General features: G+C 39.0%; 59 protein-coding genes, 1 pseudogene and 1 riboswitch (1 of these 61 running past the window's edge). Of the genes and pseudogenes, 20 read left to right on the top strand and 40 right to left on the bottom strand.

The annotated features are described in order from the left end of the window. The 4 genes from V7077_RS11485 to V7077_RS11470 all read right to left on the bottom strand — a co-directional run. Nucleotides 1–453: the 5' portion of a response regulator transcription factor gene (locus V7077_RS11485; protein ID WP_335501522.1), read on the bottom strand. It extends 1,140 nt beyond the left edge of the window; the window shows 453 of its 1,593 coding nt (coding positions 1–453); it begins with the start codon at nt 451–453; its stop codon lies beyond the left edge, outside the window. Next, nucleotides 428–2,224 carry a sensor histidine kinase gene (locus V7077_RS11480; RefSeq protein ID WP_335501520.1) on the bottom strand — a complete coding sequence of 599 codons (1,797 nt, stop codon included), beginning with the start codon at nt 2,222–2,224 and terminating at the stop codon, nt 428–430. Before V7077_RS11480 ends, V7077_RS11485 begins: the two co-directional genes overlap by 26 nt. Nucleotides 2,225–2,452: 228 nt before the next feature. Beyond that, nucleotides 2,453–4,042, bottom strand: coding sequence for a response regulator (locus tag V7077_RS11475; protein WP_335501518.1), 1,590 nt, complete (start codon nt 4,040–4,042; stop codon nt 2,453–2,455). Next, nucleotides 4,039–5,859, bottom strand: coding sequence for a sensor histidine kinase (locus V7077_RS11470; protein ID WP_335501516.1), 1,821 nt, complete (start codon nt 5,857–5,859; stop codon nt 4,039–4,041). Before V7077_RS11470 ends, V7077_RS11475 begins: the two co-directional genes overlap by 4 nt. A 217-nt stretch (nt 5,860–6,076) precedes the next feature. Between V7077_RS11470 and V7077_RS11465 the strand changes: the two genes are divergently transcribed. The 3 genes from V7077_RS11465 to V7077_RS11455 all read left to right on the top strand — a co-directional run bounded on the left by V7077_RS11465 (nt 6,077) and on the right by V7077_RS11455 (nt 9,287). After that, nucleotides 6,077–7,036, top strand: coding sequence for a carbohydrate ABC transporter permease (locus V7077_RS11465; protein ID WP_335501514.1), 960 nt, complete (start codon nt 6,077–6,079; stop codon nt 7,034–7,036). After that, a complete protein-coding gene (locus tag V7077_RS11460) occupies nt 7,036–7,863 on the top strand; it encodes a carbohydrate ABC transporter permease (RefSeq protein ID WP_335501513.1) in 828 nt (275 codons plus the stop codon). Before V7077_RS11465 ends, V7077_RS11460 begins: the two co-directional genes overlap by 1 nt. Nucleotides 7,864–7,988: 125 nt before the next feature. Continuing rightward, nucleotides 7,989–9,287 carry an ABC transporter substrate-binding protein gene (locus V7077_RS11455; protein ID WP_335501512.1) on the top strand — a complete coding sequence of 433 codons (1,299 nt, stop codon included), beginning with the start codon at nt 7,989–7,991 and terminating at the stop codon, nt 9,285–9,287. A gap of 48 nt (nt 9,288–9,335) precedes the next feature. Here the strand turns inward: V7077_RS11455 and V7077_RS11450 are convergent, their stop codons facing one another. Continuing rightward, nucleotides 9,336–9,728 carry a globin gene (locus tag V7077_RS11450; protein WP_335501509.1) on the bottom strand — a complete coding sequence of 131 codons (393 nt, stop codon included), beginning with the start codon at nt 9,726–9,728 and terminating at the stop codon, nt 9,336–9,338. Nucleotides 9,729–9,893: 165 nt separating this feature from the next. Between V7077_RS11450 and V7077_RS11445 the strand changes: the two genes are divergently transcribed. Together V7077_RS11445 and V7077_RS11440 are read left to right on the top strand one after the other, a co-directional pair. Continuing rightward, on the top strand, nt 9,894–10,244 hold the full coding sequence (locus V7077_RS11445; RefSeq protein WP_335501507.1) for a DMT family transporter: 351 nt from the start codon (nt 9,894–9,896) through the stop codon (nt 10,242–10,244). A gap of 2 nt (nt 10,245–10,246) precedes the next feature. Further along, nucleotides 10,247–10,561, top strand: a complete 315-nt coding sequence (locus V7077_RS11440; protein ID WP_335501505.1) for a DMT family transporter — start codon at nt 10,247–10,249, stop codon at nt 10,559–10,561. A gap of 33 nt (nt 10,562–10,594) precedes the next feature. Here the strand turns inward: V7077_RS11440 and mgrA are convergent, their stop codons facing one another. The 6 genes from mgrA to V7077_RS11410 form a co-directional block, all read right to left on the bottom strand. After that, nucleotides 10,595–11,587 (bottom strand): L-glyceraldehyde 3-phosphate reductase, encoded by a 993-nt coding sequence (mgrA, locus tag V7077_RS11435; RefSeq protein WP_335501503.1) that lies wholly within the window; start codon nt 11,585–11,587, stop codon nt 10,595–10,597. A gap of 103 nt (nt 11,588–11,690) precedes the next feature. Next, nucleotides 11,691–12,284, bottom strand: a complete 594-nt coding sequence (locus tag V7077_RS11430; RefSeq protein WP_335501501.1) for a hypothetical protein — start codon at nt 12,282–12,284, stop codon at nt 11,691–11,693. A gap of 484 nt (nt 12,285–12,768) precedes the next feature. After that, nucleotides 12,769–14,199 (bottom strand): glycoside hydrolase family 1 protein, encoded by a 1,431-nt coding sequence (locus V7077_RS11425; protein WP_335501499.1) that lies wholly within the window; start codon nt 14,197–14,199, stop codon nt 12,769–12,771. 73 nt (nt 14,200–14,272) lie between these two features. Continuing rightward, nucleotides 14,273–16,138 carry a beta-glucoside-specific PTS transporter subunit IIABC gene (locus V7077_RS11420; RefSeq protein ID WP_335501497.1) on the bottom strand — a complete coding sequence of 622 codons (1,866 nt, stop codon included), beginning with the start codon at nt 16,136–16,138 and terminating at the stop codon, nt 14,273–14,275. Between the two features lie 362 nt (nt 16,139–16,500). Beyond that, a complete protein-coding gene (gene licT, locus V7077_RS11415) occupies nt 16,501–17,334 on the bottom strand; it encodes a BglG family transcription antiterminator LicT (RefSeq protein ID WP_335501495.1) in 834 nt (277 codons plus the stop codon). A gap of 177 nt (nt 17,335–17,511) precedes the next feature. Next, the gene (locus tag V7077_RS11410; RefSeq protein ID WP_335501493.1) at nt 17,512–18,006 is read right to left on the bottom strand and encodes a hypothetical protein; all 495 of its coding nucleotides are present in this window, start codon (nt 18,004–18,006) and stop codon (nt 17,512–17,514) included. A 150-nt stretch (nt 18,007–18,156) separates the two neighbouring features. Continuing rightward, nucleotides 18,157–18,201: riboswitch (PreQ1 riboswitch) on the top strand. 6 nt (nt 18,202–18,207) lie between these two features. On the opposite strand from V7077_RS11410, the gene V7077_RS11405 reads away from it, so the two are divergent. The 3 genes from V7077_RS11405 to V7077_RS11395 all read left to right on the top strand — a co-directional run bounded on the left by V7077_RS11405 (nt 18,208) and on the right by V7077_RS11395 (nt 20,068). Then, a complete protein-coding gene (locus V7077_RS11405; RefSeq protein ID WP_335501491.1) occupies nt 18,208–18,747 on the top strand; it encodes a QueT transporter family protein in 540 nt (179 codons plus the stop codon). A gap of 211 nt (nt 18,748–18,958) precedes the next feature. Further along, nucleotides 18,959–19,471, top strand: a complete 513-nt coding sequence (locus tag V7077_RS11400; protein ID WP_335501489.1) for a DinB family protein — start codon at nt 18,959–18,961, stop codon at nt 19,469–19,471. A gap of 174 nt (nt 19,472–19,645) precedes the next feature. Beyond that, nucleotides 19,646–20,068 carry a VOC family protein gene (locus V7077_RS11395; protein WP_335501700.1) on the top strand — a complete coding sequence of 141 codons (423 nt, stop codon included), beginning with the start codon at nt 19,646–19,648 and terminating at the stop codon, nt 20,066–20,068. A gap of 155 nt (nt 20,069–20,223) precedes the next feature. On the opposite strand, the gene V7077_RS11390 is transcribed toward V7077_RS11395, so the two are convergent. The 6 genes from V7077_RS11390 to V7077_RS11365 form a co-directional block, all read right to left on the bottom strand. Further along, nucleotides 20,224–21,021, bottom strand: coding sequence for an endonuclease/exonuclease/phosphatase family protein (locus tag V7077_RS11390; protein ID WP_335501487.1), 798 nt, complete (start codon nt 21,019–21,021; stop codon nt 20,224–20,226). A gap of 125 nt (nt 21,022–21,146) precedes the next feature. After that, nucleotides 21,147–21,755, bottom strand: coding sequence for an exonuclease domain-containing protein (locus tag V7077_RS11385; RefSeq protein WP_335501484.1), 609 nt, complete (start codon nt 21,753–21,755; stop codon nt 21,147–21,149). A gap of 89 nt (nt 21,756–21,844) precedes the next feature. Beyond that, nucleotides 21,845–22,417 carry a TetR/AcrR family transcriptional regulator gene (locus V7077_RS11380; protein ID WP_335501483.1) on the bottom strand — a complete coding sequence of 191 codons (573 nt, stop codon included), beginning with the start codon at nt 22,415–22,417 and terminating at the stop codon, nt 21,845–21,847. A gap of 15 nt (nt 22,418–22,432) precedes the next feature. Next, complete coding sequence (locus tag V7077_RS11375) at nt 22,433–23,140, bottom strand: MBL fold metallo-hydrolase (protein ID WP_335501480.1); 708 nt, start codon at nt 23,138–23,140, stop codon at nt 22,433–22,435. Between the two features lie 158 nt (nt 23,141–23,298). Next, on the bottom strand, nt 23,299–23,520 hold the full coding sequence (locus V7077_RS11370) for a hypothetical protein (protein WP_335501478.1): 222 nt from the start codon (nt 23,518–23,520) through the stop codon (nt 23,299–23,301). A gap of 212 nt (nt 23,521–23,732) precedes the next feature. Next, the gene (locus V7077_RS11365; protein WP_335501476.1) at nt 23,733–24,023 is read right to left on the bottom strand and encodes a hypothetical protein; all 291 of its coding nucleotides are present in this window, start codon (nt 24,021–24,023) and stop codon (nt 23,733–23,735) included. 131 nt (nt 24,024–24,154) lie between these two features. On the opposite strand from V7077_RS11365, the gene V7077_RS11360 reads away from it, so the two are divergent. Beyond that, entirely contained in the window at nt 24,155–24,643 is a 489-nt protein-coding gene (locus V7077_RS11360) for a nucleoside deaminase (RefSeq protein ID WP_335501473.1), read from the top strand. Between the two features lie 425 nt (nt 24,644–25,068). On the opposite strand, the gene V7077_RS11355 is transcribed toward V7077_RS11360, so the two are convergent. Next, complete coding sequence (locus V7077_RS11355) at nt 25,069–26,712, bottom strand: M4 family metallopeptidase (RefSeq protein ID WP_335501470.1); 1,644 nt, start codon at nt 26,710–26,712, stop codon at nt 25,069–25,071. A gap of 735 nt (nt 26,713–27,447) precedes the next feature. Here V7077_RS11355 and V7077_RS11350 point away from each other — a divergent pair. Together V7077_RS11350 and V7077_RS11345 are read left to right on the top strand one after the other, a co-directional pair. After that, complete coding sequence (locus tag V7077_RS11350) at nt 27,448–28,410, top strand: cache domain-containing protein (RefSeq protein ID WP_335501467.1); 963 nt, start codon at nt 27,448–27,450, stop codon at nt 28,408–28,410. Nucleotides 28,411–28,557: 147 nt separating this feature from the next. Continuing rightward, nucleotides 28,558–28,959, top strand: coding sequence for a sensor histidine kinase (locus V7077_RS11345; RefSeq protein ID WP_335501464.1), 402 nt, complete (start codon nt 28,558–28,560; stop codon nt 28,957–28,959). Between the two features lie 79 nt (nt 28,960–29,038). Here the strand turns inward: V7077_RS11345 and V7077_RS11340 are convergent, their stop codons facing one another. Next, nucleotides 29,039–29,647 (bottom strand): flavin reductase family protein, encoded by a 609-nt coding sequence (locus tag V7077_RS11340; RefSeq protein ID WP_335501698.1) that lies wholly within the window; start codon nt 29,645–29,647, stop codon nt 29,039–29,041. Between the two features lie 138 nt (nt 29,648–29,785). After that, nucleotides 29,786–30,823, bottom strand: coding sequence for a GGDEF domain-containing protein (locus V7077_RS11335; protein WP_335501462.1), 1,038 nt, complete (start codon nt 30,821–30,823; stop codon nt 29,786–29,788). A 324-nt stretch (nt 30,824–31,147) separates the two neighbouring features. Here V7077_RS11335 and V7077_RS11330 point away from each other — a divergent pair, with 324 nt between their 5' ends. Continuing rightward, entirely contained in the window at nt 31,148–32,128 is a 981-nt protein-coding gene (locus V7077_RS11330) for a DUF3231 family protein (protein ID WP_335501459.1), read from the top strand. Nucleotides 32,129–32,251: 123 nt separating this feature from the next. On the opposite strand, the gene V7077_RS11325 is transcribed toward V7077_RS11330, so the two are convergent. The 14 genes from V7077_RS11325 to V7077_RS11260 all read right to left on the bottom strand — a co-directional run bounded on the left by V7077_RS11325 (nt 32,252) and on the right by V7077_RS11260 (nt 44,683). Next, nucleotides 32,252–33,628, bottom strand: coding sequence for a tetratricopeptide repeat protein (locus V7077_RS11325; protein ID WP_335501456.1), 1,377 nt, complete (start codon nt 33,626–33,628; stop codon nt 32,252–32,254). A gap of 146 nt (nt 33,629–33,774) precedes the next feature. Then, on the bottom strand, nt 33,775–34,749 hold the full coding sequence (locus V7077_RS11320; RefSeq protein WP_335501454.1) for an alpha/beta fold hydrolase: 975 nt from the start codon (nt 34,747–34,749) through the stop codon (nt 33,775–33,777). Nucleotides 34,750–34,868: 119 nt separating this feature from the next. Beyond that, entirely contained in the window at nt 34,869–35,939 is a 1,071-nt protein-coding gene (locus V7077_RS11315) for a sulfate/molybdate ABC transporter ATP-binding protein (protein WP_335501452.1), read from the bottom strand. Nucleotide 35,940: 1 nt separating this feature from the next. Next, nucleotides 35,941–36,828: a sulfate ABC transporter permease subunit CysW gene (cysW, locus tag V7077_RS11310; RefSeq protein WP_335501448.1), complete on the bottom strand. Its 888-nt coding sequence runs from the start codon at nt 36,826–36,828 to the stop codon at nt 35,941–35,943. Between the two features lie 15 nt (nt 36,829–36,843). Then, nucleotides 36,844–37,665 (bottom strand): sulfate ABC transporter permease subunit CysT, encoded by an 822-nt coding sequence (gene cysT, locus V7077_RS11305; RefSeq protein ID WP_335501445.1) that lies wholly within the window; start codon nt 37,663–37,665, stop codon nt 36,844–36,846. Between the two features lie 58 nt (nt 37,666–37,723). After that, nucleotides 37,724–38,803: a sulfate ABC transporter substrate-binding protein gene (locus V7077_RS11300; protein WP_335501443.1), complete on the bottom strand. Its 1,080-nt coding sequence runs from the start codon at nt 38,801–38,803 to the stop codon at nt 37,724–37,726. Between the two features lie 131 nt (nt 38,804–38,934). Continuing rightward, complete coding sequence (locus V7077_RS11295; protein ID WP_335501440.1) at nt 38,935–39,105, bottom strand: YezD family protein; 171 nt, start codon at nt 39,103–39,105, stop codon at nt 38,935–38,937. A gap of 317 nt (nt 39,106–39,422) precedes the next feature. Next, nucleotides 39,423–39,947 (bottom strand): GNAT family N-acetyltransferase, encoded by a 525-nt coding sequence (locus V7077_RS11290; protein WP_335501437.1) that lies wholly within the window; start codon nt 39,945–39,947, stop codon nt 39,423–39,425. A gap of 26 nt (nt 39,948–39,973) precedes the next feature. After that, nucleotides 39,974–40,972, bottom strand: a complete 999-nt coding sequence (locus V7077_RS11285; protein ID WP_335501435.1) for a glutathione S-transferase family protein — start codon at nt 40,970–40,972, stop codon at nt 39,974–39,976. Between the two features lie 210 nt (nt 40,973–41,182). Then, a complete protein-coding gene (locus tag V7077_RS11280; RefSeq protein WP_335501432.1) occupies nt 41,183–41,638 on the bottom strand; it encodes a DUF2269 family protein in 456 nt (151 codons plus the stop codon). A gap of 79 nt (nt 41,639–41,717) precedes the next feature. After that, the gene (locus V7077_RS11275) at nt 41,718–42,257 is read right to left on the bottom strand and encodes an HD domain-containing protein (RefSeq protein WP_335501430.1); all 540 of its coding nucleotides are present in this window, start codon (nt 42,255–42,257) and stop codon (nt 41,718–41,720) included. Nucleotides 42,258–42,343: 86 nt separating this feature from the next. Next, on the bottom strand, nt 42,344–43,591 hold the full coding sequence (locus V7077_RS11270) for an MFS transporter (RefSeq protein WP_335501428.1): 1,248 nt from the start codon (nt 43,589–43,591) through the stop codon (nt 42,344–42,346). A gap of 260 nt (nt 43,592–43,851) precedes the next feature. After that, nucleotides 43,852–44,034, bottom strand: a complete 183-nt coding sequence (locus V7077_RS11265; protein WP_335501426.1) for a hypothetical protein — start codon at nt 44,032–44,034, stop codon at nt 43,852–43,854. A 139-nt stretch (nt 44,035–44,173) separates the two neighbouring features. Next, nucleotides 44,174–44,683, bottom strand: coding sequence for a GNAT family N-acetyltransferase (locus V7077_RS11260; protein ID WP_335501424.1), 510 nt, complete (start codon nt 44,681–44,683; stop codon nt 44,174–44,176). Between the two features lie 127 nt (nt 44,684–44,810). On the opposite strand from V7077_RS11260, the gene V7077_RS11255 reads away from it, so the two are divergent. Further along, nucleotides 44,811–45,146, top strand: coding sequence for a DUF3889 domain-containing protein (locus V7077_RS11255; RefSeq protein WP_335501422.1), 336 nt, complete (start codon nt 44,811–44,813; stop codon nt 45,144–45,146). Nucleotides 45,147–45,205: 59 nt separating this feature from the next. On the opposite strand, the gene V7077_RS11250 is transcribed toward V7077_RS11255, so the two are convergent. The 3 genes from V7077_RS11250 to V7077_RS11240 form a co-directional block, all read right to left on the bottom strand. Next, nucleotides 45,206–45,697, bottom strand: a complete 492-nt coding sequence (locus V7077_RS11250; RefSeq protein ID WP_335501420.1) for an HIT family protein — start codon at nt 45,695–45,697, stop codon at nt 45,206–45,208. Nucleotides 45,698–45,753: 56 nt separating this feature from the next. Further along, a complete protein-coding gene (locus tag V7077_RS11245) occupies nt 45,754–46,599 on the bottom strand; it encodes a pentapeptide repeat-containing protein (protein ID WP_335501417.1) in 846 nt (281 codons plus the stop codon). A gap of 616 nt (nt 46,600–47,215) precedes the next feature. Beyond that, the gene (locus tag V7077_RS11240; protein WP_335501415.1) at nt 47,216–47,905 is read right to left on the bottom strand and encodes a hypothetical protein; all 690 of its coding nucleotides are present in this window, start codon (nt 47,903–47,905) and stop codon (nt 47,216–47,218) included. A 308-nt stretch (nt 47,906–48,213) separates the two neighbouring features. On the opposite strand from V7077_RS11240, the gene V7077_RS11235 reads away from it, so the two are divergent. The 7 genes and pseudogenes from V7077_RS11235 to V7077_RS11205 all read left to right on the top strand — a co-directional run bounded on the left by V7077_RS11235 (nt 48,214) and on the right by V7077_RS11205 (nt 54,947). Beyond that, on the top strand, nt 48,214–48,963 hold the full coding sequence (locus V7077_RS11235) for a DeoR/GlpR family DNA-binding transcription regulator (RefSeq protein WP_335501413.1): 750 nt from the start codon (nt 48,214–48,216) through the stop codon (nt 48,961–48,963). Next, nucleotides 48,960–49,877, top strand: a complete 918-nt coding sequence (gene pfkB, locus V7077_RS11230; protein WP_335501411.1) for a 1-phosphofructokinase — start codon at nt 48,960–48,962, stop codon at nt 49,875–49,877. The genes V7077_RS11235 and pfkB overlap by 4 nt, the downstream gene beginning before the upstream one ends. Before the next feature lie 12 nt (nt 49,878–49,889). Then, nucleotides 49,890–51,764 carry a PTS fructose transporter subunit IIABC gene (locus V7077_RS11225; protein ID WP_335501409.1) on the top strand — a complete coding sequence of 625 codons (1,875 nt, stop codon included), beginning with the start codon at nt 49,890–49,892 and terminating at the stop codon, nt 51,762–51,764. 157 nt (nt 51,765–51,921) lie between these two features. Further along, on the top strand, nt 51,922–52,644 hold the full coding sequence (locus V7077_RS11220; RefSeq protein ID WP_335501406.1) for an ABC transporter ATP-binding protein: 723 nt from the start codon (nt 51,922–51,924) through the stop codon (nt 52,642–52,644). Beyond that, on the top strand, nt 52,641–53,747 hold the full coding sequence (locus V7077_RS11215) for an ABC transporter permease (protein ID WP_335501404.1): 1,107 nt from the start codon (nt 52,641–52,643) through the stop codon (nt 53,745–53,747). Before V7077_RS11220 ends, V7077_RS11215 begins: the two co-directional genes overlap by 4 nt. An 11-nt stretch (nt 53,748–53,758) precedes the next feature. After that, complete coding sequence (locus V7077_RS11210) at nt 53,759–54,409, top strand: TetR/AcrR family transcriptional regulator (protein ID WP_335501401.1); 651 nt, start codon at nt 53,759–53,761, stop codon at nt 54,407–54,409. Between the two features lie 45 nt (nt 54,410–54,454). Beyond that, nucleotides 54,455–54,947: pseudogene (locus tag V7077_RS11205) on the top strand (GyrI-like domain-containing protein). 197 nt (nt 54,948–55,144) lie between these two features. Here the strand turns inward: V7077_RS11205 and V7077_RS11200 are convergent. From V7077_RS11200 to V7077_RS11190, 3 genes are all read right to left on the bottom strand, one after another. Beyond that, complete coding sequence (locus V7077_RS11200) at nt 55,145–55,738, bottom strand: VanZ family protein (protein WP_335501398.1); 594 nt, start codon at nt 55,736–55,738, stop codon at nt 55,145–55,147. Nucleotides 55,739–55,928: 190 nt separating this feature from the next. Beyond that, nucleotides 55,929–56,768 carry an aldo/keto reductase gene (locus tag V7077_RS11195; protein WP_335501695.1) on the bottom strand — a complete coding sequence of 280 codons (840 nt, stop codon included), beginning with the start codon at nt 56,766–56,768 and terminating at the stop codon, nt 55,929–55,931. 22 nt (nt 56,769–56,790) lie between these two features. Continuing rightward, nucleotides 56,791–57,435, bottom strand: coding sequence for a bifunctional 4-hydroxy-2-oxoglutarate aldolase/2-dehydro-3-deoxy-phosphogluconate aldolase (locus V7077_RS11190; RefSeq protein WP_335501693.1), 645 nt, complete (start codon nt 57,433–57,435; stop codon nt 56,791–56,793). Nucleotides 57,436–57,671: the final 236 nt, after the last annotated feature.

The raw sequence follows: 57,671 nt of genomic DNA, 5'->3' as shown, positions 1-57,671 counted from the left end.
ATATTGCTCCTGAACTTCTTGAAGCTGAGAATGAACAAGCCTGCGCAATCGAGCCGATTCTGCTTGAATCCGCTTCTCTTCTTCCACTTCCTTACGAATCTTACTCAATACCTCTATTAATTCATCAGGGGCAACGGGTTTCAACAAGTAGTCTTTGACCCCTTCTTTCAATGAACCTCTTACATATTCAAAATCAGAATAACCCGATAAAACAACTACCCTTACGTTCGGAAATTCTTGCTGACAACGTTTCGCTAATTCAATTCCATCCATAATCGGCATCCTCATATCCGTAATAACCAAATCGATATTCAAATCCCGAAGCAATTCAAGCGCTTCTGCTCCATTGGACGCCTCTCCTGCTATTTGGAATCCTTCTTCTTCCCAGTTCACTTTCATTCGTAAGCCTTTACGAATCTGAATCTCGTCATCTGTGATGATCACCTTCAACATGTCTATCACCCCGATCTGTATTGATACAAAACGTAATCCGTGTGCCAGCATTCCTTTCAGTTTCAATCGTATATGAGAAATTTGGACCATAGTAAAGTTTCAAACGACTTAGTACATTTCTAAGTCCAATACTGCTTCCTTTACTCATAAGGACACTATTTATATTATTCTTCGTTTCGACACTCATTAGATCGGAGATCACTTCTTCAGACATTCCGATCCCCTTATCTTCAATAACAATAAATACTAAATGGTTACTTTGCTTGGTTTTAATGAAAATTTCTGCGGACGTCTTTTCAATAAAACTATATTTCACAGCATTCTCGACGAGCGGCTGCAAAATAAATTTAATAATAGGAAGACCTCTTGTCTCTAAATCTTCTTCAATCTCAATTAATATAGCATCTTCATATCTTAGCTTTAATATTTCAGTGTAACTGTGGATATACTTTAACTCTTCTCCCAAATTTACTATATCACTATGCGTGTTCAAGGAATATCTCATCATTCGGCCTAAGTGAACACTTACATCCATAACCTGTTTATTTTTTCCTTGCATAGCTAATCCACCAATAATTTCAAGCGTATTATTTAAAAAGTGTGGATTGATTTGTAATAATAAGGCTTTATATTCCGCATCTTTTTGGCGTAAATTAGCCTCATATTCGGTTTCAATTAAATTCTTCAAACGATCAATCGTCTGATTAGAGACTGTTATTAGGTAACCCACCTCGTTATTAGCTGATTTTATAATTGGCATAAAGCGTTTGGCACCGGAAAAATCACCGTTTTCAATACACCTCATTGCTTTTGCCAATTTACCTAAAGGGCTAACAATATTCGAAGAAATCATATAAGAAGCTACAATTGTTATTAAAAACACGATTGCACTAGTTAACAGCAGGTTCCGTTGTAAACGCGTGACCTTAGCGAATAATTCAGACTTGGTAACTTCACTAATTAAAATCCAATCTCCTACCCCTAACTTTTGATAAAAAACTAAATATTTTTCTCCATGATCATCCGTTTGGATTAATCCCTTTTGATTTTTAGCATCGCTTAATTTAATTAAGGTTTGTTTCAAAACCATTTTAGGAGTTCGGATCTTTCCAGGCAGGATATTTTCGCCATTATGATTGATCAAATAAGCATGTCCGTTTGTTCCAATCTTGGTTTTATTCAACGATGTTTCAAGCAATTCTGAAGGAAAATTCACCTTAATCATTCCATATGTATCAAATGTATTCATATCGAAGAGGGGTAAAATATAGCTATTAATGTTACCTTGAGTTGGCTGAAATAAATCAATATGCGACTTAGTATATCGCTGTTTATTTTGAGAATAGTCTTTATACCAAGCTGCTTGATTTAAGTTTGAGATATTTCCCCAAATCCCTGTCCCATCATTCAAAACAACTGAAATCGACATGCCATTTGAATTGTTTACCATCATCGACGATAGCAGCATTTTGAGTTGATTCTTCTGTAGCAGCCTCTGTCCCTCGGATATATTGGCATTCTTGCTTTCTAGTTTGATCCATTTTTGTGTCGTTTGGTTCACGAGTACCTGATTTCCTAAATCTTTCGCTTGCGTTGTGATGGAATCAATAAAAAGCGAATATTGGTCCATAGCCTCCACTGTCAGTTCCTGAGTCTGTTCTTCAATGATGGATGTAAACCAACTTGGTATAATAAAGGACAATATAATTAACGGGATTGTTAATAAACAAGTAAATACGATAAATAAACGATTACGTAAGGAAAAAAACATATCAGTCCCCCTGAAGGCTTAAGTAAACCCTTACAGTATTATGCATTTTTTCTAATCAAGTTGTATTATTTATTCAATCTAACATAACCTTTCTCATCCTACCATTAGATTTTTATTGGTCAATCTAAGTCTTAAATAAAAAAAGTGACCCAAAATAGAGATACCCCCCTTTGGGTCACTGCTTATTGAACATATAAAAAAATAAGCAGAATACGAATTCGACTCTGCTTATTTCTGAATAATATGTAATTCCCGATACTCATTGGGCGTTATACCTTCGACCTTCTTAAATACCTTTCGAAAATACTTGTCGTCCTGATAACCGATCATACTGGCAATTTCATAGATTTTCAGTTCACTATTTCTTAATAATGATTTTGCCCGCTCCATGCGGATCTTGATCACATAATCGGAAATATTAACATTAAACTCTTGCTTGAATTTTCTCGAAATATATTCTCTGCTAATATAAAAATGGTCTGATATCTCTTGCAGCTTTACATCCCGATCAAAGTTTGCCTGTAAATATTTCTCTATCTCATAGATGACATTATTGCCTTTCTGGACTGTCTTTCGCTTTACTCTCTTTAAAAAGATGGAAACTTCCCGTAAAGTTCGGTTAATATAAGCTTCCAGCTCGAATGTACCATCCTCGTTAAAAAATGGATCCACCCGATATTCAATATGATTCGACACTTTTACGGCTATATCAAATTGTTTAAACCAGCGATTACTAATATTGAGATACTCATTCTCAAGAAGAAGCAACTGGCTCCAGGCTAGATAATGGCCTTCCGTATAATCTTTAGAAATTCTCTTAATCAAATCTTCAAAAGCCCTGATCTCACTTGCTTGCACAGCTAATTCAATTTCCGATGAATAGGCATAAAGATTTTTTAATTCCGGAGGATGAAGAACATCTTGCCGGTAAACCTTGGTCTCCATACTATCTAATACATTCCTGTTTAATAGCACCTGCTTTGCATGTTGATAAGAATTCATTAATTTGTTCCTTTTATTTACCTCTATTCCAACGGCAATATGACAAGAAACATTTATGACATTCAGAATTGCTTTATAGATGCGTCCCAGCAATTCTTCAATCTGGGTAAACCGATTCCAAAACACAATGACAATTTCACCTTTATTTGCCAGGTAGCGAAAGGCTATGCCGCACTCTTTTTCCTGTAGAATCTCATTCATGACGTTCAAGAGAGTAAAATAGGTTAAATCCCGATCTCCTTGAAAAGCCTCGATTGCCTTCCGATTGATCCGAACTAAAGCGACAAGGTATTTTTGTGCTTTAGTAAAACCAAATTCTTCATACCATTCTTCTTTAAGGTTATCACTATTCAATAATTGAGTGAGTTTCCGGTCCCGGTAAACTGGCTTCATTTCATTTATTAATTGATAGCTGGTTGTTTTACTATTCCGTTCCTCTTCTTCTTGTCTCCACTCCTTTACCACTTTTTCCAACGTTTGGTTTAATATTTCCGGATCAACCGGCTTTAATAAATAGTCTGAACTGCCAAAATGAATGGCTTTACGCATATAGTGGTAATCATCGTAACCAGTGACAACAATCGTTTTGCTAGTTGGCTGATGTTCTTTAATCCACTCTAATAACTGTGTACCATCCATCTTAGGCATTTTCATATCAGAAAAAATGATTTCCGGACGAAGAGTTTGAATAAGCCGGATCGCCTCTTCACCGTTACTGGCCTCATAAATCTCCGTAATGCCATTCTTTTCCCATTCTCCGAGAAGATTAATTCCCTCACGAACGTGTTTTTCATCATCGACGATTAAAACTTTCATGGATGTACCACCTCATTTTGAATATCTTTGGGAATGATTATCGTAACCGTAAATCCGCCTTCTTCGCTGCTGTCCACTTCCATTTCTACCTGACTGCTATAATAAATCTTTAACCGGTCATAAATATTCTTCAAACCAATACCAGCGCTTTTTGACTTTTCGTCACTCTCGTTGCCGGCCAATTCCCGGCGAAGCTGTTCAAGTGCATCCTCCTTAACACCAATCCCGTTATCTTGGACAGAAATGCATAAATAATCGGCATGCTCACCTCTTGCTGTTATGACAATAGTTGCTTTTTCTAGCTTTTGATCAAAACCGTGCTTAAAACAATTTTCAACAATCGGCTGTAAGATCATTTTCGGTACTAGAACCTCTTCTATACTTTTTTCAATATCTAATTCAAACTCAAACTGTTCGTCAAATCGTTGCTTTTGTAAATTAAGATAGGATTTAACATGGTTTACCTCTGCTAAGAATGGGACAATATCATCCTTCATATTCATGCTGTAACGCATGATGTTCGATAATGAGTTTAATAATGAATACACCTGAACCGCCTTTAATTTTAAGGCAAGCGTTCCAATCGACTGAAAAGCATTATAGAGAAAATGCGGATTTATTTGGGACTGGAGAACCCTTAACTGGGAAGATTTATTTTCAATCTCTAGTTTATATTCGCGTTCAATTAATTCATTTATTTTCGAAATCATTAATTTAAAATGCCTTCCCAGCATCCCAATTTCATCATTCCCTAATGACTCAAAATCTGCTTCAAACACACCTTTTTCTACTTTTTTCATATTAGCGATTAATACTTTGATTGGAGCAGTGAGTCTCAAAGAGATGAACATAGTAGCAAATAAAACGATAATAAGTGTAATAATGACAATGATTATATTGGTAAATACAGTCTGCCTCGCTCCTTGATAAAGTACATTATAAGGAATTCTCTTAACAATGTACCAGTTTTTAAACGAATCAGAGAACTTTTGGTAGACAATAACGCCTGAAAATTTTTCGTCTTTCCATTCAAGACTTTTATTACCCTCCGGTTCCTTTTTTAGTTGTTTAAACCAGGCATCCTTATTGGTCTTTCCAATTACGTTGTTTTTTGAAGAATACACGACAACCCCATCTTCATTCATTATGTATAAGTCTTCAATCCCATCCGTATATAACCTTCCCGAAATATCTCTTATCTTGGAGAGATTAATATCAATAGATACAAAGCCTAAAATAGTATCTAGTGGTACATCTCTAATAATCGTATGGAAACTTAAAACCTGATTTTTCTCGGAATTAGGAATCACCGACAAGTTATTGTAACTATAAATCTCATGAGGGGGTTCAATAACGGAAAAGTCATGAGACCGGCTTAAGCGGGAATAGAAGGGATTGGACAAGATACTCTCGTATTTCCCCCTGCCGCTAATCCTGGAGTGATAGTTAGTAAAGGAATCTTTCCCCTTATCTATATAAAGGTGCATTTGTTCGACTTCTGGCCGGGAATTAAAGGTATAGGCAAGCATTCTCCGTACTTCTTCTTGATTACTGCTTAGGTTGTCAGAAATACCAACCCTCATTACCGACATAAATGGTGTATATCGATATAAAACAGTCGACATTTGTGCGACATCTTCTAAATAAGTGCTTAGCTCTGCTTCCCCTTTAACAATTAAATCATGATTCGTAGAGACAAAGCGGTCATTTATTGACTTTGTGGTTTGATAATACGTGATCGTAATGGCAATTCCAAAAGGGAGTATAATGACAGCCATCAGAGTGATAATTAATTTAGTTCGGATTCCCCATTGCATTAGCTCTTGGGCTAGTCCCTAAACTTGAACTAGCCTCCCCCCTTTTCTAAGTGATACTAAATTCCCCACCATTTTAGCACAAGAAAACAACGTAATAAAATGTGTCTATTTTAATATGTAAAAATCGACAGTTCAATATTTTCCACCCTATTGGTCAATGTAAGCCGTTTCATAATTTTTCAAAACCCCTAAAATGAAGGTATAGGAGGTGCAGTCAGTGAATAATCACAGTGAGTTAGAAAGTTCAGCATTACCTGGCAAAGCTAGTATAAAAATTTCAGAGTCATCTTCTTTAAATAAAAAGAAGAAGCTAAAAGACGCAGGGTTGTTTGCCCTATTTGTCGGACCAGTATTTTTAGCGTTTACCATTATTGTCTTAATTCCCTTCTTTACGGGTATCTATTACGCATTCACCGATTGGAACGGAATAACAGGAGATATCAAATGGGTTGGTCTCGACAACTTTAAATACCTATTTACACAGGACAAGCAATTTCAAGATTCCTTTATTCTTACAACCAAATATACCGTTGTAGCCATTGTTTTAACAAATATGATTGGTTTTGGTTTAGCCATCCTAGTTACACAGATGTTGAAAACAAGAAATATATTGCGAACCGTTTTCTTCATGCCAAACATGGTTGGAGGTTTGTTATTAGGCTTTATCTGGCAATTCATTTTTGTTAAAGGCTTTGCTTCACTTGGACAGTTAACGCATATTCCATTTTTCGAATTACCTTGGTTAGGGGATGCTAATACCGCGTTCTGGGGAATTGTCATTGTAAGTGTATGGCAAGGAGCAGGCTACATTATGATTATCTATATTGCAGCCTTGCAAAATGTTCCGCAAGAATTAATTGAAGCAGCTAAAATCGATGGGGCAAACAGATGGCAGATTCTTCGCCATATTACAATGCCACTAGTAGCTCCGGCCGTTACCGTCTGTTTATTTTTAACAACTGCATCATCATTTAAAATTTTTGACGCAAACCTGTCACTAACTGGCGGCGGACCGTTTAAATCGACAGAAATGTTAGCACTTAACATTTATAAGGAAGCATTTGTTAACAACCGATATGGTATCGGTGAAGCAAAGGCATTAATTTTCTTCATTGTGGTTGCTGCAATTACCATCCTTCAAGTAACAATTTCTAAGAAGAGGGAGGTTGAATCATAATGGGAAACAGATATACAGGAAAAACATTTATTGGTGAAATCTTTGCCATCCTACTTGGACTTGTCTTTTTAGTCCCATTTTATTATCTGATATCAAACTCTTTAAAACCTTTTGCAGAGATTCTAACGAACACATCTGCTTTACCAAAAACACTTATGTTCGACAACTATGTGAATGCCTTTGAAAAATTGAATTATCTAAAGGTATTTACAAATTCCGTCATTATTACAGTTATAAGTAACGTTGTTCTGGTTGTTTTTTGTTCGATGGCAGCGTATATGCTGGTTAGAACGAAAAAGAAAATTAGTAATGTAATTTTCATGACTTTCGTTGCAGCGATGATTATTCCGTTTCAATCCATAATGATCCCGCTCATTAGAACAGCTGGTAATTTTGGTTTACTAAACAGTATCTGGGGTCTTGTTATTATGTACCTAGGTTTTGGATCTGGGATGACGATTTTCTTATATCACGGGTTCATCAAAGGAATCCCGGTAGAACTTGAAGAAGCAGCCATTATCGATGGATGTACAAGGTTTGGTGTGTTTTGGAGAATTGTTTTTCCATTATTAAAGCCGATCACCGTAACCATTGTTATCCTAAACAGCTTGTGGATCTGGAATGACTACTTATTGCCATCACTGGTCCTTCAGGATCCGGAATTAAAAACCATTCCATTAGCGACCTTCTCCTTCTTTGGTCAGTACACCAAGCAATGGGATTTAGCTTTGGCAGGACTTGTTCTTGGTATCATACCTTTGTTAATATTCTTCTTTTCAATGCAGAAACACATTATCAAAGGGATTACGAGCGGTTCTATCAAGTAATCGAAAAGCGGAGGCCTTGACTAGGGCTGAAGCTGGACAACTTTCACTAGGGTCAACCTCTGCTGCCGGCTTGTTCTGACAGCAGGGATTTATAAATTAGATATATAATTCAGGAGGGAAAACAAATGGCATTTAAAAAATATTCAATCGCAGCGGGAATTTTATCAGCTTCACTTCTTCTAGGAGCTTGCGGCAACAGTGACAGCGCATCTGGAACGAAAAAAGACAGCGGCAGCAAAGATGGTAAAGTCGTAGTTGATATCTTTAACGGTAAGGTTGAAATCGCAGATCAGTTGAAAGCGTTAACAGATAAATATACAAAAGAACATCCAAACGTAACTTTTAATATTGAATCAGTCGGAGGCGGCGCTGATGGTGCGGCAGCCCTTAAAGCAAAATTCGCTTCAAATAAAGCACCTGACATCTTTGGAAACGGCGGATACCAAGAAGCTATTACTTGGAAGGATAAGTTAGAAGATCTATCAGACCAGCCTTGGGTAAAGGATGCATATGAGGATGCATTAAAACCAATGACAATGGATGGAAAACTCTATGGCCAGCCAGTAAACATGGAAGGTTACGGTTTTGCTTACAATAAGAAGTTATTTGAAAAAGCAGGTATTACCGAACTTCCTAAAACCTACTCAGAATTAGAAGCAGCTGCGAAGAAGCTTAAAGCTGCAGGAATCACTCCTTTCTCCGTTGGCTACGCGGAATGGTGGGTATTAGCAAACCATGGTCTTAACGTACCATTTGCTTACCAACAAGCAGATGACGAAAACTTTATCCCTGGTTTAAATGAAGGTAAATCTAAGATTGCAGGAAACAAATACTTTGAAGACTACTTTAAACTTGTTGATTTAACAGTTAAGTATGGAAACAAAAATCCATTAACGACTGACTATAATACAGAAGTTACTCAATTTGCTAATGGCGAAACGGCCATGATTCAACAAGGTAACTGGATTCAGCCAATGCTTGATAAGTTAAGTCCAAATATGGAGGTCGGCTTTATTCCTCTAGCACTTACAGATGATGCGGCACAAGCTGATAAATTAATGGTTGACGTACCAACTAACTGGGTTGTTTATAACAAAGCACCTAATGCAGACAAAAAGGCTGCAAAAGATTTCTTAAATTGGATGGTAACTTCTGAAGAGGGTAAGACAGCTTTAGTTAAAGATTTCAAATATGTTCCTGCCTTTAAAACAATTGAAGCTAAAGCAGAAGATATTGGACCTCTAGGCGCTGACCTTCAAAAGTACTCTAAAGAAGGAAAAACGTATTCTTGGCAGTTTATGAAATATCCTGATGGTGCCGGACAAGAATTTGGTGCAACACTACAAGCATATGTGGGCGGTCAAAAAACAAAAGAAGAAGCTATGAAAGCTCTTGACGAAACATGGGCTAAGTTAAAAAAATAAGATTATAAATCTTTAAAGGCTCCTCTCGCTGTGAGAAGAGCCTTTATTTTATTCACTGTCAGATGTGTTTACCATGATGCCGGCTACTTGCGTTAATCGCTCATAAAAGGCTATTCCTGCAGGGTTCTGATCAAGACCAATTTCCTGGAAGGCCTCCTTCATACATTGCAGCCAATGCTCAGCTCTTGTTGGCGTCACTTCGAATGGAAGATGTCTCGCTCTCATCGCCGGCGGACCAAATTCTTGACTATAAAGTGCTGGACCTCCTAAAAATTGCGGTAAGAACATACGCTGTTTTCGTTTGATTTCTTCCATATCTCCTTGAAAAAGTGGGGCTAGGACTGGATCAGCATAAACACGTGGATAAAATGCATTGACTAGCTTATCAATCGTTTCCTGTCCGCCAATTTCACTATATAATGACTTAAAATTATAATCCATGTTTCTCACCATCCACTATTAATTTTCCCCTATTTACATAATAATAAAGGCAAACTAAATAGAGTATAGTGATGTAAATCACTGCTATAGAAAGTAGTTATGAGGCCCACCCTAATTTTAATATGGTATTCTAAAATAAACTGGTTATTCTCCTAAGAGGTGCAAATGATGAATAAAGCATGGTTCTATGTTGGTTTAACTTGTGTGTTTGAATGGATCTGGGTTTACGGGTTTAACACAGCACATACATGGTGGCAGTGGGCATTGGTTATAGCTGTCATTTTGTGGGATTATCATATCCTCCCGAAAGCTTGTGAAACCCTCCCAACAGGCACGGTATATGCTATTTTTGCTGGGGTTGGTACGATTGGTACAGTATTAATGGATGTATTCCTTTTTGGCGGCAACATCAGCCTGGGGGAAACCTTTTTTATCTCCGTCATTATTATTGGTGTAATTGGGTTAAATCTTTCCGATAATAAGGAAGATAAAGCAGCCATGAAAGGGGCTGCATAACGATGGGCTGGTTATTAGTTCTGTTAGCTGCTGCCAGTGAGGTTATTGGTGCTGTTGGGTTAAAATTGTATAGTCAGCAAAAGAATGTTCGGAATGGAATTGTTTATATTGGCGGATTCGGGACCTCGCTTGCTTTTTTATATGGATCGTTTCAGTTTCTTCAACTGAGTATCGCCTATGCCGTTTGGATTGGAATTGGAACTGCTGGGGCTGTTTTCATTAATATGTTTCTTTTGGGTGAATCTAAAAGCGCTGGACGTATTTTTAGTGTTGTATTAATTATTATCGGGGTCATAGGGTTAAATGCCCTATCTTAAAAAATCTGTCAGCAGGCCGCTGACAGATTTTTTTTAGCTATTTAAGATATCTTCAATTCTTGCTAATTCTTCGTCAGTAAAGTCAAGGTTGTTCAAAGCCGCAACATTTTCTTCAATTTGGCTGACACGGCTCGCACCAATTAAAACAGTTGTCACTTTTCCGCCGCGTAATACCCATGAAAGAGCCATCTGCGATAAGCTTTGACCACGTTCAACAGCCATTTCGTTTAATTTCCGGACTTGTTCTAGTACTTCCGGTGTAACATGTTCTTTTTGTAAGAATCCTGTTGGACTCGCTGCACGGGAGTCTGCTGGAATTCCTGTTAAGTATTTGTTCGTTAACAAGCCTTGTGCTAATGGACTAAAGGCAATCGAGCCAACTCCATTTTCTTGTAACACATCCTGCAATCCATCTTCAATCCATCTGTTAAACATCGAATATTTAGGCTGATGGATTAGCAGCGGTGTACCTAACTGATTCAAGATTTTAATGGCTTCAGTGGTCTGCTCGGCACCGTAATTAGAAATACCAACATAGAGCGCTTTGCCTTGACGGACAATCGAGTCTAAAGCAGTCATGGTCTCTTCAATTGGTGTATTCGGATCCAGACGATGGGAGTAAAAAATATCTACATAATCAAGGCCCATTCGTTTGAGACTTTGATCTAAGCTAGAGATTAGATATTTCCTGGAACCCCAATCTCCATATGGACCAGGCCACATATAATAGCCTGCTTTTGTTGAAATGACCATTTCATCACGATAAGGAGCGAAATCTGTCTTTAACATACGGCCAAACATTTCTTCCGCAGAACCTGCTGGCGGGCCGTAATTATTGGCTAAATCGAAGTGGGTAATTCCTAAATCAAAGGCTCTTCTCAGCATGTCCCTGCCATTTTCGTATGTATCGACGCCGCCAAAATTATGCCAGAGTCCCAAAGATATAGCCGGAAGCAATAACCCGGAGCGGCCAGTTCGATTGTATTTCATGGTTTCGTAACGATTTTCTGCTGCTTGGTAAACCAAAGTAATCCCCTCACTTTTCTTATGTAAACCCTTCCACTATTATAATCGACTTGGGTTTATTTCTAAAGGATTGTTGCTTGGCAACTAAAGTCTATTTTCACCCCTACCTTATCCTCGCTAATTCCTCTAAGAACGCTGGTCTTCTTTTATGTTTTTCCCTTAACTCCGTAATTAGATGGTGGGAAGCCATTGGCCCGCAAGCTTTTTTATACGATTTAATCATGGCACAGACTTTCCGGTATTTTTTTCGATCAGTCGCTTCATCTGCTGATTGATTAATATATTGAGAAAACACATCGTTAACTTCATTAGGATAATCCTTAATTATATATGGATAATATTCCGTAATTACCAAGTGATTTTGCTGACAATAGCGCAAAAGCTCTGCTTTCAAATTCTCCTGTATTAAAATTGATACATACGTAGAAGGCTGGTATTTCTGCCGGCCAAATTCATCAACAATTCCTTGTAAAATGGATTCCCATTCACTTGTGGGATATAACTCTTTTAACTTTTGATAGTATTTAAATTCATTTTTAAATAAAAGCTCCCTTGCTAACTCCCTTTGCTTCTCCATTTCCCCAAGCATTTCGTATGCTTGAAAGCGATATTCCTTCCATTCTTTTACAAGACCAGGATATGCCTGATCTTCTGCCTCTCCGTCTAAACAAAGCTGGGGAGATTGTGAACCCCTCATATCTGTCGAAATCCATTCGCGCCCTGTCCTTCGGGAGTTATGAACCCTTCTTATCTGTCGAAAACCATTCGTACTCTGGCCTTCAGGGGTTATGAAGCCCTCTTATCTGTCGAAAACCATTCGTACTCTGGCCTTCAGGGGTTATGAACTCCTCTTATCTGTCGAAATCCATTCGTGCCCTGTCCTTCGGGGGTTATGAAGCCCTCTTATCTGTCGAAATCCACTCGTACTCTGGCCTTAAGGGGTTATGAACTCTTATTATCTGTCGAAATCCATTCGTACTCTGGCCCTCAGGGGTTATGGACCTTTCTTATCTGCCGAATTCCAATCGTGCCCTGTCCTTCGGGGGTTATGAACCCTTCTTATCTGTCGAATTCCAATCGTGCCCTGTCCTTCAGGGGTTATGGCCCCCCCGATACACTTGATTTTTCAATTTAAAATATAAAAAGCCGGAAGCAACTAATGCTTTCCGGCATACTTTGGATTAAAGTTGTTCGCCATTAGTGGCAATCACATCTTTATACCAGAAGAAGGATTTTTTCTTGCTGCGTTCTAATGATCCGCTGCCGTCATCGTGTCGATCAACATAAATGAATCCGTAACGCTTGGACATTTCTCCAGTAGATGCACTCACTAGGTCGATACAGCCCCAAGGAGTATATCCCATTAGGTTAACACCATCTTTGATTGCTTCACCCATCGCTTTAATATGGTCTCTTAAATAATCAATCCGATAATCATCGTTGATGGAACCATCTGCTTCTACTGTATCTTTTGCCCCAAGACCATTTTCTACAATGAATAAAGGTACTTGATAACGGTCATAAAGTTTGTTTAATGAGATGCGAAGACCCTCTGGATCAATCTCCCAGCCCCAATCACTTGCTTTAAGGAAAGGATTTTTCACACCGCCGATGATGTTACCAGATGCACCTTCTTCGTTCTCTTTTTGTTTCTTTTCAGTACGGGACATGTAATAACTAAATCCGATGTAATCAACCGTACCTTCTTTAATAATCTCCAAATCGCCTTCTTGAATATCTAATTTAATAGCATTCTCCTCAAAATAACGTTTGGCAAATGCAGGATATTCACCACGAACTTGGACATCCCCACAATAATAGTTAAAAATTTGTTCTTCTCTTAAAGCATACATAACATTATCAGGATTGCTATCGAAAGCATAAACTGGAGCATATACAAGCATACAGCCAATTTGTGAACCAGGAATGATTTCGTGTCCAATTTTCACAGCTAAGGCACTAGCTACAAATTGATGATGTAATCCTTGGAAACTTTCTTGTAAACGCGCTTCTTCACTTGAGGCAGAGAAACCTAAGCCGAAAAGCGGGAAATGTGTTGCTCCATTAATCTCGTTAAAAGTCATCCAATACTTTACTTTATTTTTATAACGATCAAAAATCGTTCTTACATAACGCTCAAAGAAACCTATTAGTTTACGATTTTTCCAAGCACCATATTCTTTGATGAGGTGTAATGGTGTTTCATAGTGTGAAATAGTTACTACTGGTTCAATACCATGTTTGTGTAACTCATCAAAAACGCGGTCGTAAAAAGCTAAACCTTCTTCATTTGGAGTTTCTTCGTCTCCTCTTGGGAAAATTCGTGACCAAGCAATTGACATACGGAATACTTTAAAACCCATCTCCGCAAAAAGTGCAATATCTTCTTTATAGCGGTGGTAAAAATCGATTCCTTCGTGATTTGGATAGTGATACTTATCTTGCTCTATTTCATAATTAAAACCAGGCTTCATAAGAAGTTCTAAGCGGACTTTTCCTCCAGGAAGGACATCAGCAAGATTTAAGCCTTTCCCACCTTCTTGATATGCTCCTTCTAATTGGTTGGCTGCGGTTGCCCCGCCCCATAAAAAGCCTTCTGGAAATTTACTCATTATAGTCACCTCATATAAGAATTATTGTATTTATGTTGGAGACAGGGGAATTAAGATTCCCCCGATCTATACTTTACTGTAATGCCAGGAATGCTTCACGAGCATTAATTTTTCCTTGTTTAACTGGTTCAATAGCTTGATAACGGTCAGGATTTGTTATAATGACTGGTGTAATTAAGTCATATCCTTCTGCCTTAATGGCACCCATATCGAAGGTTACAAGTGTTTGGCCCACTTCAACAAAGTCGCCATCTTTCACATATGCTGTGAAATGTTTTCCTTCTAGTCTTACTGTTTCCAAACCAACATGGATTAGTATTTCTGCTCCATTATCACTTGTAATACCGATGGCATGCTTTGTTTTAAAAATAGTTGTTACTCTTCCAGTGACAGGAGAAACTACTTTTCCTTCCTGCGGTTGGATGGCTAACCCTTTACCCATAATTCCAGTAGAGAACGTTGGGTCATTTACTTCACTTAATGCTTTTACTTCTCCCTTTAAAGGGCTGAATACTTTTTCTGCTGCTACTACTAATTCAGGCTTAGTGTCTACTGTGTTAGTTTCTGACGCTGTTGTTGTATCTTGCTCTTCTTCACTTTCTACATCCTCAAATCCCATAAAGAATGCTGCAACTGCACCAGCCGCGAAAGCAATTGGGAATCCTAAAGCTGCCCAGACAAATGTGTCACCTACAAAAGAAGCTAATCCTGGTAACCCTGCATTACCGCCAAGGATAAAGTATTTTACACCAAGAGCGCTGTAATAAGCTCCACCAACGGCTCCACCGATAAGTCCACCAATAAATGGCTTCTTAAAGCGCATATTTACACCGTACATAGCCGGCTCGGTAACACCCATAACAGCAGTTAAGCTAGTAGTCATTGCTAATGATTTAAACGATTTGTTTTTAGAACGTAATGATACAGCAAATGTTGCTCCAGCTTGTCCCATGTTTGCCATAAACATCGAAGGCATAATAACATCGTACCCTTTAGTTGCAATATTGTTCATTGCAATTGGTAAAAACGCATAGTGCATACCTGTCATAATGATTAATGACCAAGTTCCACCTAATAAAGCTCCTGCAAATAAACCTGCGTGATCAAATAGTGCTCCTACACCTGCAGAAAGCCAGTTTCCGATAATTGAACCTAATGGGCCAACCGCAATTAAAGTAACTGGAACAACAATTAGTAATGTTAATGTTGGAACGAAGATCAGTTTAAACATGCTAGGGATAATACGGTCAACCCATTTTTCTACATATGCTGCAATCCAGATGGCAAGCAGGATTGGAATAACAGTCGAAGAATAGGTGACCGCCGTTACAGGAAGACCAAGGAAGTGAACCGGCTTACCTGCACTTAATAATGCTGTTATTGTTGGATGTAACAGTGCTGCTCCTATTGCTGCTGCAACGTAAATGTTGCTGCCAAATTTTCTAGCTGCACTTACTGCCAGCAGGATAGGTAAGAAATAAAACGCTCCATCACCAATTGCATTTAAAATAGTGTAAATTTGACTCGTAGCTGTAAGCCAGTGAAACGTTAGGGCAATAGCAAGTATTCCTTTAATCATACCGGCACCAGCAATCGCTGGTAAGATCGGTGTGAATACACCAGAGATAACATCAAAAATTGCATTTAATGGGTTTTTATTTTTTTGAGACTTCTTACTAGTGCTGTCTGCCTTAATCGAGCTATTTTCTAAAATAGCGTTATATACCTTTGGAACATCGTTTCCGATAATAATTTGAAACTGATCGCCGCTTATATTAGTACCCATAATTCCAGGAACCTTTTCTAAATTTTTACGGTCGACCTTACTATTATCTTGTAAATTGAAACGTAATCTCGTCATACAGTGAATAACATTCTGAACATTTCCTTCACCGCCGACAAGTTCTACAATACTTATAGCTGTTTTTTTGTAGTCCATGGTGTGACCTCCTGATTTTCTGTAAAAAAATAACCTAAGTAACAAGAGATGGAATCGATCAAATGGTCCCCACCCGTGCTCCTTAGGTTTTGCCTGCAATACCAGTAACAATCCTATTTTAACTATATTAAATTAGGTAATACTTGCCGAAGCGACTGTAAAGTTCTGGCCAGTTCTCGCAACAGTACTCGACTTAGGGAATAAAAAAAACCTAAATTGTACACCACACCCCTAAGAGTTTATGGCACTACAATTTAGGTTTTGCCTGCTGATCAGTAACAATCCTAATAAATTAATATTAATTTGTAAACACATAGTAGCACACGCTTTCATTTCCTGTCAACGCTTTCTCCTGAATTTTTTTAAGATCTATTTACCACACGTTCAATATGAATGGTTAGATAGGCCATTTCCTCTTTTGTCAGTTGATGGTTATGTGTTTTTTTTATAAAATCGCGGATTTTCTGTACGCAGGCAAAGGCTTCTTTTTGCTTCTCTTTGACCATCTCATAGAGAAAATCATCTTCGTTGTTGTAAGGAGAATCAGTATATAATCGCTGTGCAAAAAATTTGAGATGGGTAAGAAATCGGAAATAGTTTAATGATTCCTCATCAAGCTCTATTTTGAAATGGTATTTAACGATATTTAAGATATCCTGAATTAATTTTGTCATATTCACGACATTCGGCATCTCTTCGTTTAACTCTGCATTGACAATATGCATGGCAATAAAGCCGGCTTCATCCTGGGGAAGAGTAATCCCAAGCATCTCTTCTATCTTTGTGATGGCCTTTAAACCAACCGCATACTCGTCAGCATATATTCGTTTGATTTCCCAAAGTAATGGATTTGAAATAATTAAACCTTTTTGACTTCTTTCAATCGCAAAGGTGATATGATCCGTTAACGAAACATAGATACTGTCATTTAATTTTTTCCCCAGTCTCTCTTTCGCATAGGAAATAATACGGTCAGAAACATCCATATACTCCATCGGAACATCATACAATAGTGTTTTAAACTTTTCCGAGACATCCTTATTATCTAATTTAAACGTTTTCTCGATCTTTGTTTCGTCCACAAGGTCACCTGGTCTTTTTTGAAACGCAATGCCTCTGCCCATAACAACAAGTTCTTTATTATGGGCATCGATGACACTGATGACATTGTTATTAATTACTTTTGCGATTTTCATGTCAATCACCTCTAAAAAAATAAAAACCCAAAACTAACGATAATGGCATTAGTCTTAGGTTTTGCCTGATTTAACAGTTACAATCCTATAATATTAAAATTAAATTAATAAAATCTTAACATCAATTTAGAAGACAAGCAATAATAAAAGGATGCCAAATAGGAAAATCAGCACTTGTCACTTTTTAGGGAGGAGTTGTTGGATTAATGATTTGGGCTTCCTGCGTATTTTTTCAACCATATATTGAAATCCGTACATAAGGACGGATTTGGCCATAAACAAGATTCCCATTTGATAATGTTTCATTCGAACGAGAGAGATAATACCCATTCTCTTTAATACATACATGCCGGGATAGACAAATAAAAAGTCCGTGACCAAGTTCACAATTAGATAGCGAAAAAAGTTTCCAAATGTAAATTTTAAAATCCAAATCGAACCAATCATAAACGGTCCTAAAAGGAACGGCAATTCCCCCATTGTATTGGGAATTAGTTTTTCATAAAATTTCCACCAGACTCTTTTTTTAGCCATTATGCTTTCTACAGCTATCCAGACCATCATAAAAAAGGCTGCTGGTAAAAAGCGTTTAAAGTTTCTTTTTCCGAGCATTGGTACCGACAGCCATGGTACTAGCATTAACACGAGTAAAAACATTTTATTATATTTCATTTATAGCCATTCCTTTTTTATTTTTAATATGCACAGTACTCAGTGGTATTATTTACTATTTTGGAAAATAATACTACATTGTTATCTCAAAATAATGTCATTGACTCATGTTTATTTTTATAATAATATATTAGTTTGCAAGTATTCTAATTTAACGTGGTTCGAGAACCTCCCACGTAAAAAAACTAAGGAGAAATGAATATGGAAAAATCTGCGCAGTCGGCCAATACAAATGCCACAACAGGCAGAGGGCACAGCAATGTGCAAGGAATCGTCGTAAATGGCATTGTTGCAGCGCTGTATATTGCAGTTTCAGCGTTGATTCAACCGTTTGGGTTTACTCAGGTACAGTTTCGTGTATCGGAAATGTTTAATCACTTAGTTGTTTTTAACAGAAAGTATATTTATGGGATTGTTTTAGGGGTATTTTTGACGAATTTATTTTTCTCGCCAATGAAGGCTTATGATTTAATTTTTGGAGTAGGACAATCGGTGATTGCTTTAGTGATTACGATTTTGTGTTCTCGGTTTATTAACAGAATTTGGGCTAGAATGATCGTCAACACCCTTGTTTTCACGGTCACGATGTTCTTCATAGCGCTTGAACTGCATTTAGCATTTGACTTGCCCTTCCTATTCACATGGCTGACAACCGCTGTTGGTGAATTTGTTGTAATGGCTGTTGGAATGCCAGTCATGTATGTACTCAATAAACGGATCCATTTTGAAAAAATGGTATAACGGTAAACGGAGTGTTGCTGCTTTTTGCGGCAGCTCTTTTTTTTTGATTAGAGATTATTTTATGGTGAAGTAATAAACCATTTTCTAAAATAGGCAGATAGATGGCAAATTAATTTTTGAAAAATTATAATAATGGTGCAAGTCGGTAAATACAATTAGGTGGATAAAGCCTTAAAAATTAATTCTTAAGACTAGAGGGGGAAAATTTGCGATGATTCAACGTCCAAGTGTAAGTGAATTTCCGGAGTATTACCTGCCCTATGTAAATTTGGTTCCAGATGGGGACTTATTGGTAACATTGAAAGAGAATTTGGAGAAATTGGTTTCCTTGGCTGAAGATTTATCCGAGGAAGCTGGACAATCTCGTTATGCTCCAGGGAAGTGGAGCCTCAAAGAAGTTCTTGGTCATATAACTGACACGGAACGGATCATGAGCTATCGTCTGCTGAGAGTGGGCCGCGGCGATCAAACACCACTTGCTGGTTTCAACGAGAATGATTACATAGCTGCATCTAACTTTAATATATTGTCTGTTAAACAAATCATTGAAGACTTCACAGCTGTACGTAAAGCTACCATTACACTCGTCAACAATATGCCAGAAGAAGCTTGGGAGAGAATTGGCGTTGCCAACAATTCCGATATTACAACACGTGCCCTCGCCTACATCATCGCAGGCCACGCACTCCACCACCTCAATATAATAAATGAACGGTACTTATAGTAATATTGGTGTCAGGCACCATTATTACTATTGCGAACATCTGTTCCTTGTTTTATAATTAAAATATTGGTAAGAATAGGAATTGTGTTGTTTCACTTATCTTTGTTCATGCCAATGTTGTTTCCTGTTAGATGGAAAGTGAAGTCCACTAATTAATCAAGGAGCTGATTTATGATGTCATTACGTTTGATTCCCTATTTAGTAATGAATGGTAATGCAAAAGAAGCAATTGAATTTTACCAAAATGCCTTAGATGCTCAGGTTCTATTCAGCCAATCATTCGGTGAAATGCCAGAGAACCCTGAATTTCCATTGCCAGCTGAGGCAAAGGATCGTGTTAGTCATGCAACCATTAAAATTGGTGAAACAGACCTTATGCTGTCTGATACCTTCCCTGGCCAACCACATCAGAGCGGAAATCAGGTTACCATCTGTATATCCACAAATGATGCTGATCAGGCGCATAGGTTCTTTGATGCATTAAAGGAAGGCGGACAAGTGGGTATGCCGCTGCAAGAAACCTTCTTTAGCCCAGCATACGGCAGTGTTACGGATAAGTTCGGTGTTTCTTTTCAAGTTTTCACTGAAGGCAGATAACCTTTTGATACTTCCCTATACGGATATCCAGCATAAGGTTACTATACATAGAAGGAGAGCAACAAAAATCGGCTTCGCATGCAACCTTATGCAGCGAAGCCGTTTTTTTGTTTTTATCCCTTGGTCATTCAAAAATCAGTAAATTACTAATAGGTTTATAAGTTAACCTTTGCCTCCACACCATAATGGTCAGATACCACCATTTTATTGTAATTGTTAAAGATTACTTTTGAAAAATCTACTTGTACTGGTTGATTCGTTAAGATTAAATCAATACGAAGGTCTTGCTTATTATTGCTCCAGCCGGCGATTTTTCCTTTAACGGTAATTCCTTCATCCTTTTTCTTTGCTTGAGTGTATGTATCATAAAGACCATGACTTAACAAATACTCGTACCCTTCTTCCTTAAGAGAAACATCATTGTTGAAATCCCCCATTAGGAAGAAATGTTCATCCCAATTCATTTTCTTGAACATCTTGTCAGCCTGTGCCTTAAAAGGTTCCACTTCATCATGCCACCAGCCCATATGACAAGAATAAAAGGTATAAGGTATGTCCTTGTACTTAATCGTTGCTCCGATAATTCTTCTTGTTTTCCAGTTTACTGCATAATCCTCACTTTGAGATACAAAAAAAGAGTGGTGCCGAATGATTGGATGTTTGGTTAAGATAGCTACCCCTTCTTCGTAGGTACCATTTTTGATATAGTGCGTCAAATCCCATACCATCGAGTATTCGTCATTGCCACGCTTTTTAAGTTCTAGTAACAAAATGTAGACGTAATTATTCTTCTTTACTTTCCCATCCACATTCTCTTCACTTCTTGACTGGCTTACCTCCTGCAAGGCAATAACATCATAAGAATTTTCAATAATGGTATCTGCTAAATGTGCGATCTTGTCAAGCTGATGTTCCTCATGCCAAGAATGGCAGTTTAACGTTAAGAGTTTCATAATCACCATACCCCGATGTATTTTAACATAGTGAATATTTTAGCATACAAATTTCATGTTATAAATTAATGAGCCTTCAACATTGGTATAGTGATAATACCATTAATGGTGTCAGGCACCAATTTTTAGCCTAGTTTGGTACGGGCAGCGGCTGGCTGGTATTTTCTCATAGGCCCTTTTTCGAGGACTTCTTGGAGATAGAGGTTGCCTTTCGGGCTTGTTTTCTTAAGCAGATCCAGTAGATATGTAATATCATCGAGCGCTCTATGTGTTTGATAATCTGTGATATCATGTGCCTGTAATAAAGTCAGGAGTTTTCCATTTGGAAATCCATAGTTTTTCCAAGGAATATTTCTCATCGTGCAATACCACTTTAGTTCATTGACTTCAGGATACATATGGTACAAAAAGCTGCGGTCAAAAGATGCATTATGAGCAAACACCGTATCGGCACGATGGAAATAAGTTTTAATTTTCACATCATAGAAGCTTTTCCCTTTTACTAATTCATAAGGAATTCCATGGACACGAAAGGCAGTATCATAATTGTTCCGGGCAGTCCTTGAAAGGGGCTCACGTAAAAAAGAATCTTCCTCGATTATTTCGATGATTTCTCCCGTTTCCCTCCGGTAAGTGAATAACTTAAGAGCAAGTTCAATTACTTCGTCTTTTGTCGGTCCCAAGCCGGTTGTTTCAACATCCAATATTAACCCATATTGTTCCGATCTTTGCATACTGATCATTCCTTAAAGTAAAGTTATCCCCATTATATCAAAGCTCTAACAATTAAAACATTACCATTGTTTGGCATGTAATTATGATACTAATTGCTGCTCTCCATTCCCTTAAGAAATGCTTGAATAATGATGTTCAGACTATCATCCAAATCCAACTTCATTTTAAAACCACCCTTTTGCTCTAAAGCAGCGAAACCATGTAAAATACTGCGTAATCCTCTAACAGTGTGTAAAGCCTGCTCTCCCTGCAAATGATAGCTTTGCAGGACACGGACCGAAAGGTCAACAATTTTCCCTCCGGCCTCTTGTACCTCCTCGTCTTCCGGGTTTGGAGCAAGTAAGGTGGCATCATAAATCCCGGGATGTTTTCGGGCAAAATTAACATAAGCCTTACTCATAGCAAGAACCGCTTCCGTTCCCGCAGCCCCATTAGCGGCAGCTGCCAATTCCTCATATAATTGGTCGATACCATGAATAGCAAGTTTTTTTCGTAATCCAGGAAGTCCATCAAAATGGTTATACAATGAAGGGGGGCGAATTCCTAATTTCTTCGCAAGGTTTGCGAGAGTAACCTCAGACATTCCTTGGTGATCGGCAATTTCCCCCGCTGTATCTAGAATGGCAGACAATTCAAGTCCGACTTTCGGTCTTGGTGACATGATGTTTCTTCTCCTTTATCCGATTTTCCGTTGAAATTCTTCCACTGCTTTTTCCATCACCGCACTAGGATTCTCTACCATTTCCCCGTGGCCAACCGCCAGCAGCTTTGGTTGATAGCTAAGCAATTTCTTGGCACTCGCTAAAGCCGTTTTCTTACTCCAAGTACCGAAAGCAGGGAATGGAAACCAGGGCTTTATATCCCCAGCAACCGCGATACCGCCTCTTGTTTGAAAGGCATCGCCGGCAATTAAGGCTTGAGTCCGCAAATCGAAGAATGACATCGATCCAGGTGTATGACCCGGTGTCTCAATAGCTGTTAATGAGCCAACTAAATCCCCTTCCTTAAGTAAAATATTAGCCCGAGTTTTTAAGCCTTTCGGAACTCCCCCTTTTATCGGCGTTTGATCTTCATGGTGATCAAGTGAACGATCATTATTCATTAGTCTGTAGTCACGGGATGAGATATAAACAGGTACTTCTGGGTTTGCCAATTTAATTGCATCAAGTGCACCCACATGGTCTTCGTGAGCGTGTGTTAGTACAATCTTAGTAATGGGTTTTCCGATTCGCTCAGCAGCCTGTAATATTCCCTTTGCACAAAATCCTAGGGCCGCATCGATTAACGTTAACCCATCCTCTTCCTCCACCAAATAGCAATTAACCGGAAAAAAACGTGCCATAAATGTGACTTGATAAACATATCCTTTTTTTAATAGTCTCATTTAACTCATCCCCCTAAAACTAATATCATTAGTTTTATTTTAACTAATACCATTAATTTTATCAAGTGCTAATTCCAGTTTTTTGAAATAAAAAAAAGCAGCCCTTCTCAAATTGAGATGAGCTGCTTATCTTATTTCTCCAGACATGGTGTAGACTTCTAAAAGCTATTATCCTCATTAAGTTCTTGATGGTTTACATACCAATTTGTAAGCTGTGTAAGAATAGCATAAACAAAAAAGAAATTCATTGCCCAGACATTAATAAAAGGAGCAATGCCTCCGTATTCAATCGTTTCATAGCCTTTTAATTTCATTACGATCATTGATTCGATAAAAATAAGTACAAAACCAATGACACCTGCAACTGCTGCTTTTACCATTGAGCAATCCCTCCATTTTTCTGTCCGCTATGCTTATTTCTATTTATACACTACTAATATTGAATTTTCGACAATTTTGTGAACACTGATAATTCTATTATATGGCATTTTTTAATAAACACAACTACCCAAAGGTAAAAAAGGTGCCTGACACCCAAAGGGTGTCAGGCACTTTTTTTACCTTGTTAACCGTGTTTGTTTTTAAGGCTTTTTTATCTTTGGCCTGGTTGATAAGTGCCATGGCCATGGTGATATCCCTGGCCTGGATAATAGGTTCCATGACCATGGTGGTAGCCGTAGCCTGGATAATAGCCTCCATGGCCATGATGATAACCATGTCCCGGATAATAACCGCCATGACCATGATGATATCCATGACCTGGATACCCTACTGGCGTAGGATAATAACCACCATGACCGTGATGATAACCCTGACCTGGATAATAGCCTCCATGGCCATGATGATATGTTTGACCAGGAACCCCAAATTGTCTTTCCTCCATTCAATTCCCTCCTTTAATCTTGCTGTAAACAGTGTATGTCTATACTTTGAAATCGGAATAGATAAATGCCCATAACTGAGCTAGAGATGTTAAAGTTAAGCTAATGAAAACTTGGTAAGGAGGGAAAATGATTGATAGCCAATTTCCATGATTTTGACCATTCTTTTTTTATGCGGGAGGCTTTAAAGGAAGCGGAGGAAGCTGGGAAAAGAGGTGACCGTCCAATTGGGTCCGTGATTGTCCACAATGGCCTAATTATTGCTAGAGGTTCCAATAGAATTAACACAATGGATAGTGAGCTGGCACATGCTGAAATAAACGCAATGAATCAATGCGCTGCCTTTTTACGGAAACATGCCGGTGAATGTATTCTCTATACGACGGTCGAACCCTGCATGATGTGTTTATCCACAATTGTAATGGCAAATATCCGACAAGTTGTTTTTTCAATTAATGATAAGTATATGGAGATGGATCAATTTATTGAGAATGTCCCCTATATCAAGAAACGATTGCACCAATATGTTGGCGGTACTTTAGCGGAAGAATCTAAACTATTATTAAAGAGCTATTCTCCGTTTATGGCCGAGGTCGTTTTAAATGGTCAAAAACCATCCTAGACAGTAAAAATCTTCACAACTTCCACATAAGTTCTGCATAACTTCTTCATATGTTTTTCTTATGATTAAGGTAACTTATTTAGGAAATAGTTCGATGAACTCATTTCTTAAAACTTCCCATAATTTGATTGGTGAACCCACCAGTCTATTTTTTTGTCTTCAGAACCTAATCTTCACAACTTCCACATAACTTCCCCGTATTTTCTACACAAGTTTTCACTATTATAAGAGTAACTTAATTAGGAAATAAGTTCGAAGGAGCTCATTTCTTAAAACTTCCCATTTTGGATTGGTGCCGGCACCAATCTATTTTTTTTGTCCTAACATAAAAATAGCAGCTGGTGCCTGTCACCATTTCTACTATCCTCACATACAAAAAGCCAGCCACCACAATATGTGATGCCTGGCCCTTTGTTTCTATTATTTTAGTAAACTCCTACTTGGTTCCAAGCAGAGGCAACCGCGTTGTATTGGGTGCTGCCTGTGCCGTATAGGTCTGCAGCGGCGGCAAGCAGTGAGGCCCGTGCATCGCTGAAGTTACTTTGCGGATTTAGATATACGGTAAGCGCACGATAGTAAATTTTTTCCGCAACAGATGTTCCCAAGCTGGAAATCGTTAAATAAGCAGCTTTATTAGGGATCCCACTATTCGTATGCACTCCGCCATTATCAGAAGTAGTGTTGACAAAGTTGCTCATATTGTCAGGCTGTCCATAAAGAGTTGGATTGGATAAACTGCGGAGCGCATCGCCTGATTTACTTGGTGTGTAAACATCTTCACCGATTAAATAATCTCCCTTGTCTAGGAATACCCCAAACGTATCGGAGATCGACTCATTCAAGGCCCCCGATTGATTCAAATAATCCAACCCTGCCGTTCTTTCCGTAACAGCATGTGTTAATTCATGGGCAACAACATCCAGAGCACCAGACAAAGCTCTAAAGGTTACACCGTCACCATCGCCATATACCATTTGTGAACCATTCCAGAAGGCATTATTGTAATTGCGGCTGTAGTGTACCGAAGAACGAATCGTTGCGCCATTGTTATCAAAACTATTACGATTAAACGTATTTTTGTAATAATCGTAGACTTTACCGGCATAGTAGTTAGCATCGACATCAGCGCCTTGGGAAACTGCATTGAATTGATTATCGGCATCCACTGAGTAATTTCCCGGTAATACGGTTCGGCTTTGTGCAGTTCTTGTTTCAATTACTCCTGACATCGGCTTTGTTACATCATATAAATAATAAGTGCTGTTTGAATAATAGGTATTCAGCGTTTTATAGTCCCCTAATACGCCATATCCCGATCCTGTTGTAGCACCATCCGCAACAGCATTATATGAATCTAGCACATTCCCATTTACAGCATCAACATATACTACCCAGTTAGCCCCATATGGCTGGATGAATTGCAGGTTAGTTTTATAGGCCAGATAGAAGTCATTTTCTTTTTTATAAACGACCAATTCCGCCTTTTCCACGGTATCTTCAAATTTCGTACCGGTTGGTCCTGCCTCGGCATTGGTTAATGTTTCCTCTTTTGTTAAATGAATAGATTTCCAAGCTTTGTCGAGTGCAGCGTCCTTAGTCAGCTGAGCTTTCAGGTTCCCCTTGAAATAGTTGGATGCGGCTGGAAATACATCTCCATTAATCGCTGTAATAATACCATTTTTATCGGTGTGCACTTTGAATTTGGCCCCATCCACCGGAATACCTTGCACAGATTGAACAAAATTATAATGCTTGCTGCCGAGCTCGTCGGTCTGAACATCCAGCAATGTTAAATCTTTATCGGCATCCAATTGATATAGCGACTTATTATCTTTTAAAAATTGCTTTACGGATGCTTGATCTTTATAGACCTTAGTAGATAATTTACCATGGACGAAGGAGGGAACGGTTTGCCCTTTTTTCCACGTTACCTTTGCATCCTTGCCAAACTGACTCGCATCCTTAGAAGCAGTAACATTATACGGAGTAGTGTTGGCCGCAGCTGTTATCGGCAATACTGACCCAACCGTTAAACCTAATGCTAGCATGATAGATGTTCTCTTCTTCATCGTTTCCCAGCCTCCTAATTATATATGTTTTTTGGGGTGCAAAAACATCATATCACGGTAATATCGACCGCATAATTGGGAAAAAAGTGATCAGAAACAAGCTAATCAACTGTCATTTCTTGAAATTCTATTAAAAATCCTTGAACTGATATTTGCTAACGTTGGGAAAATTAATATAATTCATAGATTCCATTAATGAATCCTTCAAATTTTCTTCGATTCTCTTTCTTTTTTAAAAAAAAGCCTCCACTTTTACTAATGAGTTAGAATAGGTATACTCTAAAAAAACACACTTAACCTCTATTTCCTCCTCGATAAAATGAACCTTTCCATGCTTTTATTAATCAAAAGATTCCCAGCCAAAAAGACAGCGATGCAAATAATGATAGACCAAAAGCCCAAACGGCTTAAATAAATATTTCCAATAAAAATAATGAACAGCAGCCATCCACATTTAAGAAACCAATAGAGGAAGTACATGAATTACACCCTTTCGTTGATCATCTATCTATATATACTCTAGAAATGCTTAAAATTTCAATTAACTTCCCCTATTGATATTTTCATTTCTATTTTCATATAATAATGTATCTGATATATCTAACATAGCAACCAAGCTATAAATAAAACGCGTAAGTATCATTTTAATTACATTTTTCCAATTAACCCTCCGATTCTGTATTAAAATAACAATTAACTGAAAAAATAGCATTATAAATAGAGGGGTAGATTTGTTTGGTACTTATTCGCCTGTTTAAGGCTCTTATACATAAAAAATCATTTATCTACCTACTGATTGCGCTGATTCCATCAGTGGCAGTGAGTATGGCCCTAGCCCAGCACCATGTGAGAGTGGTGAACAGTGAATATAAACTTAGGGCACAAGCATATGCCAACTTTCATGCCTTGAATATGGAGAAGTTTGTCGGGGAGACAGTCGGGCGTTTAGAAATGCTCTCCACATCCATTAATGTTCAGCAGAACAATTTAAAGAACATGGATAGAATACTCCGTGAAACCAAAGAAAAAGATCCGCGTTTTTCTGGTTTCTATTGGGCTAATACAAGTGGTGACATTATTTTAAGTACTAATAAAATCACAACCCGGGTCAATGTTATGGACCAGACCTACTTCCAGCATGCCATTCATTCTGAGCAAACCAGTATATCGGACCCCCATTTTGGAAGGGAAACAGGCAGATATATTATATCTATTGCAACTCCAATTGTAGAAAATCGCACGGTAAAGGGTGTATTCGTTGCTAGTTTGCGAATGGATGAAATAAAAAAAGAAATAACTAGGTTAGTAAATGGCGAAAAAATTATCATTAAAAATGGAACCGGCAAAGCCATCATACAATCTGGTCCCGTTACAAACCAATTTACTGTGAAATCCGTTGTTAAGGTTTCAAGGGTACCATGGACCATAACGGCTTTTGTGAATCCTCATAAAAAGAAAGTATTTTGGGATAGTTTTTTAGATAATTTCATTATTTCGTTATTTATAATGAGTATATTATTTTTATTGGCCAACTATCTCCTTTTAAAAAGGAAGATTCAAAAAGAACAGGAACAAGCAGAGCTCCATAAACTCGAGCTAATTGGAAAACTGGCAGCCAGTACAGCCCATGAAATAAGAAATCCACTCACTGGGATAAAGGGCTTGGTAAAACTTTTAAGTGAAGAAAACCAGGACTGAAAGGCACAAACTTATTTTAAGGTCATCCAATCAGAGATCGACCGAATTAATTCGATTGTTAGCGAACTTCTAATCCTCGGCAAACCAACTGCTTACACCCTTAAAATCTGTAACGCAAATGAAATTGTTTCTGAAATAGCACCGATTATGACCTCAGAGGCAAATTATGCAAACGTGGAATTAACCTTCCATTACCATCCGGAAGAACTGCCAGTATCTTGTGTGAAAGACCAATTAAAGCAAGTCATCCTTAACCTAATGAAAAATGCCTTACAGGCCATGCCATTTGGCGGCAATTTATCCATTTATTTAGATAAACAATCTGATAGGTGCCGGATTACGGTAACCGATAATGGTATTGGTATGGAGGAGGAACAAATCTCACAAGCATTTAATCCATTCTACACTTTAAAAAAAGACGGTTCAGGTCTTGGATTAACGGTCTGTAAGCGGATCATTGATTCCTACGGCGGCGAAATTAAAATAAAAAGTAACCTAGACCAAGGGACACAAGTTGAAATATTGCTGCCTTTAGTTGCACAATCCTAGTTTCTTTTAACACAAACGTTTGCTTTTACCCATGTAAAACAACGCTCATCCCAGAAGATGAGCGTTGTTATGATTAAAACTACTGTGGTCTTTCGATTTCAAAAATCTCACCGATTTTCGCATAATTGTTACCCGCTAACCGGCTTACCGCAGCTAAGCCTTCAGGATTGATTCTTCCATTTTGGTAAAGGTTGCTTTCTATATGAAATTGAACAATTCTACCGATGATAAGGTCACATCCCGGGGAATCTGCCCCGCCTAATTCTAAGGATTGCTCTAATGTGCACTCCATTCGGACTTTAGCTTCGTTAACCCCCGGCGTGGAAATCTTTTCGCTTTTTACAGGAGTTAATTGTGCTAATTCAATTTCACTTTGATTGGGAGGGAGGCTGGCGGCTGTTTTATTGATTGGTTCCACATTTTGTTCATCTACAATATGCACAACAAATTCTTTAGAGCCGATAATATTTCTCGCTGTATCCTTTTGCATCCCGCCTGAGCGTTGAATCGCTAAAGATATCATTGGAGGGTTGGCTGAAACAATATTAAAATAACTAAACGGTGCACCGTTCAAAACACCCTCGTTTGACATGGATGTCACGAAAGCAATCGGTCTTGGTATAATACTGCCGATTAGAAATTTATAATTTTCTCTTTCGGTATTTTGCGATGGGTCTATAGAGATCAGCATGAAGTCCTCTCCTTGCTAAATGGTCTAGTGTAAATTTAATATAACCTATTAAAACAGTATTCCCCAATTTTTTGCCGTTTGAAATTATTAATTAAAACAAAAAAGCCACCTAATGGCAGCTAGGTACTCATATTCTTAACTGACACTACTTACTTTATTTCGGCCGCGATGCTTTGACTGGTATAGCCCCTCATCAACACGGCTTAATAACGAATCAATCGTGTCATCCGGCAAGGACTCTGTAACGCCAAAGCTTGCTGTTAATTTTCCTACTATGTGGAAATCATGCTGGGCAACCGTCTCTCGTAATACTTCTGCAAGGTTAATAGCCCCTTTCCCTGTAACAGTAGGAATGATAATAAACTCCTCGCCGCCCCATCGTCCAAACAATTCTCTAACAACAAGATTCTTTTGAATTAAATCAGCTAACTCAATTAAAATAGCATCTCCAACTTTATGGCCAAACTGATCATTAATTATTTTAAAATGATCAATATCGAAAAAAATTACAGAAAAACTAATATTCATCTCTTTAGAATCTTTTAGTTTTTGTTCAAACCATCCGTCAATTCGATGACGGTTAGCAACCCCTGTTAAAGAATCTAAATAGGCATGCTTTTTAATCAGTTGTGCTTCCGCATATACTTTAAAAATATGCTGAGCATAATAAAGAACAACAACATACACAAAATTAGCAAAATAATACTGACATAACGAATCCAGTGAGTCAGTTGAAAGTCTGTCAAAATAAATAAGACCATCCACTAGTGTAAGAAGAAAGATCAGTATGGAAAAGGGAAGCCCTTTCTTAACTCCTAAAGTTAAGAAAATAAACGCAAGATAAATAGGCATCCATACTATAAAATCTCCTAAGGATCCTCCACTTGTAAGCAAATAATGCGAGACTGTATCAAAAAAAGTAGCGATATGGTAAATCGTAATTAAAGCTAAACAAGAATACTCAGCAAACTTAATCCAGCGCCTAATGATTAATAAAATCCAGCAAAAAAACAGCCAAATCGTCAGGGCGTTATTAATGATAAAACTCATTTTATTTTCAATAGGACTATTTTGCATAACAGTATTTAGTATTAGAGCGGTTACAATTAACGGCACAATCCAAAGATAGATCCCTCTTTTTAGATCGGCCAGTGAGTCATACTGTTTTTTCATCAAATAATCATCTCCCTAACTAATCAATAATGATTAGTCCAGCCAAGAGTTCTTATAAACGGATATCTGCTTGTCCTTATTCCTTATATTTACAGTCTGTACATCCTTATTTTATATGAATTACAACAGTTTTGATATAGCATTTATCTCATTTATACTGGAGTATTTTGTCTAATTCATGAGAATTTAATGTCCATTAATTTCTTCTGTCTCCGTTAACAAAATTTTTGCTTTTAAAAATTTACCCTTTATCAGATTTATGCATAACAGCTGAATGTATAGCAGAATCTATATTATATTTGATTGGAATTTTTAGGAGGTACTATGGAACTCAAACCAACAGCGGGAGAGATTTCGAATTTATGGCAGTTTATTATCGCCAATCAAGCCCACCTTTGTTTATTAACCTATTGGGATTTTCACGCGGAAGACGAAGATTTAAAAAAAATTTTAGATCAATCTAAAAAAACAGCCACGAAAATTGTGGAGGATGGTCTTGCTTTATATACAAAGGCCGGGTTTACTCCGCCGATTGGGTTTAATCTAAATAGTGACGTGAGTCCAGAGGTCCCTCGGCTAATGTCTGATAAACTAATCCTTTTTATTCTCCATGTACTTTCCGAATATGGCATATATGGTTACGGGTTAACCTTGGGAAAAACAGATCATCCGGAGGTTTTGCCTTTTTTTGAAACATGTCTCAAAAATTCAACGGAGCTTTATCGGATGATTACGGAAACAGTTCATAAAAAAGGATATGGACATCAGCCTGTTTATATACCCGAACTAAAACAACCAGAAATGATTGAACATCATTCTTTCGTTTCAGGTTGGTGGGGTGACCAACGGCAGCTTACAGGGATAGAAATTGATAATCTTATTTTCAGCCTGCGCGGTGTAGTCCTCGCCAAAACAATGTTTATGATATTTTCACAAATTGCTAAAGATCCAAAAGTTCAAAAATATTGCCGGAGAGGCAAAAATATAGCTGGAAAAAGGGTAGAAAGATTTCAGTCCTTTAATACAGCGGAAAACCTTCCGTTTCTAGCTACGTTTGAATCTGAGATAACAGGATCGACGATTTCTCCTTTTTCCGACCGTCTGATTATGTTTGAAGCGCTATCGCTCGCTCAAATTGCCATCGCTCGCTATGGAAATGCATTAAGTTTTGTCGTCAGACGAGATTTAAGCAGTTTATTTGGATTCCTAATTGTTGAAACCGGCACCTTTCTAGATGATGGATTGAACCTAATGATTGAATATAAATGGCTGGAACAACCGCCAATGGCTGCAAGTAAAAATTAAGTAAGGTAGAAGCTGCATGCTTACCTGTCTCTTTGAGCAAGCGTCCCTACTATGTTGTACTACTTGTACTCCAACCTATCAAAAAAAGCGTCGAACACCAAAACTGGTGTTCGACGCCTTTTCTTATCCTATATGTTTATTCGAAGATAAATGATTCAAAATTTGCTGATAGGCTGACGCTTCCTTTACTAATCCTTTAGCTTGATACATTTTACTTATTTTCCGGATGGGCACAGGGTTCTGTGGCTGCATCTCCATCTCCCAAGCGAAACAGTCAATCGCTTTGTCATATTGTTTAAATTCAGCATAAAAGTCACCCAATTCCATCATTCGATCAGGATTTTCTACTAAAGCTGTCATTTCCTTAATTTTCCCAATCACATCTGATGTTGGAAATATGGACTGAAACGATAAGAGCTTTTCCTCAACAGAAGGAAGATCATACAAATCTAGTAGTTTAACCGATAATTGAAACAATTTCTCCTCCCATTCCAGATGGGGATGATTATCAGGCAGATGTTTCAATGCTTGAATCCATTCATTGATATGCGCAATGACAAAGTCTGGGTCAGCTTTTTCCCAAATCTGTTCTAGCATGTCATCGTAAGCCGATGGCAGGTCCTTAAGAAAGGGGAATAAGCAAGTAGCAGCTTTCTCTACGCTCCCAGCCTGCAACAGTTTTTCTAGGGTGGGTTTTGCCTCAAGCAGGTACTTAAATGGATTAATATGGACCTGACTTAAGAGAATGAGCCAATCTTCTATTGTGATAAATTGTAAGGCTATTTCTGTATATTTTTCTACGCTGCCGGCATCGGGAAATTCTAACCACAACAAAAGCGCCGCTAAACCATCTTGTTTGTTTAGAAGGAATGCTCTTTCTTTTTGGCGTGACCGATGTCTGAAACAGTATAATTCTACAAATAGCGGATCTTTTTCATAGAGTGAGGATAAATCCTTGGAATGATAAATTTGATGATACGGATGGAATTCATGTGAATCCATACGTTCCTTTGCAGATTTTAATGACGGAGAGAAATCATGTAAGAGTTGAATAACTTGAAAGGATTTTAAAAATTTGCCGTTTCTTCTAAAGTTAAAATAGATTTTATCTAAAATACTGATTAGCTGTTCTTTTTCATAAAAGGCGTCAAGCGTTGTGGAAATAAAGGCCACTTCCTGAAGCGGGAAATGGAGTTGCAGATGAGAGAAAAGTTTACTCTTCGAAGGAATGGTAACGGATTGGGGAATTAGTGCTGCTAAGACTGGATGGGAAGAATCAAGAAGCATTCCTTCGGTCAAAGCCTTTTCAATAAAAGTTCCATTATCTATATGATTAAGCTTAGCTCCATAAACCAAGGTGTTTTTATAATATACTAAGTACCATTTTTCGTTATTCTCGGCTATAACCTCGAATACCTTGCTCCTAGCAAAAACTGCCGCGCGGGCAAGTTTCCCTCTTACCGTTTGTTTTTTATCTTTAATCAAAACTTCACTACCCATTGCACTCGTCCCCTTCCTCACATGGCCACTTGTTCTTACCTAAAGTATAACATAAGTCTAAAAAAGAGATGCGGAAACGACAATCTGTAAAGATAAAGTAACACACTTATATAGAGTTACTATAGCAACTCTGCCGGTCCGGGACATTACGCAAGCTTCGCTTTAACCTTTAAACATTGCTCATAAAACTTCTCTGGTTCTTCGAAATTTAATAAATGGGCAGAGTGGTCAAACCAGATAAATTCTTTATGGGGACAGTCTATGTTGTTAAAGTATTCTAACGCTAATTCGGAAGGGGTTTGATAATCATGCTTGCCTGCAAAAATATAAACAGGAATCGCTAACTGAAGAGGATTCCTTAAAAAATCAATCTCCATTACTTGCGGCCACATTGATTCTAAGGAAAATCTCCCTGCCTTCATATAACGCATCCAGTCCTTAAGGGTATACTCATGAGCAAAAAACATATTGGAATAAATAAGATCGAAATCACTAACCCCGATGGCAGATCCGCCAAACTTCGTCAGCCACCTTCTCTGAGCTATAAGATAGTTCATATCAGAAGGATTGTACACCAAATCCGTTAACTGTCTGACCGCATTTTCCTCATTTAGTTCGCGGGCCTTCTTTAATGTGTATTCGTAGGATATTTTTTCTCCCTTCTTCATATTGGCAACCTGGCCGATTCCTATGTAGCTATGAAGAAAGTGCGGGTAATGTTGAACGATCAATGTCCCTAGTATTGTTCCCCAGGAATGAGCAACTAAGTACAGTTTCGATTGTTGAAATCGATTTAATAAATACTGGATTAACTCAACTGCATCCTGGACCATGTTTTCAATGGTTAACTCATCTTTGTTAATTTTCGGAGAAAAGGACAAGCCTGCGCCTCTTTGGTCCCAATTCACAACAATAAAGTCCTTTTCCAAGTTTCTTTGAAACTTAGGGGCAAAGCCGATCTGTGCCGTTCCTGGCCCGCCATGTAAAAATAACATCAGCGGATTTTCAACATTTTCCCCTCTGATTAAAATAAATTGTTTATTCCCGCCAAGCACAACCTCTTCTAACGATGCAACAGGATGGTATTTACTCTTGATTGGGTTCGTTCTTCTCCTAAACATCTTGCCTCACCGACCCATCTTTGAACTACTCTATTTCCTATATTATACATTTTTATCCAATATATGAAAATATTAAAAAAGGGCCTACCTCTTTTTTGAAGTAAGGCCCAACCTGAAATCTAAATGGAATAATCCTCTGGAATAAACACTTTTAACTGCTTTGGTTTTATATATACTTCTTCTCCATTTTTAAGGTCAAGATTTCGAAAATATTCCTTCGTTAATTCGGCTTCTAAATAATCACCAGTATCGTTTCGGATGAGTTCAACCTGGACAATTGCACCTATTTGATGAATATAGTTGACTTTAGCGGCTGCATAATCCTGCCTATATTCCCGTTTAATACTGATATCATGAGGTCTAGCATACCCAACCGCTTCAGTATTAATGGTTTCCGCAAATTCAGGAGCGTCCACTTCAAACTCCCCATGCTGCAATTTTCCATTATGTAAACGGCCTTTAAAGAGATTCACATTCCCCAAGAAGTGATAAACAAACGGACTATTCGGGTGTTCGTAGACTTCCTCCGGCGTGCCAATTTGTTCAATTTTCCCTTCATTCATGACAACAATCCGATCGGCCACATCAAGGGCCTCCTCCTGATCATGCGTCACAAATATACTCGTAATCTGATAATCATCATGAAGCCTCCTTAACCAGCGGCGGAGGTCTTTTCGGACCTTGGCATCCAAAGCTCCAAACGGTTCATCTAACAAAAGCACCTTTGGCTCGACGGCTAATGCCCGGGCAAGAGCGACACGCTGCCGTTGTCCGCCTGATAAATGGGATGGATACCGATTTGCAAAAGCTTCAAGTTTTACTAGTTTCAATAGTTCAGTGACTTTTTCTTTAATCTCACTTTTTGAGGGTCTATTTTTACGCGGACGGACCTTTAAACCATACGCAATATTATCAAAAACCGTCATATGGCGGAATAAGGCATAATGTTGAAAAACAAAGCCCACCTTGCGTTCTTTTGCACTCAATAAAGTAATATCTTCATCGCCAAACAGGATTACACCATCGCTGGCATCTTCAAGTCCCGCAATAATTCTTAAAAGCGAGGTTTTCCCAGATCCAGAAGGTCCGAGGAGTGCAACCAGTTCCCCAGTTTGTATGTCTAGATTAATATTTTCAAGGGCTTGAAAGCTTCCGAACGATTTTGAGATGTTATTAATTTGAATGCTCATTTTATGCTTCCCCCTCTTCTGGTATCATGGTCTTATTTGCTTTCCATTCAATAATATTTTTTACTACTAAAGTGATAATTGCGAACAATGACATTAATGATGCGACAGCAAAGGCCGCTGAAAATTGGTATTCATTATATAAAATCTCAATATGAAGCGGCATAGTATTCGTCATTCCGCGAATATGTCCTGAGACAACCGATACCGCACCGAATTCTCCAATCGTACGAGCCGTACAGAGAATCACTCCATATAATAAGCCCCATTTTATATTCGGAAGGGTTACCAGCCAAAACGTTTTCCAGCCGCTCGCACCAAGTGTCATCGAGGCCTCTTCATCGGCTGTCCCCTGTGTTTGCATTAATGGAATTAATTCTCGCGCTACGAAAGGCAGAGTGATTAGCAAGGTTGCCAGCACAATGCCGGGAACGGCAAAGATAATTTTTATATCATGCGCCTGCAGCCATGGACCAAATAATCCGTGACTGCTGAATAACAAAACAAACACCAGCCCGGCAATAACCGGCGAAATCGCAAACGGCAAGTCAATAATCGTAATCAGCAAACTTTTTCCTTTAAAATTAAACTTAGTGATCGCCCATGCAGCAGCAACACCAAAAATAGCATTAAGCGGAACGGCAATCAAAGCAATCAACACCGTTAATTTGATCGCCGCTACGGCGTCTGGATCGCTGATTGCTTCCAAAAATACAGCACTGCCTTTATCAAAAGCCTTTATAAAAATAGCAAGCAGCGGTAAAACCAGAAACAGCCCTAAAAAACCGACTGCTAATGTAATCAATAAATAACGAACCCAACGCGGTTCAGCTTCTTTATCGGAATTCTGTATCTGTGGATTTGAGTATGTTAATGGAACATGTCCGGACATTTTTATCCCCCATTATTAAATGAATTTTCGATTGGTCCACCATTGTAATAGGTTAATAACCAATAGCATGCAAAAGGAAAATACAAGCATGACAGCGGCAATCGCAGTTGCCCCCGCATAGTCATATTGTTCTAACTTTGTCATGATTAACAACGGGGTAATTTCTGTTTTCATCGGCATATTTCCTGCAATAAATACTACTGAGCCATATTCACCCAGCGACCTGGCAAATGCTAGGGCAAAACCTGTCAAAGCAGCAGGGAACAGTTCCGGTATAACTACTTTTACAAAGGTCTGGAGCCTGTTTGCCCCTAAGCTTGCAGAGGCCTCTTCCACTTCCTTATCCACGTTCTGTAAAACGGGCTGTACCGTTCGAACAACAAAGGGTAAGCCGATAAACATTAAGGCCACTGTAATTCCGAGCGAAGTAAACGCCACTTTAAAGCCTAAAAATTGGCCAACCCAGCCATTTTCTGTATACAAGGTCGTTAAGGCAATCCCAGCGATTGCAGTTGGCAATGCAAAGGGTAAATCTACGAGCCCATCAATGATACGCTTACCTGGAAAACGGTATCGAACTAGGACCCAAGCAATTAAAACTCCAAAAATAACATTGATCGCTGCCGCCATTAGAGAGGCACCGATGCTTAACTGATAAGACGCCACAACCCTTGGCTCCGAGATGGTGTGCCAAATTTTTGACCAGGGAGCTGTCGCCGAATTTATAAATATCATCGATAAAGGCAAGATAACTAGAATACTAATATAGGTCATCGTAAACCCTAGCGACAGTCCGAAACCCGGCAATACGCCTGTTCTCTTTTTAAAAAGACCCATGAGGTTGACCCCTTCCATTTAGATACATAGAGAGCACGAATGCTCCCTATTCTTCTTCTTATTTAGGTTGATAAATTTGGTCGAATGTCCCGCCATCATTAAAATGTTTTTCCTGCGCCTTTTTCCAGCCGCCAAAATAATCATCAATGGTGACCATTTTAATTTGTGGGAAGACATCTGCATATTTCTTTAGAATTTCTTCATTCCGAGGACGATAGTAATTCTTCGCAATAATTTCCTGTCCTTTATCGGAGTATAAATATTCCAGATAGGCCTTTGCTACTTCTTTTGTCCCCTTTTTATCTGCTACTTTATCAACGACAGCCACTGGCGGTTCAGCAAGAATGCTGAGTGATGGATTCACGACCTCAAACTTATCTTTGCCTAGCTCATTTAATGTAAGATACGCTTCATTCTCCCAGGCAATTAGCACATCACCAATTCCGCGTTCTACAAACGTAGTCGTAGCACCGCGTGCTCCTGAATCTAATACCTCGACATTTTTATATAATTGACTCATAAAATTCTTGGTTTTGGCTTCATTTCCGCCAAATTTCTCTTGTGCATACGCCCAAGCTGCCAAGTAGTTCCATCTAGCACCGCCAGACGTTTTTGGATTCGGAGTGATAACAGAAACGCCTTTCTTTGTTAAGTCATCCCAATCCTTAATCCCTTTTGGATTCCCTTTTCTAACTAAGAAAACAATTGTTGAAGTATACGGTGTAGAATTATCCTGTAAATTCTTTTGCCAGTCCTTAGCAAGCAAACCATTGTTAGCAATCTCATCAATGTCATAGGCCAATGCTAGTGTTACAACATCTGCCTCAAGTCCATCAATAACAGCGCGCCCTTGTTTACCAGAACCGCCATGTGATTGTTGAACGGTCACCTGCTGACCAGTTTTCTTTTCCCAGTATTGAGCAAATTCCTTATTGTACTGTTCATAAAGCTCTCTCGTAGGATCGTATGATACGTTTAATAACTGGACTGGATCTTTCTTTTTCGTCGTTTCTTGAGCGGCTGTTTTCTCCTTTTTTGTGGATGTTTCCGTACTAGATTTTTCGTTACTGCTGCAGCCTGCTAAAATAAGTGCGATTAACGCAAATACCAGTGTAATTTTGTATAAATGTTTCTTCATCTTGATTCCCCCTCTGATTTAAAAAAAGCTGCCTAATTTTTATCCCTGCCTAAGAATCGTTGTGCCTATCTCCAGGCAGAACGTAAGCATATGTAAAATTAAGCAGCCTTCAGTCGACTGATCGGCTAGTCTTATACTCTTTGATTTTTTGCACTAGAACGTCTTGATTCAAAACGAGTCTTCTCTGTTTTATCGATTTGTGTAATCGAACCGTCGTGAATCGTAATCGTAACAGAACCATACTCAATATTTTTTAATGCTTCTAAAATGACTTTTGTTCTCTCTTGATCTATTGCTGCCATCAGATCCTCTCCCTTTAAGTTTAATTAATTAATATCACATCAGAATACTTGGTTTTATGAATAAAAAATTTTAAGTTCCCATCTGATTGCCTACAATGTGGACTGCACTTACTAATTGGATACGTCATTTGCTGATCTCCCCTCTCTTTAGACACAAAAAGGCTTATACTCTCGTCTGGGAGTATAAGCCTTTGGTTGACCAATCAGCTTAACCTTTTTTATTTATTATTTGGGCTTGAATTATTTCCATTTTATTCTGACTTTTCCGAGGTGTCAAGTGGGTTTTAAGATAATTTTATTAAATTATTAAAATATTTTTATTGCTGTGATAGATTTTCTATATCAAAGCTGTGGCAGTAGGCCTTTACAATGATACCATCATTGGCAGGCTGAAAGTCATGTTGTGGAATACGCTCAAATCCCAGACGTTCGTATAATCTCATTGCACTGGTCATAAATTCTCCAGTATGCAAACCGATTGACTGGAAGCCTTTGGCTTTCGCCCTAGCGATGCATTCAGAAATAAGCGCCGTGGCAATCCCTTTTCCTTGGGCCTCGGGGGCAACAGCAAGCATACGGATTTCAGGATAATCCAGTTTCTCGACATTGCCTTCATAGGCATCTGTTTTCGCCGGGTATAAAACCACACTGCCGACAATCTTTCCGTCTAATTCTGCCACGATTCGTTCAATATCAGGATGGGTATCTGCATCGGATGAAATCGCTTGTTTCAACGCTTCCCAATGTCCTTCAGGAATGCTATTTGCATGTATTTCATAAGCATGAATCCGTTGTTCTCGTATCAGCGGTAATTCCTTTACTGCAGCATCACGAATGATCATTATCCTTTAACTCCTATTCCGCTTTCTCATTTTATTAAAAATTTCTCAGGCTTATTACTTAAATTTTGTCGATTATGCAAGGACGTTATTCCTGAAAGGTCAGGTCCTTTTGGCAAGATATGATAGCTTTTTTGATCATTACTAGCAATATGGTTTGATAGATGATAATGCCTTTTAATCGCGACAAAATCAGTCGTATCTCCAAAACCAGGAGTCTGATAAAGATCTTGCAGATATCCCCATAGATTCGGAAAGTCAACAATACGATTACGATTAGCCTTAAAGGCAGAGTAATAGGCGGCATCAAAGCGGACAAGAGTAGCATAAAGACGAATATCCGCATCAGTAATATAATCGCCAAATAAGAAGCGCTGTTTTGAAAGGCGTGCTTCTAATTCATCTAATCTTGAAAATAAGGTTTCATAGGCCAGTTCATATGCCTCTTGAGACTGGGCAAATCCACACTTATAAACCCCGTTATTCACATCATGGAAAATGACATCATTTAACTGGTCGATTTCGTCCCGTAAGTGCTCAGGATATAAATCCGGGGCATTCTCTTTATGAAAAGGTACCCATACGGTTTCGAGATAGTTTGTTAGTTTAAAATAATCGTTATTAACGACCTTCTGCTCTTTAATATCGACGATAACGGGAACGGTAGGTCTGCCCGTGAAGTCAGGGGCTGTTTTCAAATAAATTTCACTCATATAGCGAATCCCTAAGACAGGATCGACACCATCCTCATCTAACGAAAATTCCCAATCCACATGTGGCAATTTGGGCCTCATCGGACTGGCAGTCCCTAAACTAATGACCTCTTCCAGCCCAAGCAGACTGCGGGCAATGACAGAACGATGTGCCCAGGGGCAAACCGCTGACCATAATAGTCGGTATCTTCCTGCCTCAATTGGAAGCTCCCCCTCCTGATTACCAAACGGGGTTGTAAATCTGTTTTTTTGGCGGTTAAATGAACCATCAGTCTTAATTTCTATCACTGTTCCCTTACTTCCACTCTCCTGCACTATTAACACCCTCTCCTATTGATCATTTAATTTTAGGAGTTCTAACTTTTATCAGTCAATCTAAATATCTGACTATAACCAATATTTTTAAAATATTATTTTCAAAAAAGCCCTTGCACGGCTAGTAAGAGTTTGGGCAGCTACAAACAGCCGTCCTTTCCCTGGCCAACAAAAAAAGGTATGCACATTTATATGCGATACCTTCCTTAGTTAGTATGGTTTTAATATCATAAGAGCGATGATGATGATGAAAATGAAATTTTCTAGGTATTCACAGCGAAATAAAATTTTCGCTAAACGCCAGTACTCCTCAGGAATCTCCTCACCTTGATGTGCAGCCAATAAGGCTTTTACAGGTTTTGACCTTGGGGATAAGATGAGCGGACCGATTGCAAGTGCTCCTAAAAATAAGACCAAACTTGTCACATACCATCCCATCCGAAACAAGCTCGGATTTAGAAAACCCATCGTTAGCCCTGTAACCAGCAGCAGTGTACCGCCTGCCATCACAAAAATATGGAGCTTGTGTCTGAGCCGATAGGAGTGTCTTAATTCAGTCATAGTATTTCCAGATTTAACGACTGTTGTTAAAATAAACCCTGGACCCATTCCAATGATCGCAGAAAAGATATGAATGAACACAACAATTTTGTAGAATGTAATCACTTGTAAACCTCCATCACCAGTTCCAATGTTCCCATTCTATCATATTTTCTATCAAAGTCTGACCTGCAAAGTTCAACGATTATCTGTTAAATAAGTGATGGACGGCTTCTTCCAATTCTTCGATTAAAGGAAAGGAGTTTTGGTATCTCAGACTTTCTACAATGTGGGTATAGTACCATTCCTGTTTTTCCTTACCGGCATTAAATTTACTCCAAATTTCGTTCCCAATTCGCTTATAATCGTCTGTAATGGAACGTATGTTATGTAATTTATCCGCACAAGCGACTGCCCGGATATCTCTTGGAGCATTTTTTAAGTATTCGATTGTATGTTTTTTCCGCAGATCCCACGTTAAAGATTTATCCGGTTCAGAGCATCCAGCAACAATTTCCGCAATCTTGAATCCGAATTCCTGTTCAATATCCTGCAATGAAAGGTCCGTGTCTTCAACCGTATCATGAAGGATACCAGCTGCAATCAGCGTTTCATCGTATCCTGCCTTCATTAAAATCATCCCAACTGCAACAGGGTGCACAATATAGGGGATATCACTTCCTTTTCGGCGTTGTTTAACATGGGCTTTGGCTGCCATTTGCAGCGCTTTTTCAATAACATCCATTTTGAATATACCTCCTTTCCAATATCTTATTTTTTCAAGATAAATTTTAAAGGAGCCTGGATTTCCAAGCTCCTCGCTTTGTTCCATTAAGCTTGTTTACTTTTTTCCAACATCGTCGACCCCTTGAAAAGAGGAACGAGAAAAAGAATTCCGATCACAAAAAGCAAAGCGGTTGTTTCATACATTGAAACGAGGGAAAAAGTCTTCTTCAACCACCCGCTCGTTGTCATTGTAATTACCATGCAACCCATGAATATAGGGTTTAGTATCCCATTAACACGGCCAATAAAGGCTGCATCGGTATTCTTTAAGATCATGGTATTGATTCCTATATGAACACATGGCATAAACAAACCGCTGATAAATTGGGCGGTCAAGGTTAACCAAAACATGTCGGAAAGCCCCATTACTAAAAAGCCAAGTGCACTGACACCCATACCAATCGCAAGCAAAATTTGCGGTGGTGTCTTTTTCGAGAACCCGACTGTAAGACCTCCGCCCAAAATCATTCCGATTCCAAATGCAGCCATCAGCCATTGCAGCTGCTCTTTCGGCAGACCAAGCTGTTCAGTTACGAGAAAGACCGCTAATGGCTGAGTAAGCCCCAACGCCAAGCCCGCCGCGGCAAAACATCCCCCCAGCATGGTAAGGGCACGGCTCTGCCATACATATTTGAATCCAGCCTTCATCTCTTGAAGTAAGGTGGTAGCTTCTGACATTTCTTCTGCATCATAATCCGACGGCAGTAAGAATAAGATCCCCGCTGAAAGTAAAAAAGCTACCCCCATAATGGCAATGGCCGCATTGATTCCAAAATGCTGGTAAACAAACGTACCAAGTACCGGACCGACAATCATAAACAATGCAAAGATGGTTTGGTAAATAGACATTCCCATTTGAATAAGCTCTTCTTTTACATGAAGTTTAAAAAGCTTCATTCCAGCAGGCTGGGAAAACTGGGATAAAATCGACGATACCAATGTTGCAAAAAAGATGACCTTCCATCCGCCAAAGAAAAGGGCCAGCAAGACCACAAAAATGGAAATAGCACTCAGAAAATCACACCATATCATCGTCATTTTCGGTTTCCAGCGGTCAGCAAAGGTCCCGCCGATAAATGAAAAGAGAAAGATTGGGGCAAACTCCGCTACTGATATCAGTGATACAGCGACGGGGTCTTCATTTGTCTTTTCTACAACATACAACAAAATAGAATAATTCCTTACCCAAACCCCAATTTGCAGAAAAAACGTCGAGAGTAATAATGTCTGGATTACCCTATTTCGAAACAATAAACCCATTGAAACATTTGCATTTGTATTTCCTTGTTCCATAAAAAAACCTCCTTATCCAACAATCCGGACAGGAGGCACTTTAGGACATAAAACAGCCAAGTAATAGTTTACTTCGCCACATTTAATAAAAAAGCCCGCACGAATCCTATCCAGAATATGTTCGTTATCCGAATTTTTTCCAAAAATAGGACTAGTTAATCATCGGACTTTAAGTCACCCTTTTCGTTATAACGTATGTTTATCTTACTGTAAATCCAGTTTAAAATCAAGTGGATTTTTCCACTTTATGGAATCACACTCTACTCGTGATCAAACTCCTCAGTCAAATGTTTCGAGCTATGATTAGATTCTGTATAATTATTAAGATTAGGACTGTTATTTAAAATCTGGTGCGCATCCCACTGGGCCTTTAAAGGTTGAATGTAATGCTCTGGAACAACAACCCCTCTTTTTTTCAAATGCGAATAAATGCTTTCCGTCATACGCAAGCGACCCCTTTCCTGTTAAGAAGTGACATACCTGCTTCTCTATTTCATTATATCACTTGAGCTACACATTTGATAGCGCTTTCATTAATTTCTAATAAAAGAAAATAACGTCCCCATTCCTTCAGCAAAATCCCTATCTTTTTAAATGTAAAACCATATAGGCATCATCATAATAAACTCCATCTATTTTTAAAGCATTCTTTTCTAGCCCAAACTCCTGAAAGCCTAATTGAGTATAAAGCTGTTTCGCACTATGATTACTGGCAGTTACGTTCAAATTGATTTGTTCAACCCCGGAGATATCCTTCGCTTTCTGGATGGCCGCGGTCATCAGTGCCTTACCTGCCCCTACTCCCCGTCTGCTCGGGGTGACATACATGGCAAAAATGTTTGCCCGGTGGCGAATTTTCTTCCGTTCTTCTTGTAGTAAAGTTACAACGCCAATAAGTTTATCCTGATCGAAAGCTCCAAAAGTAAAGTTTCCTTCCGCTGTAAGGTTTTGAGCTGTTTGTTCTACGGCGTTTTCCTTTGTGACTGACTCCTCATAGCTAGCTAAAAATGCCTCGGGATGGTTCTTTAATGCTTCGAGCCGTAATGTCCAGTAATTTCTGGCATCAGCTGGAGTTAATAACCGAATTTCCATTATTACTCTCTCCTTTGTTTATTTTTCACTATAAACTCCTGAACCCTTTCCATTGTTCACCTCTTTCAATTATTTCCAACATAAGTTATAACCCGTAATGCAATCCTAATAAAAAAGGAGTAATCATATGAAAAAACTTCTGATCAGTTTGATTATTACATTTGTTTTTATAGATATAGGAATATGGCAGTCCCCCCACGAAGCTGCCGCCCAACAAAAACCGATCCCGCCATATGCCAAATGGGGTACTTACGCAATGAAGAAAACGCAAGAAAGGTATCCTCATGCGAAGATTATTGATTATCTTCATATTGGGAGAGTAACAGGCCCACGATCCAGCACTGAAAAATTTAAACTCTGGTTAAAAGATGACAAAAAGGAATTTGGCGTGTTTGTGGATATTGAGTTCAACCCTGCAACCAGTCAAGTGATTAGGACTACTTTTAAGGAAACTACACGGTAAATGAAGGAGGGAATGTTAAATTCCCCTCCATTTTAGTCAGGTCAATCATTGGGAACCCATTATCTCTCCCCATGTAATGCCTTAGTCAACAGACTGATCGCTTGGATTACCTCGTTTACATTCTCTTGATTATTCATTTTATTTCTTGCATGGCGTAAGACCGGTCTTACGGATTCGACGGAACGGCCAAATTCGTTCATCCATTTATAACGCGGAACCATCCAGGTGTGAAAATGGTGAGAAGTATCTTCATTATAAAAGTAATAAACATGTTCAATTCCTAGAACGTCTCTTTGCGCTTTTCTGATTTTTGTTAAAAGGCTTATATAATCAAGCTGCTCTTCCTCTGTTAATTCATCAAAGCAATAAATATGCCGCTTAGATGCTAAGATAATTAATCCTTTTATGGGGTAGGCGACATCCTGATGCGCGTGGAAATGCTCTGTCTCGATGACAACACCACCATCAGGCTGCACCAGGCCGCTCGTTAGTGCACAGCTTAAACATTCCACCTCAACAGTGGTTCCGTTAGATAACGTGATTTGTCTCATTACTATTCCCCTTTACTCGTCAACTATCTTTTTTAAGATAGTGCAGGATAGGATGATTAGGCTGACCAGTGGGATGGTTGCGAGAGTAATCGAGGCAGCTTTGTCTTGGCATCTCCCATGGCAGCATTTACTTGTGCTTGAGTGAGAAAGATACTTCCAGTAAGATCTGCTCCGCTAAGGTTAGCATCACGCAGGTCGGCTCCAATAAAATCTACGGTTCTTAGGTCTGCTTCCCTTAGGTCAGCCGCAATCAGATAGGCCCCTCTCAAATTAGCTCCTCTCAAGTCCGCTTTTCTTAAGTTAGCTCCGATGAGATCAGCACCACGACGTATCTTTCGTTTTGACTTCGAACCAGCACGAACTAGTTCACTTGTTTTTACTAGTAAGTTATTTATCTCTGCTCTGTGTGTGGATACATTGAGTTGCTTAAGTTGGTTGGGACTCAGCAGTGTAAGCTTTTCTGTTTGATCGATGGCTTGACGGAGTTGTATATGTATGGTTGCTGCCTCTTTTAATGATAGGGCTTCAGTTAAATACCAGAGCATTTCCTGGAGTTGCTGGACGATTGGGAAGACAGTAAACATTTCATTGGATGTTTCATTGTCGCAAGTTTCACGCCAGTCCTTGCCTTGGTAGGTAACTTGTGAGACTTTTTGTCCGGCTCCAAAACATTCATAAACCGCACAGCCCTTGAATCCTTTTTTCCTTAAGTTCCGATGAATCCCACAGCGAAAGTCTGATTGTAGATTCGGGCATGGTGTTCCTCCCTTTTTGTCTAAAGCAAAGTCTGCTGAAGCAGTGAACGGCAAGGCGACACAGCACAACCCGAAGCAGTCTTCACACTTGGCACGAAGGTGCTCATGACTGCGGTCATCACGTGATAAGACGGTATGATTAGACAATGGGTTCACTTCCTTTCAACTACCTTTTACTATAAAACAAAATGGTTGGATTTGGGAGAAGTTTTTGATGATCTGTTTGGTTAACTGTGATTGATTATTTCTAATGGACATAATTTCCAGGAGACTCTTTCATTTGTCTTAGAGCTGAAGTCTATTGGACAAAATTGTTTTGGCTATATAAAAATTGCCCAATAGAGGTGATCTATTGGACAGGATTTTCGCTGGCTTCTGAATTTTGTCTTTTTAAGACGCTCTATTGGACAAAATAATAGGGTCTTTTAGCTAAACTGTCTATTAGAACCTTCCTATTGGACAAATTCATCGAATCTCTTAGGCAAACTGTCCAATAGAACCTTCCTATTGGACAAATTCATCGAATCTCTTAGGCAAATTGTCCAATAGAACCTTCCTATTAGACACATCCATCGGACCTCTTAGTTAAACTGTCCAATAGAACCTTCCTATTGGACAAATTCATCGAATCTCTAAGTTAAACTGTCCTCTAGAAATCCGAAAATTATCAGATAGACGGGACTAATTCTTAACTTAGACCAATTAGCTTCCATCAAAAAAAACACAAGCAATAAGTTCGCTTGTGTCTGTCAAAATAATCCACTTAATCTTTCTCTCCCATTGAATTGGGACCAACTATATTCCTAAAGGCCTTCTTCCATACCAAATACCCGTACTCCATAGTTGACAACGTCAGCCCCATCCAGGCAAACAGACACGAACCTGGGTAAAACTCATATGTACCCTGCTCCCTTTCATTCTCGCTCTCAACCCGGCCAGCAGCAATTTTTTCAACAGCAGGACCTTCTGCCACATTCAAAACGCCCATCTTTTCAGGAACCTCAGCAGTCCCCTCTTCTCCTCTTTCTGAAAGATCTTCTACCGAAGCACCCACAGCATTCAAACTCTGTTCAGGAACTACCGCTTCAACAGATTCTCTTATTTTAGGAGATTCCTGTTCTGCCCCCTCATTCTCTGGAAGCAGCACATCCACAGGCCCGCCAGACATCGACTTAATGGCCTCCGTTATAACCTTCGCAATCTCTTCCTTTGACAATACCTTAATGGAGATCCACCCGCGTGGATCCACCTGAAAACCGTGCTTCTTAATCGTATCCTCCGACATATACTTCCCGATCACATAGCCATTTCCACTTGGGTGTAATTGCGTGGCCAAAATCTGTCCCTTTTGAACACTTTCAGGATATACAAAGCTCACCTTTCCATTACCGTTCATCTTTTCCTTCAACTTAAATGAATGAAAAATAGCCTTTTTTTCCTCAAAAGATAACACTCCAATGACTCCCTTCCAAATACCTATATTTTTTATCTAAAAAACAGGCAAAACTAATAAAGAAACGGTCATCAACTTCCAAGCAAAATTTACCAATATCAACATTATTATATCAAATAAATGACACTGGGACTTAAATTCTTGTTATTTTGTAAGGTTTAAAGCCTTCTTTAAAATTACGTCAAAATAGTGAACGTTTTTGGTTGATATAGATTGTTTATGAAAGTTTTTGGTTGATTTTTTTTAAAAAAGTCAGTATGATAAAAGCACAAGTAAGTTATGTAAGCGTTTTATAGGAGGCGAGTTGAATGTTAGAGCCTGAACGCCATCAAATTATTCTAGAAACATTAAAGAAAAAGAACTCAGTTAAGCTGCATGAGCTGGTTGAGCTTACAAATTCATCTGAATCTACGATTCGCAGGGATCTCACCCAGTTAGAAGAAGGAAAATTTCTTAAAAGGGTCCATGGGGGTGCAGCCAGACTTCAAGGAAAGCTGCAAGAACCCAGCATGACCGAGAAATCATCCAAAAACCTTCAAGCAAAGCGGGAGATCGCTCAATATGCTGGCGGCTTAGTGGAAGAGGGGGATTGTATCTTTTTAGATGCAGGATCGACCATTTTTGAAATGATCCCTTTCCTTCCCAGTCAGATTGTCGTTGTAACAAACGGATTAATGCATGCAAACGAGCTTCTCGACAAAAATATAAAAACATATTTACTAGGCGGCAGCATCAAGCCTACTACCAAAGCCATGGTTGGCCGTGGTGCACTTGAGAGCCTCGAACAGTATCGTTTTGATAAATGCTTTATGGGTGTTAACGGAATACACCCCCAATTAGGGTATACAACTCCTGACCAAGAAGAGGCCATGATTAAAAAACAAGCAATCAACCTCTCTCGTGAGGCTTATATTTTAGCAGATGAGTCCAAATTCTCTGAAATTGCATTCGCAAAAATAACCGACCTTCACGAGGCAACAATCCTTACAAATGAGTTGGACATCGATACGAGGGAGCAGTATTCCAGTAAGACAAAAATAAAGGTGGTTACTTCATGATTTATACATTAACGCTAAATCCATCACTTGATTATATCGTAGAGTTAGAACAGGTTACTTTAGGCGGATTAAACAGAACGAAAAAGGAAACGAAATTGCCTGGCGGGAAAGGGATTAACGTATCACAAGTCTTAAAAAGACTAGATTTAACAAACAAAGCCCTTGGTTTTATTGGCGGTTTTACAGGTGATTATATTGAAAACTATCTAAAGTCACTTCAAATTAACACGGATTTTGTCAGGGTTGATGGTGATACAAGAATTAATGTCAAGGTAAAGTCAGAATCGGAAACAGAAATCAATGCTTCTGGTCCAAGTTTAACGAAAGAGAACTTTGAAGCATTAAAGCAAAAAATTTACAAATTAACTAGCGAAGATACCCTTGTATTGGCAGGAAGCATCCCTTCCACTATGCCGACAACGACATACGAACAGCTAGCTGAGATTTGTAATGAAAAAGGAATTAAATTTGTGGTTGATGCAGAAGGAGACTTGCTAAAAAAGGTCATTCCATTACAGCCTTTCTTAATCAAGCCTAACCATCATGAACTTGGTGATTTATTTGACACAACCCTATCCACCTGTGAAGAAGTCATTCCGTATGGAAGAGAACTGATCAAACAAGGTGCACAAAATGTGATTGTCTCACTTGCAGGGGAAGGTGCCGTCCTCATTAACAATGACAAAGCCATCATCGCAACGGTGCCAAAAGGAGAGGTTAAAAGCTCCGTTGGTGCAGGAGATTCAATGGTAGCTGGTTTTCTAGCAACCTATGAAAAAAACAAATCGATTGAAGAAGCCTTCCGCTTTAGCGTTGCCTCAGGAAGTGCTACAGCTTTTTCGATTGGTCTATGTACGCCTGAAAAAATCGAAAGTTTACTTCCGCAAGTAAAGCTCGAAACGAAATTATTTTAAAGGAGACTGTTTATGAAAATTACAGAGCTTTTAACCAAAAATACTATTAACTTAAACATAAAAGGCACACAAAAATTAGATGTAGTTGAAGAGTTAGTTACGGTCTTAGATCATGCCGGTAAATTAACTGACAAGGCGGAATATAAAAAAGCCATTTTAGCAAGAGAAGAGCAAAGTACAACCGGTATCGGTGATGGAATTGCTATTCCCCATGCCAAAACAAAAGCAGTTAGACAAGCAGCGATTGCGTTTGGCCGATCAAAAGAAGGTGTAAACTATCAATCTCTTGATGGCCAGCCTGCCCACCTTTTCTTTATGATTGCAGCAACAGAAGGTGCAAACAATACTCACTTAGAAGCACTTGCACGTCTATCAACTATCTTAATGAACCAAGAGGCTCGTCAACTGCTATTAGAGGCAAAATCCGAAGATGAAGTATTAACAATCATCAACAAGTATGATCAGGAAGATAAAGAAGAAACACAGTCAATGACTGGGAAAAATCAATTTATTGTTGCCGTTACAGCCTGCCCAACTGGAATTGCCCACACATATATGGCTGCTGATTCCTTAAAGGCAAAAGCAAAGGAAATGGGCGTTGACATTAAAGTCGAGACCAATGGTTCTGGTGGCGCGAAAAACGTGCTGACAGCGGAAGAAATTGAAAATGCTGTGGCGGTAATCGTCGCTGCGGATAAAACAGTAGAAATGGCCCGCTTCAACGGCAAACACGTAATTGAAACCGCGGTAGCGAACGGAATTCGCAAACCTAAGGAATTAATTGACCGTGCGTTAAAGCAGGATGCTCCAATTTACCATGGTAATGGTTCAACTGCCAGCAATGATAGCGGAAAGCAAGGCAGAGGCGTTGGGGCAACGATTTACAAGCACTTAATGAACGGTGTCTCCAACATGCTTCCATTCGTTGTCGGCGGTGGTATCTTAATCGCCATCTGTTTCATGTTTGGCTTTAATGCCTTCAAGCCGGATGATCCAACCTATAATCCGATTGCTGAAGCACTTATGACGATCGGCGGCGGTAATGCCTTTGCTCTAATGGTTCCTGTTCTTGCTGGTTTCATCGCGATGAGTATTGCAGACCGTCCTGGATTTGCAGCTGGTATGGTTGGCGGTATGCTTGCGAATGCCGGCGGTGCTGGTTTCCTAGGCGGACTAATTGCAGGTTTCCTTGCCGGTTATTTAGTAGTTGGTTTGAAGAAAGTATTAACGTTTATGCCAGCATCACTTGAAGGTATTAAAACCATTCTTTTATATCCACTATTAGGTATTGCATTAACTGGGTTCATCATGTTATTTGTTGTTAATAAACCTGTCGGTGCTCTAAACCAAGGAATTTCACACTGGTTATCCAATCTTGGAACGGGAAATGCCGTTTTACTTGGAATTATCCTTGGTGCGATGATGGCCTTTGATATGGGCGGACCAATCAACAAGGCAGCATATGTTTTTGGTACTGGATTATTAGCAAATGGTGTATATGGGCCAATGGCAGCCATTATGGCTGCGGGTATGGTTCCACCACTAGGTATCGCTATCGCAACAACTGTATTTAAAAAGAAATTCAGCCAGCAAGATCGTGAAGCTGGTAAAGTGAACTACATTATGGGATTATCTTTTATCACTGAAGGTGCAATTCCGTTTGCCGCAGCAGACCCGCTTCGTGTCATTCCTTCCGTTATGGCAGGTTCTGCTGTAGCAGGTGCATTATCCATGATGTTCCATATTGGCCTTCGCGCTCCTCATGGCGGAGTATTCGTAATGCCACTTGTTAGCGGCAACTGGTTATTGTACCTATTATCAGTTGTAATTGGAGCAATTGTTTCAGCTGTCCTGCTTGGTATCTTGAAAAAGCCTGTAACAGAATAAACTATTCAATGCACGATTTCCATTCAGGGAATCGTGCTTTTTTCATATCCCCATCAAATTATTGAACTTTTTCAAAACACAATTGACCTTATACCTTTAGCTGCTCTATAATAAAAGTGAGTAATCACTCATTTTTATTCCCGAAGGGGGTTTATCAATGTCAGCTTCTATCGTGTTGAAAGATGTTAGTAAAAGTTTTGGAAAAAAAGAAGTATTACATCATGTTAACTTATCGGTTGAACCTGGACAAATTTACGGTTTAATTGGCCCATCTGGCTCCGGTAAAACCACCCTAGTAAAAATCATTGTCGGAATGGATCGTCCCTCCAAAGGTGATGTACAGGTTCTAAATACAACGGTTCCTAACTTACAGCTGCTGCAAAAAATTGGCTATATGGCTCAGGCTGATGCGCTTTACACCGACTTAACCGGTGAGGAGAACTTGGCCTTCTTCGCTTCTCTTTTTAAACTAAAAAAAGAAGTACAAAAAGAACGGATCGCCTACGCTGCCAATTTAGTCAATCTCACAGCCGATTTAAAAAAGAAGGTTCAAGACTACTCTGGCGGCATGAAACGCAGGTTATCACTAGCTGTTGCCCTCATCCAAGACCCGCAGGTTCTTGTATTAGATGAACCAACAGTTGGAATCGATCCCGAACTGCGCCTATCGATTTGGGCTGAAATCAACCGTTTAAAGCAAGAAGGCAAAACCATCTTAGTCACAACTCATGTAATGGACGAAGCGGAAAAATGTGATTATCTGGCCATGGTTCGAGATGGTGAAATCCTAACAAGCGGTTCACCGCAAGAATTAAAAAAACAGTACGGAATCACGACATTAGAAGAGGTATTTTTAAAGGCTGGCGGTGTTAAAAAATGAGGATTCTAGCTTTAGTTAAACGAATTATCCATCAAATGCTCCGCGATAAACGTGCACTTGCCATGATGATGGTTGCCCCTTTATTAATACTCACCCTTCTCCATTACCTGCTCGGAGGTAATACGGTTGATCCGAGAATGGGTGTAATCGGAGCGGATGCTTCCCTTGTTAAACAATTAAAAAGTAAAGAAATCACTGTTAAACAATATACCGACAGTTCTAACTGGAACAAAGTAATTGAACAAGATAATTTAGATGCGATTCTTCAAGTCAAGGAAAATGATATAAAACTTACACTTCAAAATGATCAGCCTTCCGCCACTAAGGCCCTGCTAATTAAGGTTCAACAAGCGATTGCTGCGGAAAATGCAAAAAAGCAGTCTGTAAAAATGACCCAATTCATGCAAGAGATTCAGAATAAGCTGCATGTGGTGCCATTAAAACTCGAGCAGGCTGCGGCTCCAAAAATTGAAACCACTTATATTTACGGTGATAAGGATACAACCTTTTTTGATCAGTTAAGCCCTATCTTAGTTGGTTTCTTTGTCTTCTTCTTTGTATTTCTGATTTCAGGTATCGCTTTGCTTCGGGAACGGACAACTGGAACGTTGGACCGTTTATTAGCCACACCGATTCAACGAAGAGACATCGTGCTAGGTTACTTGTCAGGATACGGTTTATTTGCAATCATTCAAACCCTGATTGTTGTCGTTTATGCGGTCAAAGTACTAGACATTATGCTTGTAGGCTCATTTTGGAATGTGGTCATTATCAATCTGTGCCTTGCACTTGTTGCTTTGTCCCTTGGCATCCTATTATCGGCTTTTGCCAATTCCGAATTCCAAATGATGCAGTTTATTCCGATTGCAATTGTTCCTCAGGTCTTTTTCGCAGGGATTTTTCCGTTTGAAGGTATGGCCGACTGGATGCAAGTGATCGCAAAAATTATGCCCCTGTATTACGGCGGAGATGCATTGGTATCCGTTATGTATAAAGGGTTAGGCTTTAATGATATTATTAACGATCTGCTTGTCTTATTAGGGTTTGCCCTTGTTTTTATCCTCCTAAATATAGTAGTTTTGAAAAAGTATCGAAAAATTTAAAGGAGCAAACCATGTTTGAACAAGAAGAAATGCTCATTCAGCAGCTGTTTGATGAAGAAAAATTAACCGAGAAACAAAGAAAAATACTGCTCGCAGCGATTGAATACTTTTCTGAAAAAGGGTATGCCTCCACGTCTACAAGTGAAATTGCCAAAAAAGCTGGTGTAGCCGAAGGAACGATTTTCCGTCATTATAAAACCAAAAAGGATTTATTAATGGCTATTGTTGTTCCTATAATGGCAAAAGTGGTGGGGCCCTATATCGTAAATGACTTTGATAAGGTCTTAAATCAGCAGTACGACCGCATCGAGGATTTTCTCAAGGCGACGATTGAGAACCGCAGAGATGTCTTAAAAAAACTTCTCCCTGTAGTTAAAATCATGCTTCAAGAGATCCCATTTCACCCAGAGCTGCGAGAACAATTTATTGATTTGATTGCAAAAAATTTGTTTGGTCGTTTTTCAAACATCATTGAAGGCTATCAGCAAAAAGGGCAAATTATTGAAATGCCTGCCTTAAGCATAGCCCGTTTAATGATTACCAGTGTCATGGGCTACTTATTTTCACGGTATATCCTGTTCCCAGATGCTCCGTGGGATGATGAACTTGAAACTGAGCGCACGGTCCAATTTATCATGCACGGGTTAGGTAAAAAAGATTAATTCATAAAATGTCCTTTATCGCCTTCATTGGTATTGGTGAATCAGATGGGAGCAAAACGGATGAATTATAAAATTATTGAACGAGAACATTTTCGAGTAGTTGGAGTTAAGCGAGAGTTTTCCTGTGTGAATGGAGAAAATCTAAGGGAAATCCCTAAAATGTGGGATGTCGTTCATGCCGATGGTACAAATGATTTGTTAGTTGAGCTCAATAATGGTGAAATCAAAGGAGTTGTGGGTGTCTGTGTAAACAAACGTTCCCAGCAGCCCGGATTAATGGATTACTGGATTGCAGTTGAATATGCAGGTTCCCCTCCAGAGGGTTTAGAGATTCTTGATATTCCTGCAGCCAAGTGGGGAGTATTTGAAGTACGGGTCAATGCCAGATTCCATGCAGAATGCTTGGAAACAGATCTTTTCGGAATGGTTCCCATCTAGTCATTTCGAGCATGCAGCGGGTCCTGAGTTAGAAGTCTATTCTCCAGGTGACCCTTGGAGCCCAGATTATTACTCTGAGATATGGATCCCGCTAAAATAATCGTAATTAAGAAGGCGGTGCTGCTTGCGCACCGCTTTTTTCTGCTAAAAATCACACGTTAACCTCCCTGTGTTGTTTGGAAAAATTGATTAGCCCCACTGAGTGATTGATCTTAAAGAGAGGTTCCGACAAACTGTGCACCACCTAGGTTTAAGAGAGAGTTCATAGTGATTCCCCCTAGTATCTTAGCTCCCTAATCAATTTTTTACTTTTACAACCTTTTGAATAACAAAACTTAGTCCATAACCAATCCATACACCTAACAGATTTAAGATTAAATCATCAATATCCATGCTGCCGCGTTTAGTGAGATGCTGCATAATTTCAATAAATAGGATGCTTAATGCCGGTATCAAAACAAACTTCCACCAAGAGCGGTGCCTTGAAAACATAAGAGCAATTACCCCATAGGGTACGAATAAAAGGATATTGGCAGTTAAATTGTAAAAAGCTATTAAAAAATTACCGTCTCCACCAAGAAATCCGCGTATGGTTTTAAAAGGGATATAATTGATCTGACTATATTCCTGATTTGTTGGACGAAAAAATAACAACACGAGTAATCCTATGCTATATAACGTTATTAATATTTTAAAAATGAAAGTAGAGATATTGATGGTACTTCTGCGCACATAAAAAACTACAAGCATAGTAAGACTTGTCAGGCACATCCAGATAACAACCAAAACAATCGGATGGAGATAGGCTAGCAGCCTCAGCCAAACAGGTAATAATAAAACATAGATTAGTTGTGAAATTCCTAAAGAAATCCATAATGATTTGTTATCCATTCTTTTCTTCCTGCCTTTGAATATTCCTTTTAAGGAAATATACTGCAAATCGCAGCCCTTATTTCTATAATATCCCATTTACGCCCTGAATTGGACCCCTATTACATCTTCCCAAGCTAATTTGTTTTCATCATCCATCAAATCAAAAAAAGCACAAGCAAGATAAAGCTTATCTGCTTGTGCTTCCGTATTATACAAACCCAACCGTCATCTTATCCGGATCGGAACCTGCTCGACTATCCTGGTTTAATCCATCAATTCTATCCATATCCTCTTGGGACAACTCAAAATCAAAGACATCGGCATTCTCAATAATACGATGCTCTTTAATAGATTTTGGAATTGTTACAACTTCATTCTGAAGATCCCAGCGCAGGATGACTTGCGCTACTGATTTATTGTACTTTTGGGCAATATCCACAAGAACCGGTTCGCTGAGGAGTTGTCCTTGTTTTAAAGGTGACCATGCCTCAAGTTGAATACCTTCTTTTTTACAGAAAGCGTGAAGCTCCTTCTGTGTTAAATGCGGATGATACTCCACCTGGTTTACCATTGGTTTAATTTCAGCCGAACCAATCAAATCTTCTAAATGGTGGGTTTGAAAATTACTTACACCAATAGCACGCACACGGCCATCTTTATAAAGCTTTTCAAATGCTCTCCACGTATCTTTAAATTTGTCTTTTCCTGGCCAGTGAATTAAATAAAGGTCTAAATAATCGAGTCCAAGCTTGTTAAGACTGGTTTCAAAAGCTTTTAGCGTGGATTCGTATCCTTGTTCTGAATTCCAAAGCTTTGTTGTAATAAACAATTCTTCCCGGGGAATGCCCGACTCTTTAATCGCTTGACCGACCCCCTCTTCATTGCCATAAATGGCAGCAGTGTCGATACTGATATAACCGTTTTTGAGCGCAGCCTTAACCGACTCAACAACTTCTTCGCCTTCTTTTACCTTAAACACACCTAATCCCATCCAAGGCATTTTCACGCCGTTATGTAAAGTGGTTGTATCTTTTAAATGGACTGCCATCATCTTATCCCCCTATCGGTTATTATCCTCTTGCCGCTTGAACTTTTTCGATATACTGCCTAGCATATTCGGTGATTTTTTCATATTCCCCCGTTTTGGCCGGTGCGACTAAGTTTCCGCCTACACCGACAGCGACACAGCCGTTCTTGATCCATTTATCAACATTCTCCAAATCAACACCGCCGGTTGGCATAATATTAATTTGTGGAAGCGGCGCTTTGACAGCCTTAACGAATTCTGGACCGTAGGCACTGCCAGGGAATAATTTGACAATATCCACTCCCGCTTCTAACGCTCGCTTCATCTCAGTAAGCGTCATACAGCCTGGCATATATGGAATTTGATAAAGATTACATAGTGTTGCCGTTGCTTCATCGAATGCTGGACTGACTATAAACTGAGCTCCGGCTAAAATCGCTATTCTAGCAGTTGCCGCATCAAGGACAGTTCCTGCACCAATCACCACATCCGGGTGTTTTTGATAAAGCGCTGCCAATTCTTTAATCACTTCATCTGCGCCTTGGACTGTAAAGGTCACCTCAATACCCTGAATGCCTCCTTTTACACAGGCTTCAGAAATGTTTACTGCCTCTTCCCTGGAATCCGCACGAACAACTGCGACGACCCCGCAATCTACAATTTTGGTTAAAATATCGATTTTTTTCAGCACGATGATCACCTCTTCTAGTCTATTTTTTTGCAATTAATCTACTTACATAGTATAAACCCTTTTTATAGTTTAACGAAAGTATCTACATTCGCATCGTATAATGTCCTTCACTTTAAGAAAAAGAGAACCTAGTTATTCAACCAGGCTCTCTTACTTATCAAGGTGAGACTAAATAGGTGTGGTATCAGTGATCAAATAGCTTCCATTCTTTAAATAATGGCTGTGTTAATCTT

This window comes from Neobacillus vireti, assembly GCF_036962465.1.
GTDB lineage: Bacteria > Bacillota > Bacilli > Bacillales > Cytobacillaceae > Neobacillus > Neobacillus vireti_B.
Note: the sequence above shows the minus strand (reverse complement) of the source record. Positions and strands in the feature narration are given on the sequence as shown.

Bases quoted from the DNA above. Each gene is read 5' to 3' on its own strand.
- V7077_RS11315 (WP_335501452.1), bottom strand. From the start codon at position 35,939: ATGAGCATTCAAATTAATAACATCTCAAAATCGTTCGGAAGCTTTCAA.
- V7077_RS11370 (WP_335501478.1), bottom strand. From the start codon at position 23,520: ATGGTAAAAGCAGCAGTTGCAGGTGTCATTGGTTTTGTACTTATTTTT.
- V7077_RS11330 (WP_335501459.1), top strand. From the start codon at position 31,148: ATGGAACTCAAACCAACAGCGGGAGAGATTTCGAATTTATGGCAGTTT.
- V7077_RS11445 (WP_335501507.1), top strand. From the start codon at position 9,894: ATGATGAATAAAGCATGGTTCTATGTTGGTTTAACTTGTGTGTTTGAA.
- V7077_RS11385 (WP_335501484.1), bottom strand. From the start codon at position 21,755: ATGCAAAGATCGGAACAATATGGGTTAATATTGGATGTTGAAACAACC.
- V7077_RS11270 (WP_335501428.1), bottom strand. From the start codon at position 43,591: ATGGAACAAGGAAATACAAATGCAAATGTTTCAATGGGTTTATTGTTT.
- V7077_RS11355 (WP_335501470.1), bottom strand. From the start codon at position 26,712: ATGAAGAAGAGAACATCTATCATGCTAGCATTAGGTTTAACGGTTGGG.
- V7077_RS11215 (WP_335501404.1), top strand. From the start codon at position 52,641: ATGAGGATTCTAGCTTTAGTTAAACGAATTATCCATCAAATGCTCCGC.
- cysW (WP_335501448.1), bottom strand. From the start codon at position 36,828: ATGTCCGGACATGTTCCATTAACATACTCAAATCCACAGATACAGAAT.
- V7077_RS11405 (WP_335501491.1), top strand. From the start codon at position 18,208: ATGGAAAAATCTGCGCAGTCGGCCAATACAAATGCCACAACAGGCAGA.
- V7077_RS11345 (WP_335501464.1), top strand. From the start codon at position 28,558: ATGACCTCAGAGGCAAATTATGCAAACGTGGAATTAACCTTCCATTAC.
- V7077_RS11375 (WP_335501480.1), bottom strand. From the start codon at position 23,140: ATGAGACTATTAAAAAAAGGATATGTTTATCAAGTCACATTTATGGCA.
- V7077_RS11450 (WP_335501509.1), bottom strand. From the start codon at position 9,728: ATGGATTATAATTTTAAGTCATTATATAGTGAAATTGGCGGACAGGAA.
- V7077_RS11250 (WP_335501420.1), bottom strand. From the start codon at position 45,697: ATGAGACAAATCACGTTATCTAACGGAACCACTGTTGAGGTGGAATGT.
- V7077_RS11425 (WP_335501499.1), bottom strand. From the start codon at position 14,199: ATGAGTAAATTTCCAGAAGGCTTTTTATGGGGCGGGGCAACCGCAGCC.
- V7077_RS11365 (WP_335501476.1), bottom strand. From the start codon at position 24,023: ATGGAGGAAAGACAATTTGGGGTTCCTGGTCAAACATATCATCATGGC.
- V7077_RS11440 (WP_335501505.1), top strand. From the start codon at position 10,247: ATGGGCTGGTTATTAGTTCTGTTAGCTGCTGCCAGTGAGGTTATTGGT.
- V7077_RS11430 (WP_335501501.1), bottom strand. From the start codon at position 12,284: ATGAGGGGTTCACAATCTCCCCAGCTTTGTTTAGACGGAGAGGCAGAA.
- V7077_RS11460 (WP_335501513.1), top strand. From the start codon at position 7,036: ATGGGAAACAGATATACAGGAAAAACATTTATTGGTGAAATCTTTGCC.
- V7077_RS11335 (WP_335501462.1), bottom strand. From the start codon at position 30,823: ATGAAAAAACAGTATGACTCACTGGCCGATCTAAAAAGAGGGATCTAT.
- V7077_RS11210 (WP_335501401.1), top strand. From the start codon at position 53,759: ATGTTTGAACAAGAAGAAATGCTCATTCAGCAGCTGTTTGATGAAGAA.
- V7077_RS11235 (WP_335501413.1), top strand. From the start codon at position 48,214: ATGTTAGAGCCTGAACGCCATCAAATTATTCTAGAAACATTAAAGAAA.
- V7077_RS11390 (WP_335501487.1), bottom strand. From the start codon at position 21,021: ATGAAACTCTTAACGTTAAACTGCCATTCTTGGCATGAGGAACATCAG.
- V7077_RS11200 (WP_335501398.1), bottom strand. From the start codon at position 55,738: ATGGATAACAAATCATTATGGATTTCTTTAGGAATTTCACAACTAATC.
- V7077_RS11320 (WP_335501454.1), bottom strand. From the start codon at position 34,749: ATGTTTAGGAGAAGAACGAACCCAATCAAGAGTAAATACCATCCTGTT.
- V7077_RS11195 (WP_335501695.1), bottom strand. From the start codon at position 56,768: ATGGCAGTCCATTTAAAAGATACAACCACTTTACATAACGGCGTGAAA.
- V7077_RS11480 (WP_335501520.1), bottom strand. From the start codon at position 2,224: ATGTTTTTTTCCTTACGTAATCGTTTATTTATCGTATTTACTTGTTTA.
- V7077_RS11295 (WP_335501440.1), bottom strand. From the start codon at position 39,105: ATGGCAGCAATAGATCAAGAGAGAACAAAAGTCATTTTAGAAGCATTA.
- cysT (WP_335501445.1), bottom strand. From the start codon at position 37,665: ATGGGTCTTTTTAAAAAGAGAACAGGCGTATTGCCGGGTTTCGGACTG.
- V7077_RS11290 (WP_335501437.1), bottom strand. From the start codon at position 39,947: ATGATCATTCGTGATGCTGCAGTAAAGGAATTACCGCTGATACGAGAA.
- V7077_RS11410 (WP_335501493.1), bottom strand. From the start codon at position 18,006: ATGAAATATAATAAAATGTTTTTACTCGTGTTAATGCTAGTACCATGG.
- V7077_RS11380 (WP_335501483.1), bottom strand. From the start codon at position 22,417: ATGTCACCAAGACCGAAAGTCGGACTTGAATTGTCTGCCATTCTAGAT.
- V7077_RS11455 (WP_335501512.1), top strand. From the start codon at position 7,989: ATGGCATTTAAAAAATATTCAATCGCAGCGGGAATTTTATCAGCTTCA.
- V7077_RS11265 (WP_335501426.1), bottom strand. From the start codon at position 44,034: ATGACGGAAAGCATTTATTCGCATTTGAAAAAAAGAGGGGTTGTTGTT.
- V7077_RS11470 (WP_335501516.1), bottom strand. From the start codon at position 5,859: ATGCAATGGGGAATCCGAACTAAATTAATTATCACTCTGATGGCTGTC.
- V7077_RS11475 (WP_335501518.1), bottom strand. From the start codon at position 4,042: ATGAAAGTTTTAATCGTCGATGATGAAAAACACGTTCGTGAGGGAATT.
- licT (WP_335501495.1), bottom strand. From the start codon at position 17,334: ATGAAAATCGCAAAAGTAATTAATAACAATGTCATCAGTGTCATCGAT.
- V7077_RS11325 (WP_335501456.1), bottom strand. From the start codon at position 33,628: ATGGGTAGTGAAGTTTTGATTAAAGATAAAAAACAAACGGTAAGAGGG.
- V7077_RS11420 (WP_335501497.1), bottom strand. From the start codon at position 16,138: ATGGACTACAAAAAAACAGCTATAAGTATTGTAGAACTTGTCGGCGGT.
- V7077_RS11400 (WP_335501489.1), top strand. From the start codon at position 18,959: ATGATTCAACGTCCAAGTGTAAGTGAATTTCCGGAGTATTACCTGCCC.
- V7077_RS11260 (WP_335501424.1), bottom strand. From the start codon at position 44,683: ATGGAAATTCGGTTATTAACTCCAGCTGATGCCAGAAATTACTGGACA.
- V7077_RS11225 (WP_335501409.1), top strand. From the start codon at position 49,890: ATGAAAATTACAGAGCTTTTAACCAAAAATACTATTAACTTAAACATA.
- V7077_RS11255 (WP_335501422.1), top strand. From the start codon at position 44,811: ATGAAAAAACTTCTGATCAGTTTGATTATTACATTTGTTTTTATAGAT.
- V7077_RS11275 (WP_335501430.1), bottom strand. From the start codon at position 42,257: ATGGATGTTATTGAAAAAGCGCTGCAAATGGCAGCCAAAGCCCATGTT.
- V7077_RS11395 (WP_335501700.1), top strand. From the start codon at position 19,646: ATGTCATTACGTTTGATTCCCTATTTAGTAATGAATGGTAATGCAAAA.
- V7077_RS11220 (WP_335501406.1), top strand. From the start codon at position 51,922: ATGTCAGCTTCTATCGTGTTGAAAGATGTTAGTAAAAGTTTTGGAAAA.
- pfkB (WP_335501411.1), top strand. From the start codon at position 48,960: ATGATTTATACATTAACGCTAAATCCATCACTTGATTATATCGTAGAG.
- V7077_RS11300 (WP_335501443.1), bottom strand. From the start codon at position 38,803: ATGAAGAAACATTTATACAAAATTACACTGGTATTTGCGTTAATCGCA.